Below are 41,324 nucleotides of genomic sequence, written 5' to 3'. Positions count from 1 at the left end.
ATGCAGCGCGGTAGCGTGGGCATGACGGTTGGAATGAAAAGAATTTGCCTGGCGGCGAGAGCGCGGTGGTCCCACCTGACCCCATGCCGAACTCAGAAGTGAAACGCCGTAGCGCCGATGGTAGTGTGGGGCCTCCCCATGCGAGAGTAGGGAACTGCCAGGCATCAAATTGTGGTGTAAGAAAACACCGGTTATCGGATTGACTCCTCTGATAACGTACAGAATCGGTGGTGCGGTAGTTCAGTCGGTTAGAATACCGGCCTGTCACGCCGGGGGTCGCGGGTTCGAGTCCCGTCCGCACCGCCACCCTATTTAGGGGCGTAGTTCAATTGGTAGAGCACCGGTCTCCAAAACCGGGTGTTGGGAGTTCGAGCCTCTCCGCCCCTGCCAAACCAAAAATAGCCCTTCACGGTAGCGTGAAGGGTTTTTTTTCGTCCATTAATTTTTCATTTCATATTTTCCCCTTTTGATAAGCATGCCAATGATGCATTTTCACGACTATTTATTGAGGAAGTGCGTCTGGCTAGCCTCCCGTGAGTGGCTGCATCATAATACAGAACTGTTGCCATCCTTCATGATGGCGCATGTCTTAATGAAATCTGGAGTGTGTAACGGCTCTTCACAGACCGGTATACCTGCGAAGAATAATGCCTGGTTAATGAGGTCTATCGATCTTCCGAAAGCCCGTAGGACTTTCAGGTAGATCGCATAGTGCATTGATAATGGTTTAAGAAGCGATATTCAGTGGGGTTTTCAGTAACTGTTTAATCAGCTCCTGTTGATCGCTGTTTCCAAGCCAAACCGCATAGCAGGGGCGAACCACGATATTGGCCTCAGGAATCGGGTGCAGTTCAGGATAGTGCTGCGACCAGTCGCTGGGGAGAAATGCACAACCACCGATGGTTGCCATCAATTGCCGCGTCAGGTGTGCGGAAGACGTGGTGAGCGACGGTACCTGATCTCCGGGCAGCCAGTGATTCTCATACTGATGGAAATCTGCCCCCCATTCCAGCCTGATATAAGGTCGTTCCTCTGCTGATACATTATCGGTAGTAAACAGAGACAAAGAAAAATTGCCCAATAACTGACAAGAAAGTTCGTCCATCTTCGGCGATTCGGTAGTAATCAGTAAATCCAACTGACGTTCATGGAGTTGCTTAATCAGCGTTTGTCGCTGTGCGATTCTTGCCTCTAGCTGCAGCAGCGGGCGTTGCTGATAGAGTTCATTTAGCCAGGGAGTCAGGAACGCCTCCCAGAGCGAAGCCGTAGCGCCTATGGAAAGCTGGCTGTGCTGTTGGGAACGAGCGACCTCTTTCTTGGCTATTTGCCAGGTGCCGATCAGGTTTTCCGCATAAGGCAACAGACGTTCGCCGGCGGGCGTCAGGCGAATATTGTTACGGTGCCGGGTGAACAAATTGGCGCCCAGTTGATTTTCAAGTTGCCTGATACGAAAGCTCACCGCTGACTGCGTCAGATACAATGATTCGGCCGCTCGGCCGAAGTGTCTTGTCCGGCTGACTTCCAGAAAGGTTTTCAGTAAGTCGGTATCCATGCTTTCCTCCAAAATTTTTTGTCGTCATGATTTAAATGTTTTGTTTTACAGGAAGTCAAGCCTATCTAATACTCCGCGCCATAAACGGCACGACCATATGAGAATTAGGAGCGTGTAAGATGGCGGAAAGCTTCTCAACAACCAGTCGTTTTTTTGATAACAAATTCTATCCACGTGGTTTTTCCCGGCATGGTGACTTTACGATTAAAGAAGCTCAACTGCTGGAGCGTCATGGACAGGCATTTAACGAACTTGATTCGGGCAAACGTCATCCGGTGACAGAGGAAGAGATTCAGTTTGTTGCTGTATGCCGCGGTGAGCGCGCAGCACAGACCGAATTGGAAAAAATCTGGGCGAAGTACGTCAGCCGTATTCGTCGTCCTAAACGTTTCCATACGCTGTCTGGCGGCAAGCCGCAAATGGACACCGTGGAAGAGTACACAGAAAGCGATGACTAATCTGAATGGGGCTCCGGCCCCATTTTTATTTCTGCCGCAGATTAACTGACGCTGGCTCGGGTTCATGCCAGGCTCTTGTGCAACTGAATTAGCAGACGATCCATACAACGATAGCTGAGCGCTTCCGACAAATGAGTACGATGAATCTGATCTTCTCCTCCCAGGTCGGCAATCGTGCGCGAGACTTTCAGTATCCGGTGCCAGGCTCTGACCGATAGCCCTAATTTGCTCATCACTTCTTCCAGGTACGCCGCATCCTCGCTTTTCAACCGACAGTGACAGGCGATGTCATCCGATTTCATGTGTGCGTTGATTCTGCCGATACGGGCTAACTGCCGCCTTCTGGCTTCAAATACCCGTTCCCGCACGGTTGCGCTGTCCTCGCCAATGCGTGTTTGCTGGCGAAGAATACCGGGGGGCAGTAATGGCACCTCAATGGATAAATCAAAGCGATCCAGAAATGGGCCGGATAGCCGGTTGAGGTAACGCAGAATTTGCTGTGCCGGCATGCGATTGTGGATGCCCTGATAGTGACCTGATGGACTGGGATTCATTGCGGCCACCAACTGAAAACGGGCAGGATAGCAGACTTTGGCGCGAGTACGGGAAATCACGATTTCGCCTGATTCCAACGGTTCCCGCAGCGAGTCCAGTACCCGTCGTTCAAATTCCGGCAACTCATCCAGAAATAACACGCCATTATGCGCCAGCGAGATCTCGCCAGGTTTGGGCAGTACGCCGCCGCCGACCAGCGCAGTAATGGATGCGGTATGGTGAGGCGAACGAAACGGCCGGTTACGCCATTGCGACAGGCTGGGCTGAATATCAATCAGGCTGTTGATGGCGGCGCTTTCCAGCGCTTCCTCATCATCAAGCGGCGGCAACAAACCGGGTAGGCGGCTGGCCAGCATGGTTTTCCCAGTGCCCGGCGGGCCGAGCAACAGCAGGTTATGTCCGCCCGCCGCCGCAATTTCCAGCGCGCGTTTGGCTTGTTCCTGACCGATGATGTCCTTCAGGTCCGCTATCGGCGTATGGGCCGGCGTTTCAGACGTAATATCGCTGCCACGCAGCAGCGGCGTTTCGCCTTGCAAAAAGGCGCAGACCTGCAGCAGGTGATTAGCCAGCAATGTATCGCCATGTGGAACCAGAGTGATTTCCATTTTGTTGTCTTCCGGCAGAATCAGCCCCCGGCCTGCTTTTTGTGCTTCCATCGCCGCCGGAATAGCGCCATGAACGCCTCTCAGGCTGCCCGACAGCCCGAGTTCGCCAAGGAACTCATACTGAGCAAGTTTCTCGCCGGCAATCTGTTCTGAGGCTGCCAGAATGGCCAGGGCGATGGGGAGGTCATATCGTCCCCCTTCTTTCGGCAGGTCCGCAGGCGCCAGGTTGACGGTAATCCGCTTGGCGGGAAAGGTGAAGCCACAGTTGATCAGAGCGCTACGCACCCGATCTCGTGCCTCCTTGACCGTGGTTTCCGGTAAGCCGACCAGTGTCAGTGCGGGCAGGCCATTACTGATATGCACTTCAATCGAAACTTCCGGCGCCTGCATACCGATGGTGGCTCGCGTGTAGGTCACAGCCAGTGTCATTGCTCATTCCTCCCTGTGAGGTGGGCATCATGCCGGTCCAGCTGCTTTGTGACATCGTAGTGATGACCACTTTGCGAGGCGTCGCTATAAAACAATCTGCTATTTCAGGCGGGATTCATAAAATTGTGTGCGTGCTTCCTGCTGTCGTTAATAAAAAGTTACAAGGTGGCCGTATTCGCAACAGATTCATACCGAACACAGCATTGCCCGATTGTCACGAGAGGCGTATTTAACAAATATTTAAAATATCATCTGCGATTTTCACATCGCCTCATCGACTGCGGCATCGCTTGCCGTTCAGCCTGTTAATGACGTGAAGCTGTCTCACTATCAGGATAAAAAATTATGTTTGGTTGGACTGCCCTGCAACGTAATGCAGCGATTGCCAGCTTTTTAAGCTGGGCGCTGGATGCATTTGATTTCTTCATTCTGGTTTTTCTGCTTAGCGAACTCGCCCATGCCTTTTCCGTCAGCATGGAACAGGTGACGCTGGCCATTCTGCTGACGCTGGCCGTTCGTCCTATCGGCGCGTTGCTGTTGGGACGGTTGGCGGAGAAGTTTGGTCGCAAGCCGATTTTGATGCTGAACATCGTGCTGTTCTCGGTGTTTGAGCTGTTATCCGCCGCAGCGCCGAGTATTACGGTATTTCTGCTGTTGAGAGTGCTGTATGGCGTGGCGATGGGAGGAATTTGGGGCGTGGCGTCCTCACTGGCGATGGAAACCATTCCTGACCGCTCCCGTGGGTTGATGTCAGGCATTTTTCAGGCCGGTTATCCGTTTGGTTACTTGCTGGCGGCGGTGGTTTACGGATTGTTGTTTGATCAGGTCGGCTGGCGCGGCATGTTTATCATCGGCGCGGTTCCTATTTTGCTGCTGCCGTTTATTTATTTCTGTGTGGAAGAGTCGCCGGTATGGCGGGCTGCCCGGGTACGTAAGGAAAGCACGGCGTTATTGCCGGTGTTAAAGACGCACTGGAAACTTTGTCTTTATCTGGTGGTGCTGATGGCGTCGTTCAATTTCTTTAGCCACGGCACGCAGGACCTGTATCCGGCATTTTTGAAAATTCAGCATGGTTTTGACGCGAAAACCGTCAGTATGATCGCCATCGGCTACAATATTGCCTCGATCATCGGCGGCATCTTTTTCGGTACGCTGTCAGAACGCATTGGTCGGAAGAAAGCGATTATGGCGGCGGCGTTGCTGGCATTGCCGGTGATCCCGCTGTGGGCGTTCTCGCACGGTCCCTGGGCGCTGGGGTTGGGCGCGTTTTTGATGCAGTTCATGGTGCAGGGTGCCTGGGGCGTGATCCCGACCTTCCTGAATGAGCTGGTGCCGAGCAACACGCGGGCGGTGCTCCCCGGTTTTGTCTACCAGCTCGGCAACCTGATTGCATCGGTTAATGCCACGCTGCAGGCGAGCATTGCCGAAGCCCACAACCATAACTATGCGCTCGCTATGGCGATGGTCGCCGGAGTGGTGGCGATCATGATTGCCGTGCTGGCGGCGTTTTCCGAACGAAAGTGGACGGCAAAAAGCACGATGTCGCATGTGGCGGGTTAATGCATGAATAATAAGCCGTTTTGTGATGCTTATCGGTTGGCTGGCTCAATAGTTGCGGAAAAAAAGAGTTGTCATGGCGGGGCTTGCTGTGATAACTCTGTAGGTATTCGTTCGACAGTAGATTAATGAACAACCTGAAATGAAAGCCTTCAACCTGGTGATTAGCCTAGTCGTGATTAGCGTGGTGGTGATTATTATCCCACCGTGCGGGGCTGCACTTGGACGAAGAATGGCTTAGAAATCAAGGCCGAATTCAAGAAAACCCCCGCACCGAAAGGTCGGGGGTTTTTTTATGGGCCGGCAATCGCAACAAGGGAGCAGATAATGTCGAGTAGCATAAAATCCTGTTTTCCCCAGATAGAGTCGGGGAAATAACTATGAATGGTGCGCAGTGGGTGGTACAAGCGTTGCGGGCGCAGGGAGTGGAGACCGTATTCGGTTATCCAGGTGGCGCGATTATGCCGGTCTATGATGCGTTGTACGACGGCGGCGTGGAACACCTGCTCTGTCGCCATGAGCAGGGGGCAGCCATGGCCGCCATCGGTTATGCCCGCTCCACCGGCAACGTTGGAGTTTGCATTGCGACGTCCGGCCCAGGCGCGACTAATCTGATTACCGGCCTGGCGGATGCGTTGCTGGATTCAGTACCCATTGTGGCGATTACCGGTCAGGTTGGCTCGGCCCTGATCGGGACCGATGCCTTTCAGGAGATCGATGTACTCGGCCTCTCGCTGGCCTGCACCAAACACAGTTTCCTGGTTGACTCCATCGCGTCGTTGCCGGAGATCATGGCTGAAGCTTTCGCCGTGGCCCGCAGCGGGCGCCCCGGCCCGGTGCTGATTGATATTCCTAAGGATATTCAATTGGCGGAAGGGGATTTCTCTCCGTGTTTCATGCCGGTGGATGACGTTATGCCCTTTTCGACCCAGCAGGTCGCGGAAGCGCGGGCGATGCTGGCGCGAGCGAAAAAACCGGTGCTGTATGTGGGGGGCGGCGTAGGAATGGCGCAGGCGGTTCCAGCGCTGCGCTCATTTATCGAAACGTCCCGGATTCCCGCCGTGGCGACCCTGAAAGGGTTGGGCGCGGTGGAGAAAGACTACCCGTATTATCTCGGTATGATCGGCATGCACGGCACCCGCGCCGCCAACCTGCTGGTACAAGAGTGCGACTTGCTGGTTGCCGTCGGCGCGCGCTTTGATGACCGCGTGACCGGTAAACTGAGCGCGTTTGCGCCGCATGCCAACGTGATCCACATGGATATCGATCCGGCGGAGCTGAATAAACTGCGGCAGGCGCACGTGGCGCTGCGTGGTGATCTGAATCAGCTGCTGCCGGCGTTGCAACAGCCGTTGGATATCGCTGACTGGCGTCAGCAGGCGGCGATGATGAAAGCTGAATACGACTGGCGTTATGACCATCCGGGTGAAGCCATTTATGCTCCGGCGCTGCTCCGCACCCTGGCGGACCGCATGCCGGCCGAAACGGTGATCACTACCGATGTCGGGCAGCATCAGATGTGGGCCGCCCAGCATATGCACTTCACCCGCCCGGAAAATTTCATCACCTCAAGCGGTCTTGGCACCATGGGATTCGGCGTGCCGGCGGCGGTCGGCGCTCAGGTGGCGCGTCCTGACGATACCGTAATCTGTATTTCCGGTGACGGCTCTTTCATGATGAATGTGCAGGAGCTCGGCACCATCAAGCGAAAACGTCTGCCGCTGAAAATCGTGTTGATGGACAATCAGCGACTGGGCATGGTGCGACAATGGCAGCAACTGTTTTTCGACGAACGCTACAGTGAAACCAACCTCTCCGATAACCCCGATTTCCTGATGCTGGCCAGCGCCTTCGGCATTCCCGGCCAGCGAATTACCCATAAAGACCAGATTGATTCCGCCCTGGATGCGCTGCTGAACAGCGAAGGTCCTTACCTGCTGCATGTTTCCATCGACGAGAATGAGAATGTCTGGCCGCTGGTGCCGCCGGGTGCCGGTAATGAAACGATGCTGGATAAAACAGAATAATGGCAGGAGATTTTCCCATGACACATCATCAGCTTTCCATTCAGGCCCGTTATCGCCCGGAAGTCCTGGAGCGCGTGTTGCGCGTGACCCGTCACCGCGGCTTTCAGGTCTGCGCCATGAACATGACGCAGGCGAATAACGACGATCAGGTACAGATTGAAATGACCGTTGCCAGCCACAGACCGGTGGATTTATTGTCAACCCAATTAAGCAAACTGCTGGACATCGCCTGTGTGGAGATCCAGCCGCTCACATCACAACAAATACGTGCCTGACGGCATCGGTAAGGAAAATCAACAATGACTAAAAAAGCAGACTATATCTGGTTCAACGGCGAAATGGTTCCCTGGGCGGACGCTAAAGTTCACGTGATGTCCCACGCGCTGCATTACGGCACGTCGGTGTTTGAGGGTGTGCGATGCTATAATTCTCACAAAGGGCCGGTGGTGTTCCGTCATCGTGAACACATGCAGCGCCTGCATGATTCAGCCAAAATTTACCGTATGCCGATTTCCTACAGCGTTGACGAACTGATGGAAGCCTGCCGCGAAACACTGCGTCGGAACAAACTGACCAGCGCGTATATCCGCCCGCTGGTATTCGTTGGCGATGTCGGCATGGGGGTGAACCCGCCGGCTGGCTACAATACCGATGTGATTATCGCGGCGTTCCCGTGGGGCGCGTATCTGGGCGAAGAAGCGCTGGATCAGGGGATCGACGCCATGGTGTCGTCCTGGAACCGCGTTGCCGCCAACACGATCCCGACCGCGGCCAAAGCGGGCGGTAACTATCTGTCCTCCCTGTTGGTGGGCAGTGAAGCGCGTCGTCACGGCTATCAGGAAGGGATCGCGCTGGATGTAAACGGCTATGTGTCCGAAGGCGCAGGCGAAAACCTGTTTGAAGTAAAAGACGGCGTGATTTTCACCCCGCCGTTCACTTCCGCCGCGCTGCCGGGCATCACCCGCGACGCCATCATCAAGCTGGCGAAAGACAAAGGTTTTGAAGTGCGCGAGCAGGTGTTGTCGCGCGAATCGCTATATTTGGCGGATGAAGTGTTCATGTCCGGCACGGCGGCGGAAATCACCCCGGTTCGCAGCGTGGACGGCATTCAGGTCGGCATCGGCAAGTGCGGCCCGGTCACCAAGCAGCTGCAACAGGCGTTTTTCGGCCTGTTCACTGGCGAGACGGAAGACAAATGGGGCTGGCTGGATCCGATAAACCGTTAATTGAAAAAAGACTTTTCCCGGTGGCGTATCGCCGCCGGCTACCCGTTTAAACTGGAGTAATCAGAGTATGCCTAAGTACCGTTCAGCCACCACCACGCATGGTCGTAATATGGCTGGAGCGCGAGCCCTGTGGCGCGCCACCGGCATGACCGATGCCGATTTCGGCAAGCCCATCATCGCTGTGGTGAACTCGTTCACGCAATTCGTTCCCGGACACGTTCATCTGCGCGATCTGGGCAAACTGGTCGCCGAGCAGATTGAAGCCGCCGGCGGCGTCGCCAAAGAATTCAATACCATCGCGGTGGATGACGGTATCGCGATGGGGCACGGCGGTATGCTTTACTCCCTGCCTTCCCGCGAGCTGATCGCCGACTCAGTGGAGTACATGGTCAACGCCCACTGCGCGGACGCCATGGTGTGCATCTCCAACTGCGACAAGATCACGCCGGGGATGCTGATGGCCTCGCTGCGCCTGAACATTCCGGTGATCTTCGTCTCCGGCGGCCCGATGGAAGCCGGGAAAACCAAACTTTCCAACCAGTTGATCAAGCTGGATCTGGTGGACGCCATGATTCAGGGCGCCAACCCCAATGTCAGCGACGCCGACAGCGATCAGATTGAGCGCTCCGCCTGTCCGACCTGCGGTTCCTGTTCCGGCATGTTCACCGCCAACTCGATGAACTGCCTGACCGAAGCGTTGGGGCTGTCTCAGCCGGGCAACGGCTCGCTGCTGGCGACCCATGCCGACCGCAAACAGCTGTTCCTCAACGCCGGCAAACGCATCGTTGAACTGACCAAGCGTTATTACGAACAGGATGACGCCAGCGCGTTGCCGCGCAATATCGCCACCAAGGCGGCGTTTGAAAACGCCATGACGCTGGACATCGCTATGGGCGGATCCACCAACACCGTGCTGCATCTGCTGGCGTCGGCGCAGGAAGCGGAAGTGGACTTCACCATGGACGACATCGATCGCCTGTCGCGTAAGGTGCCGCAGCTGTGCAAGGTGGCGCCGAGCACCCAGAAATACCACATGGAAGATGTGCATCGCGCCGGCGGCGTTATCGGCATTCTGGGCGAGCTGGATCGCGCCGGGCTGCTGAACCGCGATGTTCGCAACGTACTGGGCAAGGATCTGGTGCAAACGTTGCAAGCCTACGACGTGATGCAGACCGAGGACGAAGCGGTCAAGAAAATGTACTCCGCCGGTCCGGCGGGCATCCGTACCACGCAGGCATTCTCGCAGGACTGTCGCTGGGAGACGCTGGATACCGACCGTAAAGAAGGCTGCATCCGTTCCCGCGAACACGCTTACAGTCAGGATGGCGGGTTGGCCGTGCTGTACGGCAACATCGCAGAGAATGGCTGTATCGTGAAAACCGCCGGCGTGGATGAAGGCAGCCTGGTGTTCCGCGGTCCGGCGAAAGTGTACGAATCGCAGGATGACGCGGTAGAAGCGATCCTGGGCGGTAAAGTGGTGGCGGGCGACGTGGTGGTGATTCGCTACGAAGGGCCGAAAGGCGGGCCGGGCATGCAAGAGATGCTCTATCCGACCAGTTTCCTGAAATCGATGGGATTGGGCAAAGCCTGCGCGCTGATCACCGACGGTCGCTTCTCCGGCGGCACCTCCGGCTTGTCTATCGGTCACGCATCGCCGGAAGCGGCCAACGGCGGCACCATCGGCCTGGTGCAGGACGGCGACATGATTGCCATCGACATTCCCAAGCGCGGTATCGCGCTGGAAGTGAGCGACGACGATCTGGCCCGCCGCCGCGAGCAGGAACTGGCGCGCGGCGATGCCGCCTGGACGCCGAAAAACCGTAATCGTCAGGTTTCTTTTGCGCTGCGCGCTTACGCCAGCCTGGCTACCAGCGCCGACAAAGGCGCGGTTCGAGACAAGAGCAAGCTGGGAGGCTAAACGCCATGGCTGTTTCTCTACCTCTTCCCGCCGAACCCGGCGGGGCGGAGTACTTGCGCGCGGTGTTGCGCGCGCCGGTGTACGAAGTGGTGCAGGTCACGCCGCTGGAACGGATGGATAAACTTTCCTCACGGCTTGGCAATGTCATTCTGGTGAAGCGCGAGGATCGGCAGCCGGTGCATAGCTTCAAGTTGCGCGGTGCTTACGCCATGATGGCGAGCCTCAGCGACGAGCAGAAATCGCACGGCGTGGTGACGGCTTCGGCCGGCAACCATGCGCAAGGCGTGGCGCTGTCCGCCAGCCGTCTCGGCATTCGCGCGTTGATCGTGATGCCGGTCGCCACGGCGGATATCAAGGTGGATGCGGTGCGTGATTTTGGCGGCGAAGTGCTGCTGTACGGCGCTAACTTTGATGAAGCCAAAGCCAAGGCGATCGAACTGTCGCAACAGCAGCACATGACCTTTGTGCCGCCGTTCGACCACCCGGCGGTGATCGCCGGGCAGGGAACGCTGGCGATGGAACTGCTGCAGCAGGACGCTCATCTGGACCGCGTGTTCGTGCCGGTCGGCGGCGGCGGTCTGGCGTCGGGCGTCGCGGTGCTGATCAAGCAACTGATGCCGCAGATTCAGGTGATCGGCGTGGAAGCGGAAGACTCCGCCTGCCTGCGGGCGGCGCTGGACGCCGGCCAGCCGGTGGATTTGCCGCGCGTCGGGCTGTTCGCCGAAGGGGTGGCGGTGAAACGCATCGGTAACGAAACCTTCCGCCTGTGCCGGGAGTATCTGGACGATGTCATCACCGTCGACAGCGACGCTATCTGCGCGGCGGTCAAAGATCTGTTCGAGGATGTGCGTGCGATTGCCGAGCCGTCCGGGGCGCTGGCGCTGGCCGGGATGAAAAAATACATCCAGCAGCACAACATTCAGGGCGAACGGCTGGCGCATATTCTGTCCGGCGCCAACGTCAACTTCCACGGGCTGCGTTACGTGTCCGAGCGTTGCGAACTGGGCGAACAGCGCGAAGCGCTGATGGCGGTGACCATTCCCGAACAGAAGGGCAGTTTCCTCAAGTTCTGCCAACTGTTGGGCGGGCGTTCCGTCACCGAGTTCAACTACCGTTACGCCGATGCCGACAACGCCTGTATTTTTGTCGGCGTGCGACTGACGCGCGGCAACGCCGAGCGCCACGAGATTCTGGCGGAATTGCAGGCGGGCGGTTATCAGGTGGTGGACCTGTCCGACGACGAGATGGCGAAACTGCATGTGCGTTACATGGTCGGCGGGCGGCCGTCCAAGCCGCTAAAGGAACGGTTGTACAGCTTTGAATTCCCGGAATCGCCGGGCGCGTTGCTGAAGTTCCTCAATACGCTGGGAACGTACTGGAATATCTCGCTGTTCCATTACCGCAGCCACGGCACCGACTTTGGTCGTGTGCTGGCGGCCTTCGAGCGTACGGAGCATGACCCGGCGTTCGAGCAGCATCTGCAGGCGCTGGGGTATGAGTGCCACGATGAGACGCAGAACCCCGCGTTCCGTTTCTTCCTGCAAGGTTAGGTCCGTTCGCTTCTCCGAATGCGCCCGACGGTTTTACGCCGCCGGGCGCATTTTATTTTATGGCGTGCTGCGGTAGGCTTGACGTCTCACCAGTCAGTCAGGGACACCACATCATGGCAACGGGATTCAACGGGTTTTCGCCGCAGACGCTGACCTTTTTGCAGCAGGTACGCCAGCAGGACAGCAAAGAATGGTTTGAAGAGCACCGGCAAGAGTATGACGACCGGCTGCTGACGCCTTTTCGGGCGCTGGTGGAGTCGCTGTCTATCGCCATGCTGCAGATTGACGACCATTTCGAAACCAAGCCGGCGGTGGGCAAAACGTTATCCCGCATTCACCGCGACACCCGCTTTTCTCATGACAAATCCCGCTATCGCGACAAAATGTGGTTCACCTTCAAGCGTACCCACAAGGACTGGACCGATGCGCCGGTCTACTTTTTCGAACTGACGCCGTATGACTGGAGCTACGGGTTGGGGTATTACAGCGCCAGCCGCACCACGATGGAGCTGTTCCGGCAGACGCTGCGCGACAATCCACAGGGTTTTCTGGACATCGCGTCTTGTCTGGGCCGTGAGTTTGCGCTGGTGGGCGATAGTTACAAACGGCCGCTGATTAAGGATCAGGAGGCAGAACTGGCGCACTGGTACAACCGTAAATCGTTTGCGGTCATGACCACCCGTCAGGATCAGGACCCGCTGTTTAGCGGTGAACTGGCATCGGTGTTGGCGAAAGGCTTTACCCGGCTGGAGCCGTTGTACCACTATCTGATGAAGATTGAAGCGATGAAGAAAGCGGCGGAACCGGAAAAAGTCAGCCCCGCCTTTCTGGATGAGAAATGGTTTAGTCGTTGAGGGTTATTTGCCCTTCACCATCAAATAATCAAACAGATAGCTTTCACCGGCGGCGTCAAACACCGTGATTTGTACCTGCCGGTTATCAACGCAGGTCAACAGCAGCTTTTTCTGCCCGCCGAAGCTGCTTTCCGTCTGGCCGATGGCCTGAGTGTCGGTCATCTGGCGGGCGCTGAGCGTGATGTCATCCAGCTTGTTGGCATAGCGAAACGCCACTGAACCGGTGCCGGTGATGTCGCCGTCTTCGGTATTCAGCGTCAGGTTGACCAGGTGGTACGGCGCTTTCTGGTCGTACATTTCCTTGAAGTAATCGCTCAGTTCGGCGTACTCCTGATCGGACAACTGCAGGTAATACTCGTAGCTGTAGTCGCCGTCAAAGCAACTGCCGCGGCGTGGCCGGGCGATCGGGTCCGGCATCGTGTGCTGGGTGACATCGTTCAGGTAGCGCAGGCGGTTAAGCTGTTGCTGGTAGCTCTGGCGCAGGCACTCTTCATCCCGGCAGGTATTGCGGCTGGACAGCCAGCCGCGCTGGAACTGGGTCAGACTTTTATCCTGCGCGACGCGCTCGGGGTTGCCGGTGAGAAACGCCCGCGATTTCTGCCACTCTTTTGCCAGCTCGTCATCCAGTTGGCTGAGCGCCGGCGTCTGGCAAATCAGTTTCTCCTGCGCCGAGGCGGCCTGCTGGCAGGGAAAACTGGCGGCCAGCGCCGGGAGCGCACTGCAACCCACAGCCAGTGGCAGCAGTAACGTAGCAAGCGATCGTTTCATCATTTTTCCTGTAGGGTTTCCCAAAATGCTGCTATCAGCGGGTCGTTCAGGCGCTTTTTCTGCACGCAGACGCCCAATTCGAACGGTTCCATGGCTTGCGCTTCCAATATCGACACACGATTACGCACCGGTTCCGGACTGTTTTCAAGTACCACGTCAGGAATCAGGGCGATACCGCAGCCCAACGCCACCATCGAGACCATCGCTTCATGGCCGGACACCGTGGCATAGATGGGAGGATTGGTAATGTGCTGACGGCGGAACCAGACGTCAATTCTTTTCCGCACCGGCCCGTGTTCCGGCAGGATGAACGGAATCTGCGACCAGTCCGGATGCGGCAGCAATGCCTGCGCCTGCACCGGGCAGGGCAGCGCCGGAATGATCAGCACCAGCGGCACCTTGCCGATCGGCATAAAGTCCACGCTGGCCGGTAGCGTTTCCGGATGTCCGGCGATGCCGAGATCGGCGTCATTGGATTGCACCTTGTCCACCGCGTCAGCCGCGTCGCCGGTCGTGAGCTTGATTTCCACCAGCGGATACCGCGCACGGAAGCGATCCAGAATCGGCGGCAGGTGGCTGTAAGCGGCGGTCACCGAGCAGAACAGCCGCAGCTCGCCGCAGAGCGACTGGCCGCGTTGTTGCAGAATCAGGCGTAACTGCTGGTATTGCAGCAGGGTCTGCTGGGCGAAGGTTTTGAGGTGCTCGCCGGCATCGGTCAGGCGTACGGTGCGGTTGTCGCGCAAAAACAGCGCCTGTCCGATGTCCTCTTCCAGCCGTTGGATCTGGCGCGACAGCGTGGAGGGACTGATATGCATCGCCTTGGCGGTACGGCCGAAGTGGCGGCTCTCCACCAGATGCAAAAAAAGTTTCAGATCCCGTAAGTCCATGCGCGCCGTGTCTCGTTTTAATGTTGCAATTCTTGCAATATGACGTTGTTAATATATCAATTTAAGCAATGTATTTCCTGTCATATCATAATGACATTCTGATGGCGGTGGTTACCGCCGTCCCGAACATAAAGCAAACACAAACACAATATCAGATGGAGCACGCCTCATGGCCAATTACTTCAATACACTGAACCTGCGTCAACAGCTGGCGCAACTGGGCAAGTGCCGTTTCATGGGCCGCGATGAATTCGCCGATGAAGCCAGCTATCTGAAAGGCAAAAAAGTGGTCATCGTGGGGTGTGGCGCTCAGGGTCTGAACCAGGGGCTGAACATGCGCGATTCCGGTCTGGATATCGCTTACGCCCTGCGTGCCGAAGCCATCGCCGAAAAACGCGCATCATGGCGCAAGGCTACCGAAAACGGCTTTAAAGTCGGCACCTATGAAGAACTGATTCCGCAGGCGGACCTGGTGGTTAACCTGACTCCGGACAAACAGCACTCCGCCGTGGTACAGGCTGTGCAGCCGCTGATGAAACAGGGTGCGGCGCTGGGTTACTCCCACGGTTTCAACATCGTTGAAGTGGGCGAGCAGGTTCGTAAAGACATCACCGTAGTGATGGTGGCGCCGAAGTGCCCGGGCACCGAAGTGCGCGAAGAATACAAACGTGGTTTCGGCGTGCCGACGCTTGTCGCCGTTCACCCGGAAAACGACCCGAAAGGCGAAGGCATGGCGATCGCCAAAGCCTGGGCTGCTGCGACCGGTGGTCACCGTGCGGGCGTGCTGGAGTCATCTTTCGTGGCGGAAGTGAAATCCGACCTGATGGGCGAGCAGACCATTCTTTGCGGCATGCTGCAGGCCGGTTCGCTGCTGAGCTTCGACAAGCTGGTTGCGGAAGGCGTTGACCCGGCTTACGCGGAAAAACTGATTCAGTTCGGCTGGGAAACCATCACCGAAGCGCTGAAGCAGGGCGGCATCACCCTGATGATGGACCGTCTGTCCAACCCGGCTAAACTGCGCGCTTTCGCCCTGTCTGAACAACTGAAAGGCATCATGGCGCCGCTGTTCCAGAAACACATGGACGACATCATCTCCGGCGCGTTCTCCAGCGGCATGATGGCCGACTGGGCCAACGACGACGTGAAACTGCTGACCTGGCGTGAAGAAACCGGCAAAACCGCGTTTGAAAACGCGCCGCAGTTTGACGGTAAAATCGGCGAGCAGGAATACTTCGACAACGGCGTGCTGATGATCGCGATGGTCAAAGCCGGCGTGGAACTGGCGTTCGAAACCATGGTCAGCTCCGGCATTATCGAAGAGTCGGCTTACTACGAGTCGCTGCACGAACTGCCGCTGATCGCCAACACCATCGCTCGTAAGCGCCTGTATGAAATGAACGTGGTGATCTCCGATACCGCTGAGTACGGTAACTACCTGTTCGCCAACGCTGCTGTTCCGTTGCTGAAAGGCGCGTTCATGGACAGCCTGCAGCCGGGCGACCTGGGCAAACCGGTAGCCGCGACCAGCGTGGATAACGCACAGCTGCGTGACGTGAACGACGCTATCCGTAACCACCCGATCGAAGTCATCGGCAAGAAACTGCGTGGCTACATGACCGACATGAAACGCATTGCGGTGGCTGGCTAAGGCCATTAGAACCTATCGCATAGCAGAACGGGGCGCAGATGGCGCCCCGTTTTTTTATGCATCCGAGCGTCGGTTTATCAGCCACATACGTCAAAGGCGAGTTATGCAAACAACAAAGGTGAGTAAGGCGTTTTCTTTCTCGTCGCCGCGACTGACGGTCGCTGCCGCCGCTTTGATCGTGGTGTTTTTGGCTTTTCTCTATTGGTCGGACGATGATTACAATCTGGTGCGACAATATCAGCTTGAAGATAACGTCACGGTAAATATTCTCCAGCTCGATAGCGGCGGGGCGACCGTAGGGTTTATCTATCGGTATACCGTCAGCGTGAACGGCGGGGAAGCGAGAGACGTGCTCAAGACTAACAGTCGCGACGCGGAGATTCGTATGCAGGATGGCGTGCTGGTGATTAACGTGACCGGCGATGTGTACCGGCTGGATAACCGTATTCGACTTCACGGCGGTTACGAAACATTGAAAACCCGCATTACCGTGACTCACCCATAATACGGCCCGCTGATTCGGGCCGTATTGTTGTCTGGGGTCAGGCATCCGCCGGCGCAGATTTAAATTCCCGCTCGGCCTGATGGAAACGCTCGGTCACCGTGGCGGACGGCGCGCGGCCCAGCAGACTGACGACCACAATCGCGGCGCAAGACAGCAGGAAGCCGGGGATGATTTCATACAGATTCAGCCAGCCGTACTGTTTCCAGATGATGACCGTGGCGGCGCCGACCAGCATACCGACCAGCGCGCCATTGCGGGTCATACGCGGCCACAGCAGGGAAATCAGAATCACCGGACCGAACGCGGCGCCAAATCCTGCCCAGGCGTAGCTGACCAGCCCCAGTACCCGATTTTCTGGGTTCACCGCCAGCGCAATGGCGATCACCGAGACCAGCAGCACCATCGCGCGGCCGACCCATACCAGTTCTTTCTGGCTGGCGTTTTTGCGCAGGAACGGTTTGTACAGATCTTCGGTGATGGCGCTGGAGCAGACCAGTAACTGACAGCTCAGCGTGCTCATCACCGCCGCCAGAATGGCCGACAGCAGCACGCCGGCGATCCACGGGTTGAACAGCAGACGCGCCAGTTCGATGAACACCCGCTCGCCGTTCTGGGCGACGTTGCCCGCCTGATCGGGATTACCGGTGAAGTAGGCGATGCCGAAGAAACCGACGGTGACGGCGCCGGCCAGACAGAGCACCATCCAGATCATGCTGATACGACGGGCATTGCGGATAGTATGGTGTGAGTCCGCCGCCATGAAACGCGCCAGAATATGCGGCTGCCCGAAGTAGCCCAGCCCCCAGCCCAGCAACGACAGAATAGCGACGGTGTCCAGCCCCTTGAACATATCCAGATTGGCCGGGCTTTTGCCTTCAATCACCGTCAGCGACGGCGTGATGCCGCCCACCGACAGAATAACGATTACCGGCGTCAGGATCAGCGCGAAAATCATCAGGCTGGCCTGTACGGTGTCGGTCCAACTGACCGCCAGATAGCCGCCGATAAAGGTGTAGGCGATGGTGGCCGCGGCGCCGGCCCACATTGCGGTGGTGTAATCCATATTGAAGGTGCTTTCGAACAAGCGGGCGCCCGCCACGATGCCGGAAGCGCAATAAATGGTGAAGAACACCAGAATCACCAGCGCCGAGATCACCCGCAGCAATTTGCTTTTATCTTCAAAACGATGGCTGAAATAGTCCGGCAGCGTCAGGGCGTTATGGTTCACTTCGGTGTGCACCCGCAGGCGCCCGGCCACCCAGGTCCAGTTCAGATAGGCGCCGATGGTCAGGCCGATAGCGATCCAGCTTTCGGAAATGCCGGACAGAAACACCGCGCCCGGCAGCCCCATCAGCAGCCAGCCGCTCATGTCGGACGCGCCGGCGGACAACGCGGTGACCACGCTCCCCATGCGGCGGCCACCCAGAATATAGTCGCCGAAGTTGTTGGTGGCGCGATAGGCCATCAGGCCGATCAACACCATCCCGAAGATGTACACCAGAAAGGTGACCAGCAAGGGTGTGCTCATCGTCGTCATTGTGTTCTCCATTGTGATGAGATCCGTCAGTCCTGCGTCCCGACAAATTCAGGGCGGTCGCGGATTCGATGTCGTTGCTACAGGTTGCACCTTTCATCTGACGGCCGGCAAGCGCAAAGGAAAACCTTGCGGACGTCGCCGGCCAACCGGCTATCCGATCAGAGAAACGGGCGGCAATATCGTGAAAAGCGTAATTTGTTAACAAGGTTGCACAAAGTTGCAACCTGCCTGATAGTGGTCCTGCTTTCCAACATAACTTTCTTATACCCGTCATACTTCAAGTTGCAGGTGCGTTGGCTTTCTTACTCGGCCCATAAATGGGCCTCGCCCTACGGGCCGCTGCAAGCAGCGTTCAAATCGGCGAGTGCCGATTTGTCGCTCACCCCAGTCACTTACTTGGGTAAGCTCCTGGGGATTCGCTGCGTCGCCGCGTTACAAGGCTCAATGAGCCTTGCCCTGAAGGGCCAACGTACTGCGTTGTTCAAAACGCGAGCGTTTTGTCCCGCAACTCGAATTATTTAGGGTACATAACAGGAGCGGATATGGGCACCACCACCATGGGCGTCAAGCTCGATGAGGCCACGCGCGAGCGTCTCAAAGCCGCGGCGCAGCGTATTGATCGCACGCCGCACTGGCTGATTAAACAGGCCATTTTCAGCTATCTTGAGCGCCTTGAAAGTGGTGCGGACACCCCTGAAATTCCTTCCCCGATCGGGCTGGACCCGGTTGAGGCGGCAGAGATTATGCCGCAATCGCCGCAAGAAGAAACCCATCAACCGTTTCTGGACTTCGCTGAGCAGGTGTTGCCGCAGTCGGTGCTGCGCTCCGCGATCACCGCCGCGTACCGACGGCCGGAGACGGAAATGGTGCCGATGCTGCTGGAACAGGCGCGGATGCCGGAAGCCATGTCGCACGCCGCCAGCACGCTGGCGGCCGGGCTGGCGGAGAAACTGCGCGGACAGAAAAACAGCGGCGGGCGCGCCGGCATGGTACAAAGCCTGCTGCAGGAATTTTCTCTGTCGTCGCAGGAAGGGGTGGCGTTGATGTGTCTGGCGGAAGCGCTGCTGCGCATTCCGGACAAACCTACGCGCGATGCGTTGATCCGCGACAAAATCAGTAACGGCAACTGGCAGTCGCACGTCGGGCGTAGCGCCTCGTTGTTCGTCAACGCCGCCGCCTGGGGGTTGCTGGTCACCGGTAAGCTGGTTGCCACTCACAACGAATCCCATCTGTCCGGCGCGCTTAACCGTATCATCAGCAAAAGCGGCGAACCGCTGGTGCGCAAGGGCGTGGATATGGCGATGCGGCTGATGGGCGAGCAGTTCGTGACCGGGGAAACTATCGCCGAGGCGCTGGCGAATGCTCGCAAGCTGGAAGAGCGTGGTTTCCGTTATTCCTACGATATGCTGGGCGAGGCGGCGCTGACCGCCGATGACGCCGAGGCGTATTTAATGTCCTACCAGCAGGCGATTCACGCCATCGGCAAAGCCGCCAGCGGACGCGGGATTTATGAAGGGCCGGGTATCTCCATCAAACTGTCGGCGCTGCATCCACGTTACAGTCGGGCGCAGTACGAACGGGTGATGGACGAGCTTTATCCGCGCCTGCTGTCGCTGACGCTGCTGGCGCGGCAATACGATATCGGCATCAACATCGATGCCGAAGAGGCCGACCGGCTGGAACTGTCCCTCGATTTACTGGAGCGCCTGTGTTTCGAACCCCGGCTGGCGGGATGGAACGGCATCGGCTTTGTGATTCAGGCTTATCAGAAACGCTGCCCGTTCGTGATTGACGCGCTGATCGATCTGGCGCGCCGCAGCCAGCGCCGGTTGATGATTCGGCTGGTTAAAGGCGCTTACTGGGACAGCGAAATCAAGCGCGCGCAGATGGACGGGCTGGAAGGCTATCCGGTGTACACCCGCAAGCTGTACACCGATGTTTCCTATCTGGCCTGCGCTCGCCGCCTGCTGGCGGCGCCGAACCTGATCTACCCGCAGTTCGCCACCCACAACGCCCATACCCTCAGCGCTATCTACCATCTGGCGGGCAACAACTACTATCCGGGTCAGTATGAATTCCAGTGCCTGCACGGCATGGGCGAGCCCCTGTATGAGCAGGTGGTGGGTAAGGTGTCGGACGGCAAACTGAACCGCCCGTGCCGGATTTATGCGCCGGTCGGCACCCATGAAACGCTGCTGGCCTATCTGGTGCGCCGTTTGCTGGAAAACGGCGCCAACACCTCGTTTGTCAACCGGATTGCCGATCCGTCGGTGGCGCTGGAAACGCTGGTGGCCGACCCGGTAAGCGAAACGGAAGCGCTGGCGGCGCGTGAACGGGTCGGGCAGCCGCATCCGCGCATTCCGTTGCCGCGCGCGTTGTATGGCAGCGGGCGGCGTAATGCCAGCGGGCTGGATTTGTCCAGCGAACACCGGCTGGCGTCGTTGTCCAGCGCATTACTGACCAGCGCCGCCCGGTCGTGGCTGGCGCAACCGATGCTGGCCGTAGACGATGATGCCGGCGGCGATAGCAGACCGGTGGTCAATCCGGCTGAACCGCGCGACGTGGTGGGATATGTGCGCGAGGCGCAACCACAGGCGATTGCGCAGGCGTTAGCGCAGGCGGTCAGCGCCGGCGATATCTGGTTCGCCACGCCGGCTGCCGAGCGAGCGGCGATTCTGTCGCGCGCCGCCGATCTGCTGGAAAGCCAGCAGCAGCACCTGCTGGGGTTGCTGGTGCGCGAAGCGGGCAAGACGCTGGCGAACGCGGTGGCGGAGGTGCGCGAAGCGGTGGATTTCCTGCGTTACTACGCGGCTCAGGTCAGCGAGACGTTCAACAATCATGATTATCGCCCGCTGGGTCCGGTGGTATGTATCAGCCCGTGGAACTTCCCTCTGGCGATTTTTACCGGGCAGATAGCGGCGGCGCTGGCGGCCGGCAACAGCGTGCTGGCCAAACCGGCGGAGCAAACCCCGTTGATTGCCGCGCAGGCGGTGCAGATTCTGCACGATGCGGGGGTGCCGGTCGGCGCGCTGCAATTACTGCCGGGTACCGGCGAAACCGTGGGCGCGGCGCTGGTCGGCGACGAACGGGTGCGGGGCGTGATGTTTACCGGGTCTACCGCCGTTGCCGCGCAGTTGCAGCGTACGCTGGCCGGTCGGCTCGACCCACAGGGGCACACCACGCCGCTTATCGCCGAAACCGGCGGCATGAACGCGATGATTATCGATTCTTCAGCGCTCACCGAGCAGGTGGTGACGGATGTGGTGACCTCGGCGTTCGACAGCGCCGGTCAGCGCTGCTCCGCCCTGCGACTGCTGTGCGTGCAGGAAGAAGTGGCGGAGAAAACGCTGGCGATGTTGCGCGGTGCGATGGCGGAGTGCCGCATGGGTAACCCGGAGCGGCTTGCCACCGACATCGGGCCGCTGATTGACGCCGAGGCGAAACAGCGGATTGAGCGCCACATTCGGACTCTGCGCGCGAAGGGGCGGCCGGTGTTTCAGGCGGCGTGGCCGAACAGCCAGGATGAGCAGGAGTGGACGCGCGGGCATTTCATCCCGCCGACGTTGATCGAACTGGAGAGCGTGGAAGAGCTGCGGCAGGAAGTGTTCGGCCCGGTGCTACACGTGGTGCGTTACTCCCGTAATCAGCTGGATGCGCTTATCGGGCAAATCAACGCCGCCGGTTATGGGCTCACGCTCGGCCTGCATACCCGTATTGACGAGACGATTAACCGGGTAACCGGCCAGGCGAAGGTCGGCAATCTGTGCGTGAACCGTAACATGGTCGGGGCGGTGGTCGGCGTGCAGCCGTTCGGCGGCGAAGGGCTGTCCGGCACCGGGCCGAAAGCGGGCGGGCCGCTCTATCTCTGTCGGCTGCTGTCGCACCGTCCGGATGACGCGGTGATACGGGCGCTGGCCCGTCAGGACAGCGAGCGCCCGGCTGATGTCGCTGCGCGCCAGCCGCTGCTGAAGGGATTGCAGGCGCTGGAAGCGTGGGCGCGGCAGGCTCGGCGTGACGGGCTGGTTTCATGCTGCCGGCGTTATGCCGAGCTGACGCAGAGCGGTACCGTTCGGGTGTTGCCCGGCCCTACCGGCGAACGTGATACCTATACGCTGCTGCCGCGCGAGCAGGTGCTGTGCGTGGCGGATAACGACGATGACGCGCTGGTGCAACTGGCGGCGGTGCTGGCGGCTGGCAGCCGGGCGCTGTGGATCGATACGCCCGAACGGCGGTCGCTGCATCGTCAATTGCCTGACGAGGTTCAGGCGCGAGTGGTGTTCTGTCGTGATGGGGTGACGGACGACAGCCGGTTTGACGCCGCGATTTTCCACGGCGACGCCGATCAGTTGCGTCATCTGAGCGAACAACTGGCGCAGCGCGACGGTGCGATTGTCGGTATTCAGGGACTGGCGCGAGGGGAAACCGGTATTACGCTGGAACGGCTGCTGATCGAGCGATCGCTGAGCATCAACACCGCAGCGGCCGGCGGCAACGCCAGCCTGATGACTATTGGATAATGCTTTAGGCTGGAAACAGCCTCATCGTTTTGTTAGCGGCAAATTTATGTCAGAACAGTGAAACATTTCGTGCGTAATAACGTTAGGTATTCCTTGCAACTTCATCGCACGCACGACAATGAGAGGCTCAGACGCCGCCTCTCCTTGACCACTGGCTAGTGGCTAAACTGTGCCGCTACGCGATTCCTTCGGCATTCGCCTTCGCTGTTCGGGCCACCCGTGACGCGTTTACTCGCCACATACTGTGGCTCGCCCTGCGGGCCAGCGTAAACGCTGTTCAAAAACGCTTCCGGCGTTTTTGTCAGACGCGGCACGGGCTTTCGCGGCATCCATGCCGCTCACCCGGCGAAGTCGCTTGCCTCAGCACAGTTTTGACGCCGGAAAAGCATTCACCTGTAATTAAGGAGTTGTTAACAGTTTGAGGCGGCATTCGCCGCCTTTTCCTCAGTTACGGTACAGCACCTTGATAATGTGGTAGCCGAACTGGGTTTTGACCGGGCCGAAGGGTTTGAGCAGTTCGCAGGAAAACACCGCTTTATCAAAATCCGGCACCATATCGCCTTTGCGGAATTCTCCCAAATCGCCGCCGTTACGTTTTGACGGGCAGGTTGAATGTTTTTTTGCCAACTGCTGAAAATCCGCTCCCTTTTCCAGTTGAGCCAGAATATCGGTGGCCTGTTGTTCAGTATCCACCAGAATGTGCAATGCTGCCGCGGTATTTGCCATAGTACGCTCCTTGAGCAAAGGGAAAGCTGATGTTGCAAAGCACAGCCTAGCACCCCCTCATCAGGAAAGGAAATGCGGGGCGCGTTCAGAAGCGGGTTAACGGATCTCGCCCCGGCCCTGACTTTTGCTACAATCCTCTTCTGTTATCATCCCCTTTCCGTTTGAACGTCGAGCACCAAACACCATGCGCATGAATCCCAGCCAACAACACGCCGTTGAATTTGTGACCGGTCCCTGTCTGGTACTGGCCGGGGCGGGATCCGGCAAGACCCGGGTGATTACCCAGAAAATCGCGCACCTGATCCGCGGCTGCGGTTATCAGGCGCGCCATATCGCCGCGGTGACCTTTACCAACAAGGCCGCGCGGGAGATGAAGGAGCGTGTGGCGCAGACGTTGGGGCGTCAGGAAACCCGTGGTCTGCTGATCGCCACCTTTCATACGCTGGGGTTGGAGATCATCAAGCGCGAATACGCTGCGCTGGGCATGAAGTCCAACTTTTCGCTGTTTGACGATCAGGATCAGATGGCGCTGCTGAAAGAACTGACCGAGCTATGGTTGCAGAATGACAAAGACTTGCTGCAACAGCTGGTGTCCGCCCTGTCCAACTGGAAAAACGACCTGATTGACCCGGCACAGGCGGCGGCGCTGGCGCGCTCGGAACGGGACCGGTTGTTCGCGCATTGCTACCGCCTGTATGACGAGCATCTGCGCGCCTGCAACGTGCTGGACTTTGATGACCTGATCCTGTTGCCAACGTTGCTGCTCAAACGTAATGAAGAGGTGCGTGAACGCTGGCAGAACCGCCTGCGCTATCTGCTGGTGGACGAATATCAGGACACCAACACCAGTCAGTACGAACTGGTTAAGCTGCTGGTGGGCAGTCGGGCGCGTTTTACCGTGGTGGGCGATGACGATCAGTCGATTTACTCCTGGCGCGGCGCCCGCCCGCAGAACCTGTCGCTGTTGCAGCAGGATTTCCCACAGTTGCAGGTCATCAAGCTGGAGCAGAATTACCGTTCGTCCGGCCGTATTCTCAAGGCCGCCAACATCCTCATCGCCAACAACCCGCACGTGTTCGAAAAGCGGCTTTACTCCGAACTGGGCTATGGCGAAGAGCTGAAAATCATCACCGCCAATAACGAAGACCATGAAGCCGAGCGGGTGGTGGGGGAACTGATTGCCCATCACTTCATCCGGAAAACCCAGTACGGCGACTACGCTATTCTCTATCGCGGCAACCATCAGTCACGATTGTTCGAAAAAGTGCTGATGCAAAACCGCATTCCTTATCGCATTTCCGGCGGTACGTCGTTTTTCTCCCGGCCGGAAATCAAGGATTTGCTGGCTTATTTACGCGTGCTGACCAACCCGGAAGACGACAGCGCGTTTCTGCGCATCGTGAATACGCCGAAGCGCGAAATCGGCCCGGCGACACTACAGAAGTTGGGCGAATGGGCCAATCAGCGTAATCGCAGCCTGTTTAACGCCAGCTTCGACATGGGGTTGAGCCAGACCCTGAGCGGGCGCGGGCTGGAGTCATTGCAGCGTTTCACTCAGTGGATAGGCGAGATAGCCCGGCTGGCGGAACAGGAGCCGGTGAAGGCGGTGCGCGATCTGATCCACGGTCTGGATTACGAAAGCTGGTTATACGAAACCTCGCCAAGCCCGAAAGCGGCGGAAATGCGCATGAAAAACGTCAATACGCTGTTTACCTGGATGACGGAAATGCTGGAAGGCAGCGACCTTGACGAACCGATGACGCTGACTCAGGTGGTGACCCGGTTTACCCTGCGCGACATGATGGAACGCAACGAAGCCGAGGAAGAGCTGGATCAGGTGCAATTGATGACGCTGCACGCCTCCAAGGGGCTGGAGTTTCCGTATGTGTATCTGGTGGGGATGGAAGAAGGGCTGCTGCCGCATCAGACCAGCATCGACGAGGACAATGTCGACGAGGAACGGCGTCTGGCTTACGTGGGCATTACCCGCGCGCAGAAAGAACTGACTTTCACCCTGTGCCGCGAGCGGCGGCAGTACGGTGAGTTGATTCGCCCGGAGCCGAGCCGTTTTCTGCTGGAGTTGCCGCAGGACGATGTGATGTGGGAAACCGAACGTAAGGTCGCCAGCCCGCAGGAGCGGATGCAGAAAGGGCAGAACCATCTGGCTAACCTACGCGCCCAGTTGGCGAAAGCCAGAGACAAAGAGTGAAGAAGGAAAATACGCCGGGCCTGGCGGCCCGGCGTAAGGATCGCTACCGGTCAGGGCGTAACGATTTTGCCATCCACGGTGACATTCTTCACCGTGCCGAATTTCCACGGTGAAGAGCCGCTGCGCAGATTACTGAATGTCAGGTTGTTGAACTGGCTGTCGCTCAGATCGCTTATCGCGGTGGGCATCACGCCGCTGAGTTTTATATTGCTGAACGCAAACTGGCTGTGCCAGATGCCTTTGCTGCTGTCACCGGTGATTTCGATAGCCGGGCTCTTGCCGGTGCTGTCCTGCACGGTGACGTTTTTGACGGTGAAGTCATAGAAACGGGCAGGCACTTTAGCCGGTGTATAGTCGATGGTGCCGTTGCTGTCCGTGTAGCTTAAGGTCACGATCACTGCCTGTTTAGCCAGATTTTTTATCGCGCTGTTGCGGAATACGATGCCATGCGCGCCGCCGCCGATGGCAGGGGCGCTCTTGGCGCGCAGGCCGACGTCGTTCTGGCTTATCACGTTGTTTTCCGCCAGCACGTCGACGATACCCGCGCCGGTATGGCTGCCTAATACCACCGCGCCGTGACCGTGGCGGAAGTAGTTATTGAACAGCCAGGCATTCTGGACCGGTTCCTGATTCTGGGCCGATTGCCCCATGCCGGCGGCAAAATTGATGCTGTCGTCCCCGGTATCGAACACGCTGTTGAACACCATGATGTTCTGGCTGTTGCCGAATTCGACGCCGTCGCCGTTGTTGGCGTCAAAGGTTTGATGAATCACGCCGTTTTCAACCACATTCTGGTTTTCCAGGAACATGATGCCGTGGTTGGCCGGGTTGCGGATGGTGACGTCGGCGACATAGACATTCTGCACGCCGCGCAGGGTGATTAAGCTGGAGCGGCGCTGGCTGTAGGCGGTTTTGGTGTCCATGCCGTTGGCGACGGCGGCCGCCACCTGGTTTTTCGCCAGAATGCCGTCTTTGCTGACTTTGCTATTATCGCTCTTCACGTACTGCGGCAGGCTGTTGCCCAGTTCATCTTTGGCGTCAGCGCTACGTTTCCAGCCGTTACCGTCGATGATGCCTTTGCCGACGATACGGATGTTCTTAAACGTCCCGATGGCGGAGCTGGTTTTATCAATGGCGTTGATCAACGAGGCCGGGCGCATCTGAGACGAATAGCTGTAAATCTTGTAGGCGTCAGGGTAATCCGCCGCATTGTCGGAGCCGAGCAATGTCGCACCCTGTAACAGATTCAGCGTCATGTCGCTTTTCAGCCACAGTGCGCCAGTCTTGAATACCCCCGCCGGGACGTCAATGCGGCAGCCGACCTGGCAGGCGTCAATGGCTTTCTGGATGGCGTTGGTATTGAGCGTGGAGCCGTCGCCTTTGGCGCCATACTGGGTGATGTTGATCACCTGCGGTGCAGCCGTCGTGGTGACGGTAACAGCGTTGCTGTCGGCTGACGTCGTGCCATCGGCATAGACCGCCCGAACAGTAAACTGGTAGTCGGTCTTGGCTTTCAGACCGTCGATTTTGGCGTTTTGCACGACAATTCGGTGGTGAAAATTGCTGGTGTCATTTTTGTAAAACGCGCTGATGTATGGTTTGGCCGGTGAGTTCTTGTCATTATTCTGGCTGGCGAGCCCGACAAGTTGACCGTTCTGATAAATCTGGTAATCGGTGATGGCGGACGTGTCTTCCGGCGCGTCCCAGACCAGCGCTACGCTATGGTCGTCATAAGACAGCGTGGGGATCTGGAGTTTTTGCGGCGCCTGAGCCGTTGCCGCCAGCGCAGATGTACTCATTAGACATGCCGCTACCATTGATGCCAGAACAGAGCGACGTGAAAATGTGATGGCTTCCATCCTTGTTCCTTAGTTCTCTTTTAAATTGATAAATGTGTTTTATCCGGACGAGATACGGTTTCTTTTCGAAACGGCGTTTTATAAAAATACATGTCGTATTTCTTTTTTCCCCGGAAGCGATCACAGATTAATCAGGAGACAAGAAGGAAAGGGGTAACCAATTGTTACCCCTTTTTGCCGTCAGATGGCGTGTTCTTCGATGATGAGCGGCCAGTGAACATAGCTCTGCCACAGGCTTTCCTGCGACAGGGTTTCGGTTCTCAGAGGATGTTGGTCGAGCCAGCCGGCGGGCAGAATGACGCGCAGACTTTCCCCTTCCACCCGCAGCCTGACTGCCGGCAGCGTGTCGTCGCGGCGGCGGCTGGCGAAGATAATCGCCAGACGCAGCAGGCGGCAAAGCCGTTGCGCCAGATTGACTGGCAGGGCGTTTTGTTGGGTCAGCGGGATGGGGTCGATAGTGTTGCTCTGGTTTTGCAGGAGTGTCGCCAGTAACTTTTTCTGGGCGGGCGTGAAGCCGGGAAGATCGCTGTTGCGGACCAGATAGGCCGCATGCAACGGCGCCTGACGAAAATCGACGCTCAGGCCGATTTCATGGATCAGACAGGCGCTGCCCAGTAACTCCCGACATCGGCCATCCAACTGCCAGTCGCGCGCCACCTGTTGCAGAAAGTTGTCCGCCAGCAGCCTGACCCGCTGGGCCTGCTCGCTATCCAGCAGATAGCGGCGTTGCAGGTTGTGCAGCGTGCGGTGACGAATGTCCTGCTCAATCGGCAGATGTAGCATGCCGTAGACCAGCCCTTCCCGCAGCGCGCCGCCCGCCAGCGTCATGGAGTCGATCTCCAGTTCCTGAAAGACAGCCAGCAGAATCGACAGGCCGCTGGGAAACACTAGCGCCCGCTCCAGCGTCAGCCCTTCGATTTCCAGCTCTTCCAGCTTGCTGCACTGAATCGCGCGTTGTTGCAGTTGGCGCAGTTTACCGAGAGTGATGTATTCATCCATCCCCTGCGCCACCATGATTTCCTGCAGCGCCTGCACCGTGCCGGATGCGCCGACGCAAATCTGCCAGCCTTGCTGGCGCAAGATATCCTTCACCGGGCGCAGCATTTCGCGGGCGGCCTGTTCGGCCCGATCAAAATGCGCCTGAGTCAGATCGCGGTCGGTAAAATAGCGTTCCAGCCAGGTGACGCAACCCATCGGCAGGCTGAACAATTGGGTATGGTGGGCGCCGGTGCCGGTCGCCAGCTCGGTGCTGCCGCCGCCGATATCCACCACCAGCCGTTGCTCCGGCCCGCCGGTGGTATGGGCGACGCCCTGATAGATGAGCCGTGCTTCTTCTTCGCCGCTGATGACCTGGATCGGCAGGCCCAGAATGTGCCGGGCCCGTTCAAGGAATTCGTCAGCGTTGGTCGCCAGCCTTAGCGTGGCCGTTGCGACGACGCGTACCTGCTGCGGCGGAATGTCCTGCAATCGTTCGGAGAACAGCGCCAGACATTGCCAGCCGCGCTGCATCGCTTCCGGCGAAAGGCGGTTGCTGGCATCCAGCCCAGCCGCCAGCCGGACTTTGCGCTTGATGCGCGCCAGCGTCTGTACGCTGCCGGCTACTTCACGCACGACCAGCATGTGAAAGCTGTTAGACCCTAAATCGATCGCGGCATAAAGAGAAGAAGAGCTCGGCATCAGCAACTTAACCCGGTCGTTTACGGTTGTTACGGGGCGCGCCGCTACGGCGAGGCGCGCCAGGGCGACGCGGGCCGCCGGCGGAACGCGGGCGACTCAGTCGCTTCGGCTCCGGCAGTTCGGTCAACAGGGCCTCACTGCGGTATTTGCTCACCGGGATACGGTGACCGATATAGTCTTCAATGGCCGGCAAATTCAGCGCGTACTCTTCACAAGCCAGACTGATGGAGCAACCGCTGGCGCCGGCGCGACCGGTACGGCCGATACGGTGTACGTAATCTTCGCAATCGTCGGGCAGGTCGTAGTTGAATACGTGGGTTACGGACGGAATATGCAGACCCCGCGCCGCCACATCGGTCGCCACCAGAATGTCCAGGGTGCCCTGGGTGAAATCTTCCAGAATGCGCAGCCGTTTTTTCTGCGCCACGTCGCCGGTCAGCAGGCCGACGCGATGACCGTCTGCGGCCAGATGGCCCCAGATATCTTCACAGCGGTGCTTGGTGTTGGCGAAGATGATGCAGCGATCCGGCCACTCTTCCTCGATAAGCGTTTGCAGCAGACGCATCTTCTCTTCATTGGAAGGGTAGAACAGTTCTTCCTTGATGCGATGACCGGTTTTCTGCTCCGGCTCCACTTCGACGTATTCGGCGTTGTTCATTTGTTCGAACGCCAGTTCACGCACGCGGTAAGATAAGGTGGCGGAGAACAGCATGTTCAGGCGCTGATTGGCCGGCGGCATACGACGGAACAGCCAGCGGATGTCTTTGATAAAGCCGAGATCGTACATGCGATCGGCTTCGTCCAGCACCACCACCTGAATGGCGCCCATATTAACGTGGTTCTGCTTGGTGTAATCGATTAAACGACCGGTGGTGCCGATCAGAATATCGACGCCGTCTTCCAGCACTTTCAGCTGTTTATCGTAGCCGTCGCCACCGTACGCCAGCCCCAGCCGCAGACCGGTCGCCTTCGCCAGTGCTTCGGCATCGGTATGGATCTGCACCGCCAGCTCACGGGTCGGCGCCATGATCAGGGCGCGAGGTTGATTGGTCTGACGTTCGGCAGGAGCGGGGTGGGTCAGCAAATAATGAAATGTAGACGCCAGAAACGCCAGCGTCTTGCCTGTTCCTGTTTGCGCCTGGCCCGCCACGTCACGCCCTGACAGCGTCAGCGGCAACGCCAGCGCCTGAATGGGCGTACAGTTATGAAAGCCTTTATTTTCAAGAGCTTCAATAACCTGCGGATGCAGTGCGAAGTCGGAAAACTTCTGTTCGGTTAAGTGTGTTTTGCTCATAGCGTGGTAGAATATCAGTTAACTATTGCTTTACGAAAGCGTATCCAGTGAAATAAAGTCAACCTAATAGTTGGTTAATGCTACACCAACTGGGTAGAGATAATCCTGCGGAGTAAAACATGAGCGATAAAATTATTCATCTGACAGACGACAGTTTCGAGACGGACGTATTGCAGTCTGAACATGTGACACTGGTTGATTTCTGGGCTGACTGGTGTGGTCCCTGTAAAATGATTGCTCCGATTCTGGATGAGATCGCCGATGAGTTCGACGGTAAGCTGACGGTCGCCAAGCTCAACATTGATGAAAACCCGGCGACTGCGCCGAAATACGGCATCCGCGGTATCCCGACTCTGCTGCTGTTCAAGAATGGCGAAGTCGCCGCCACCAAAGTGGGCGCGCTGTCAAAAGGCCAGTTGAAAGAGTTCCTGAACGCCAATCTGTAATCTGTCACACACTCTAGTTCCCGGGCGACGGCGGGTGATGAGATTTTCTCATTCTGACCGCTGGACGCCCACCGGGAAGCGTGCTAGATTCGTCAATACTGCATATCGTACTTACCTTATAGTTTGAGCCCTTAGGCTTGAGCCTGAAGTTAGAATCTAAAGCTTTATCCCGTGTCAGGGTCGGAAATCATTACGTTACAGCGCGTTAGTATGTCTCCGGGCCGGCAATCTGATAGTTTTACATTAATTAGTTTTAAGGTGTCTTCGATCTCTTGCCGTGTGTATGCGTAGAGTCAGCGCGATTCAGCCTGAGCAACACGGATGTCTGGTGATTGAAGGCTGTTAAGCGGCATGGATGTTCCTGCCATACCATTCACGTTAATAGTTCGAGATTTACCCCGAGTTTAAGAACCCACCATTATGAATCTTACCGAATTAAAAAATACGCCAGTGTCTGAGTTAATTACTCTTGGCGAAAATATGGGGCTAGAGAATCTGGCTCGCATGCGTAAACAGGATATTATTTTCGCTATCCTCAAGCAGCACGCGAAAAGTGGTGAAGACATCTTTGGCGATGGCGTGCTGGAAATATTGCAGGATGGTTTTGGTTTCCTCCGCTCCGCAGACAGCTCCTACCTCGCCGGCCCTGATGATATCTACGTTTCTCCCAGCCAAATCCGACGCTTCAACCTCCGCACTGGCGACACCATTTCCGGTAAGATTCGTCCTCCGAAAGAAGGTGAACGCTATTTCGCGCTGCTGAAGGTCAACGAAGTCAACTACGACAAGCCGGAAAACGCCCGCAGCAAAATCCTGTTTGAAAACCTGACGCCGCTGCACGCTAATTCGCGTCTGCGTATGGAGCGCGGCAACGGTTCTACCGAAGACCTGACGGCTCGCGTACTGGATCTGGCCTCGCCGATCGGTCGTGGTCAGCGTGGTTTGATCGTGGCGCCGCCGAAAGCCGGTAAGACCATGCTGCTGCAGAACATCGCCCAGAGCATCGCTTACAATCATCCTGACTGCGTGCTGATGGTGCTGCTGATTGACGAACGTCCGGAAGAAGTGACGGAAATGCAGCGTCTGGTGAAAGGGGAAGTGGTGGCGTCGACCTTCGACGAACCGGCCTCCCGTCACGTTCAGGTCGCCGAAATGGTGATCGAGAAAGCCAAGCGCCTGGTCGAGCACAAGAAAGACGTGATTATCCTGCTGGACTCCATCACCCGTCTGGCGCGTGCTTACAACACCGTGGTGCCGGCTTCCGGCAAGGTGCTGACCGGTGGTGTCGACGCCAACGCCCTGCACCGTCCGAAACGCTTCTTCGGCGCGGCCCGTAACGTTGAGGAAGGCGGCAGCCTGACGATCATCGCCACGGCCTTGATCGATACCGGTTCGAAGATGGACGAAGTGATTTACGAAGAGTTCAAGGGCACCGGCAACATGGAACTGCACCTGTCTCGTAAGATTGCCGAGAAGCGCGTGTTCCCGGCCATCGACTACAACCGCTCCGGTACCCGTAAGGAAGAGCTGTTGACCACCTCCGAGGAACTGCAGAAAATGTGGATCCTGCGTAAGATCATTCACCCGATGGGCGAGATCGATGCGATGGAGTTCCTGATCAACAAGCTGGCGATGACCAAAACCAACGACGAATTCTTCGATATGATGAAACGGTCGTAACCGGTTGAGTCTCTAAAGAAAACGCCACGACATCGTGGCGTTTTTTGTTTCTGTTTGGTGCGTTGTACCCTGCGCTTTTGACCTTCGGCGGCGCCGGGAGCCGGACAACATCATGTTTTGTTACCCGAACGCGCAGGAACTTTCTGAAAAATTTGGTAAATTAACACCGGCTGGTGTGATTCCCGGTAGTATTCTCAGGCACTGTTAAGCGTGAATAAATCATGATGAGTGCTCAATTAGTCGCCGTATTTTTGTGCTCGTTCTTCTCTCTGTTGCTGGCGCGCAACGTGGCGAGAAAAACCGGTCTGGTTGACCGGCCAAACTATCGCAAACATCATCATGGCGCGGTGCCGCTGGTTGGCGGTATTTCTGTTTACATTGGCATCTGCCTGTTGCCTGTTCTCATTTCCGAATCGATTCCCCATTTCCCGATCTACCTGATGTGTTCGGGTATGCTGGTGCTGATTGGCGCGCTGGATGATCGCTTTGATATCAGCATTGGCGTGCGGGCGTCGGTACAGGCGGTCGTGGCTATCCTGATGATGGCGCTGGCCGGCCTCATGCTACAGCGTCTGGGGTTTATCTTCGGGCCGCTCTGGGATATCGGGCTGGGACCGGTGCGTTATCTTATGACGCTGTTTGTGGTGTGGACGGCCATCAATGCTTTTAACATGGTGGACGGCATTGATGGTTTGCTGGGCGGGCTGTCCTGCGTGCTGTTCGCCGGATTAGGCATCCTGCTGTATCACCACGGTAGTCTGGCGCTGGCAGTGTGGAGTTTCGCCATGATCGCCGCCGTCTTGCCGTACATCCTGTTGAATCTTGAGCTTATGGGGCGGCGTTATAAAGTCTTCATGGGGGATGCAGGCAGCACTATGATCGGCTTTACGGCGATTTGGTTACTGCTGCAAAGCTCCCAGGGCATGGATAGCGCCATCAGGCCGGTGGCGGCGCTGTGGGTTATCGCTATTCCGCTGATGGATATGGTGGCGATCGTCTATCGTCGGCTGCATAAAGGCACTGGCCTGTTCTCGCCGGATCGCCAGCATATCCATCATCTGCTCATGCGGGCAGGGTTGACTTCCCGCCAGGCTTGTCTGCTGATTACACTGGTCGCCGCGCTGCTGGCGGCGATAGGGATAGCCGGCGAATTTCTGGCGGTGCCCGAGTACGTAATGCTGGCGCTGTTCTTGCTGGTGTTCAGCGGTTACGGCTATTGCATCAAACGAGCGTGGCGGGTGGCGCGTGTTGTCCGGCGCATTCGGCGTTATTGGCGCAGCCATCGTTATTGTGGGTAAGCCGGGTTGTGGGTAAACCAAGTTGTGGGTAAATCGAATTGTGAATAAACCGAATCAGGGAGCGCAATGAAACGGGAAACCTCCCCTCAGTCGTCGTCGCCGGATAATGAACTGGATATTCGCCAGCTCTGCCTGGCGCTGTGGCAAGGCAAGATCTGGATTGTCGGTTCGGCGGCGCTGTTTGCTCTGCTGGCGCTGATTTATTCCTGGCTGGCGCAGCCGGTATGGCGCACCACCGCGGTGACCGATAAACCAACGGCCGCCATGCTGTCGACGTTCTTCGACCAGCAACAGTGGTTGCGCTCGCTGGATGCGCCGCCGACGACGGTACCGGACGGCAATGCCATCATGGCCGATGCCTATGGCGAATTCACGATGCAGGCCGCCGCCTACGATACCCGGCGTGAATTCTGGTTGCAGTCCCCTTATTACCGCGAGCGTCAGAAAGGCGATGAAAAGGCGGATGCCGTGCTGCTGGACGCGTTGATCAACGATATTCAGTTTATGCCGCGCGATGACGCCAAAAAAACCAACGATACCCTCAAGTTGGGCGCGGATAATGCGCGAGACGCCAGCAATCTGCTGCGGCAATACGTGCAGTTCGCCAACCAGCGGGCCGTTAATCATCTGAATCAGAGTCTGGCCGGAAGCTGGGCGGCGCGCATCCGGTTTGAACGGGCCTGGCTGCAACGCGAGGATACGGTGGCGCGAGCCGCCTATGACCGGACAGTACAGCGTTTGACGCAGGCGCTCGTTATTGCGCGCCAGCAAGGGATCGTACAGCCGAAAAGCGAGGCGTCGCTGTCGCTGCCCGATTCGGAATGGTTTTTACAGGGCAGCGCGCAGTTGCAGGCGCGTCTGGACATGCTGAAGGCCAGCGGGCCGACGTTCGACGCCGATTATGAGCCGCGGCGCGCGGCGCTGGCGATGCTTGAGAACGGGCCTGCGCTGGCGGACCGGTTTCAGACTTACCGCTATTTGCATACGCCGGAAGAGCCGGTTCAGCGCGACAGCCCGCGCCGCGGTTTTCTGCTGCTGATGTGGGGCAGCATCGGTCTGTTGGCCGGCGCCGGGGCGGCGCTGGCGCGGCGTTCCCGCTAAGTGGTCGATGACGGTGAATATTGTATTGATATGAATAAGTTTTTTACCGTGGCGGTAAACCGGAATAAAGAGAGTCATCAGTGAAAGAGAGTCATTAGTGAAAGTCTTGACGGTTTTTGGCACTCGCCCTGAAGCGATAAAAATGGCGCCGGTGATACGGGCGATGGCTCAGGATGCTTTCTTTGAATCCAAAGTCTGTGTGACGGCGCAGCACCGTGACATGCTTGATCAGGTGCTACGTCTGTTTGAGATTGTGCCGGACTACGATCTCAATGTTATGCAGCCGGATCAGGGGCTGGTGGAGATTTCCGCCCGTATCCTCTCTGGATTGGGGCCGGTGCTGACCCAGTTCCAGCCTGACCTGATGCTGGTGCACGGCGATACCACCACGACCCTGATGACCAGTCTGGCGGCGTTCTATCATCGTATTCCGGTAGCGCATGTCGAAGCCGGTCTGCGTACCGGTAATCTGACGGCGCCCTGGCCGGAGGAAGCGAATCGCCTGCTGACCGGCCGTCTGGCGACCTACCATTTTGCGCCGACGATCAATGCGCGGCAGAATCTGCGGCGGGAGCAGGTCCCGCCGTCCCGTATCTGGGTGACGGGCAATTCGGTGATTGACGCATTATTCTGGGTTCGTGATCTGATCGCCCGCGATGCGGTATTGCATGGGCAGTTGCAGGAAAAATACGCCTTTCTGGATCAGGAGCGAAAAATGATTCTGGTCACCAGTCATCGGCGGGAAAGCTTTGGCGACGGGATGGAGCGAATTTGTAACGCGTTGGCGGCGCTTGCCCGCCATCATCCGGATATTCAGATTGTTTATCCGGTACACCGCAATCCCAACGTACTGGAGCCGGTTCAGCGTATTCTCAGCGGCATTGATAACGTGTTTCTGATAACGCCGCAGGACTATCTGCCCTTCGTCTACCTGATGAACCGCGCCTGGCTGATCCTGACGGACTCGGGGGGGATTCAGGAAGAAGCGCCTTCGCTTGGAAAACCGGTGCTGGTGATGCGGGAGACGACCGAAAGGCCGGAAGCGCTGGCCGCCGGTACCGTGCGGCTGGTGGGAACCGATACCGCAACGATTATCCACGAAGTCTCCCAACTGCTGGCGGATGCTTCCGTTTATCAGGCCATGAGCTATGCGCATAACCCTTATGGCGATGGGTTAGCCAGCCAGCGAATTCTCTCCGTTTTGAAACAACACCGGGTGACCGCATGAGTTTTAATCGCATCTGTGTGCTGGGCCTGGGGTATATCGGCCTGCCGACCGCTACGCTTTTGGCCTCGCGGCAACAGTCTGTTTTTGGTGTGGATGTGAACCCGCACGTGGTGGAGAGCATCAACCGGGGCCATACTCATATTGCGGAGCCGGGATTGGCGCAGGCGGTGCAGGCGGCGGTGGCGCAAGGGTATTTGCAGGCCGGCAGCCATCCGGTGTCGGCGGAGGCCTTCCTTATCGCGGTGCCGACCCCGTTAAAGGCGGACCATCAGCCTGACGTCTCGTTGGTGGAAGCAGCCGCCCTGTCGCTGGCGCCGGTGCTGAAACCGGGGGATCTGGTCATTCTGGAGTCGACGTCGCCGGTCGGCGCCACGGAGCAGATGGCCGACTGGCTGGCGCAGGCGCGGCCGGATCTGAGCTTCCCCCAGCAGGCCGGCGAGGCGTCGGATATCCGCATTGCCTATTGTCCGGAGCGGGTATTGCCCGGCCGCATCATGGAAGAACTGCTCAGCCAGGATCGGGTGATCGGCGGGATGACGCCGCGTTGCGCGGCGCGGGCAAGCGAGCTGTATCGCCTCTTCCTGCTTGACGGCGAGTGTACGATGACGGACTCGCGAACCGCTGAAATGTGCAAATTGACGGAAAACAGCTTTAGGGACGTGAATATCGCGTTCGCCAATGAATTGTCGCTGATTTGCGCCGAGCAGCAAATCGATGTGTGGGCGCTGATTCGTCTGGCTAATCGCCATCCACGCGTCAATATTTTGCAACCGGGGCCGGGCGTGGGCGGTCACTGCATCGCGGTCGACCCCTGGTTTATCGTATCGCAGCACCCGCAGCAGGCGCGTCTGATTCGCACCGCCCGCGAGGTGAATGACGCCAAGCCCCGCTGGGTGGTGGAGCAGGTGAAAATTATGGTGGCGGATGCGCTGGCGCAGGGCAATAAACGGGCCTGCGATTTGCGCATCGCCTGTCTGGGGCTGGCGTTCAAGCCCGATGTAGAAGACCTTCGCGAGAGTCCGGCGCTGGCGATCGCCGGGCAGGTGGCTGAATGGCATGCCGGGACGACCTGGGTGGTCGAGCCTCATATTCGTCAGTTACCGCCCGGTTTGCAGGGAAAGGCCGAGCAGGTGGAGATTACGCGGGCGTTGAGCGACGCGGATGTCCTGGTGTTGCTGGTAGACCACCAGCAGTTCAGGGCGATTGCCCCTGAACAGGTGACGCAACGCTGGGTGGTGGACACCAAAGGCGTCTGGCGGTGAAGGCGGCGTGGCGACGGCTGTGGATTCTGCGTTAACCGGAGTGACCTATGCCTGTTTGTGCTGAGATTGAACCTCTGGTCTGGGAAAGCGATTTTTTTCAGCGTATTAGCGGACGGTTGAGTTTCCAGGATACCGCACCGCCGTTAACCATTGCCGATCTGGATCGCTATGAGTTATGCCAGGCCAAGCTGGCGGCCAGCGATCTGGCGACGGCGGATGCGTTGTCGGCGCTGGGGTTTCGGCTGGCGGAAGGCGAGGTGGATTTCAGTATGCCGGTCGTACCTGCCGCCCGGGCCATGTTCGCCGTTGGCGTGCGCGAGGCGGAGACGGGGGATATTGCGGCGCTGCGCGCGGCGGCGACAAAAAGTTTCGTACTGAGCCGGTTTCGGGCGCCGTGGTATGGTCCGGACGATTGCGGCCGTTTCTATGCGCGGTGGGTGGAAAAAGCGGTATATGGTACCTTTGACGACGCCTGTCTGGTGATGGGCGGTCAGGGCGCGCCGTTGCAGGGGTTCGTGACGTTACGCCAGACTTCGCCCAGCACCGCGCGTATCGGCGTGTTGTCCGCCTGGCCGGGCATGACCGGGCAAGGGATTGGTCAGCGGCTGATGCAGGTGGCGCGGGTCTGGTGTCAGCAGCGCGGCATTCGCCGGCTGACGGTGGCGACCCAGACCAGCAATCTGGCGGCATTACGGCTCTACCTGCGCAGCGGCGCACGGGTGGAGAGCACCGCCTACTGGTTTTATCGATAATGGTTCTATCGATGATGGTTCTACCGATAATGTTTCTGTAGGTGACGACATGATTCCTTTTAACTCGCCGCCGGTGGTGGGATCAGAACTGGAGTATATGCAGGCCGCGATGCGCAGCGGCAAGCTCAGCGGCGATGGCGCGTTTACCCGTCGCTGTCAGCAGTGGCTGGAACATTATTCGGGCAGTTGCAAGGTATTGCTGACGCCTTCCTGCACCGCGTCGCTGGAAATGGCGGCGCTGTTGCTGAACATCCAGCCCGGCGACGAAGTCATCATGCCGAGTTACACCTTTGTCTCCACCGCCAACGCCTTCGTACTGCGCGGCGCCACCATCGTGTTTGTCGACATCCGACCGGATACCCTCAATCTTGACGAAAATCTTCTCGAAGCCGCGATTACCAAGAAGACTCGCGCCATTGTGGTGGTGCATTACGCCGGGGTGGGCTGCGAGATGAACGCCGTCATGGCGCTGGCGCAGCAATACGGGCTGTTTGTGGTGGAAGATGCTGCGCAGGGGATGATGTCGCGCTATCAGGACCGGCCGCTGGGCGCAATCGGCCATATCGGTTGTTTCAGTTTCCACGAAACCAAGAATTACACCGCGGGCGGCGAAGGCGGCGCTACGCTGATCAACGCCCCTGAACTGGCGGAGAGGGCCGAGATTATCCGCGAGAAAGGCACCAACCGCAGCCAGTTCTTTCGCGGTCAGGCGGATAAGTACACCTGGCGCGACATCGGCTCCAGTTATCTGATGGCGGATATTCAGGCGGCTTACCTGTGGGGACAACTGGAAGCGGCGCAGCGCATTCATGAGCGGCGTCTGAAATTATGGCAACACTATGCGCGCGCGTTCGCGCCGCTGGCGGCGGCAGGCCGGGCGACGTTGCCGGTGATTCCGGCGGACTGCCGTCACAATGGTCACCTGTTTTTCCTGCGCCTGCGGGATGAGGTGGAGCGTTCAGCGTTTATCAGCCATATGAAAGAAGCGGAGATCCTGACGGTGTTCCACTATATTCCTTTGCATTCCAGCCCGGCCGGCCGGCAATTTGGCCGTTTTGTCGGCGAAGACCGTCACACCACGCGGGAAAGCGAGCGGTTGGTGCGCCTGCCGCTGTTCTACAACCTGTCTGACCTTAACCAGCGTACCGTAATCAATTCGGCGCTGAGTTTCTTTTCCTGATGTCGTTGGCGCGTGCATCGTTATGGACGGCTGCGTCCACGCTGGTCAAAATCGGCGCGGGGCTGGCGGTCGTCAAACTGCTGGCGGTGACGTTCGGCCCGGAAGGCGTCGGGCTGGCCGGTAACTACCGCCAGTTGATCACCGTGCTGGGCGTGATGGCCGGCGCGGGCATCGCCAACGGCGTTACCCGGGCGGTGGCCGCTGCGCCGCCGGATGCCGACCGTCCCAGTCCGTTGCTGGGGACGGCGGTATCGCTGTCGATGGGTTGCTCGCTGTTGCTGACGCTGGCGTTGTGGCTGCTGGCTGCGCCGCTGTCGCGCCTGCTGTTTGGCGATGACGCCTACCAGCCTGCAATTCGTGCGCTGGCCTGGCTGCAACTGGGCATCGCGGGCGGCAGCCTGCTGCTGGCGGTCCTGAAAGGTTATCAGGATGCGCGGGGCAACGCGCTGGCCGTCATGGCAGGCAGTCTGCTGGGGGCCGTGGCGTATGGCGTCAGCGTTTGGTTTGGGGCGTATACCGGCGCGCTGGTGGGATTGGCGCTGATGCCGGCGCTGGCGTGCGTGCCCGCGCTGGTGCTGTTGTTCCGGCGAACGCCATTAGGTTTGCGAGCGCTCACACCTGACTGGTCATGGCCGCTGGCCGGTCAGTTAACCCGCTTCAGTCTGATGACGTTGATCACCGCCGTAACGCTGCCGGTGGGCTACGTGATGATGCGAAACCAACTGGCGACCCATTACACCTGGCAGGAGGTGGGCGTGTGGCAGGGGGTTACCACCATTTCCGATGCCTGGCTGCAGTTCATTACCGTGTCATTCACGGTTTATTTACTGCCTGCGCTGGCGCGTTTGCAGGATAAACGTGCGGTCCGGCATGAGATTCTCAGCGCGTTGCGGTTTGTGTTGCCGGTGGCTGCCGCGGCGGGCGTGGCTATCTGGCTGTTGCGCGATGTGGCGATTCACTTACTGTTTTCCAGCGCGTTTTCGGCCATGCGTGACCTGTTTGCATGGCAGCTGGCAGGTGATGTATTGAAAGTGGGCGCTTACGTTTTTGGTTATCTGGTGGTCGCCAGAGCCTCGCTGCGGTTCTATTTGCTGGCTGAACTCGGCCAGTTCCTGCTGCTGACCGGGTTTGCCCGTTGGCTGATTCCATTGCATGGCGCGCTGGGCGCGTCGCAGGCGTATCTGGCAACCTATGCGGTCTATTTTCTGTTGTGTTGCGGCGTTTTCATTCTGTACTGCAGGCGAGCATGACCACACTGATTCATGTCCTGGGGGCGGATATTCCCCACCATAACCAGACGGTGCTGCGTTTCTTTAACGATACGCTGGCGCCGGCGCTGCCGCCGCATCAGGTACGGCGGTTCATGGTTGTTGCGGCGGCCGATCTCTTTGAGCAAACCTATCCGGCGTTGCAGATAGCGCGTTTCGCTGACCAGAAAGCGCTGGCGCGCGCCGTGGTGGCGCTGGCGCGTGAGGATCGGTCGGCTCGTTTCTTTTTTCACGGCCAGTTTAACCCCTGGCTGTGGCTGGCGTTGCTGTGCGGCGGTATCCGCACGGCTCAGGCTTACTGGCACATCTGGGGGGCCGATTTGTATGAAGAAGCCCGCGGCTGGCGCTGGCGCTGGTTTTACCGGCTGCGGCGACTGGCGCAGCGGCGGGTTGCCCAGGTATTCGCCACCCGCGGCGATATCGACTATTTCCGGCGGCGTTACCCGGCCGCGGCGACGTCGCTGCTTTATTTCCCCACCCGTATGAGCCCGTACGCGGCGAGCCCGCATGAAAAAGCGCCGGACGCGTCGCTGACCATTCTGGTCGGCAACTCCGGCGATCGCAGCAACCGCCATCTGGCGGCGCTTGACGCCATTCATCGTCAGTTTGGCGCGCAGGTGCGGGTGATCGTGCCGATGGGCTATCCGGCTGGCAACCATGATTACATTGAGCAGGTGGCGCGGCACGGGCTGGCGTTGTTCGGCGCTGAGCGCTGCCGGGTCTTGCGCGAGTCACTGGCGTTCGACGATTA

32 protein-coding genes, 2 tRNA genes and 1 rRNA gene are annotated in these 41,324 nt (G+C 58.2%); 26 read left to right on the top strand and 9 right to left on the bottom strand.

The annotated features are described in order from the left end of the window. Positions 1–47 precede the first annotated feature (47 nt). The 3 genes from rrf (at position 48) to DXXMK7_RS19985 (ending at position 390) form a co-directional block, all read left to right on the top strand. Positions 48–163 (top strand): 5S ribosomal RNA (gene rrf, locus DXXMK7_RS19995). 66 nt (positions 164–229) lie between these two features. Further along, positions 230–306: transfer RNA gene (locus DXXMK7_RS19990), tRNA-Asp, on the top strand. 8 nt (positions 307–314) lie between these two features. Continuing rightward, positions 315–390, top strand: a tRNA-Trp gene (locus DXXMK7_RS19985). Between the two features lie 337 nt (positions 391–727). Here DXXMK7_RS19985 and hdfR read toward each other — a convergent pair. Beyond that, positions 728–1,552, bottom strand: a complete 825-nt coding sequence (gene hdfR / locus DXXMK7_RS19980; protein ID WP_038920529.1) for an HTH-type transcriptional regulator HdfR — start codon at positions 1,550–1,552, stop codon at positions 728–730. Between the two features lie 119 nt (positions 1,553–1,671). Between hdfR and DXXMK7_RS19975 the strand changes: the two genes are divergently transcribed. Then, the gene (locus DXXMK7_RS19975) at positions 1,672–2,010 is read left to right on the top strand and encodes a DUF413 domain-containing protein (RefSeq protein WP_033569495.1); all 339 of its coding nucleotides are present in this window, start codon (positions 1,672–1,674) and stop codon (positions 2,008–2,010) included. A gap of 62 nt (positions 2,011–2,072) precedes the next feature. Here the strand turns inward: DXXMK7_RS19975 and DXXMK7_RS19970 are convergent, their stop codons facing one another. Further along, positions 2,073–3,599, bottom strand: a complete 1,527-nt coding sequence (locus tag DXXMK7_RS19970; protein ID WP_038920528.1) for a YifB family Mg chelatase-like AAA ATPase — start codon at positions 3,597–3,599, stop codon at positions 2,073–2,075. A gap of 345 nt (positions 3,600–3,944) precedes the next feature. Here DXXMK7_RS19970 and DXXMK7_RS19965 point away from each other — a divergent pair, with 345 nt between their 5' ends. From DXXMK7_RS19965 to DXXMK7_RS19935, 8 genes are all read left to right on the top strand, one after another. Beyond that, positions 3,945–5,159, top strand: coding sequence for an MFS transporter (locus DXXMK7_RS19965; RefSeq protein WP_038920526.1), 1,215 nt, complete (start codon positions 3,945–3,947; stop codon positions 5,157–5,159). A gap of 139 nt (positions 5,160–5,298) precedes the next feature. Further along, positions 5,299–5,397 (top strand): ilv operon leader peptide, encoded by a 99-nt coding sequence (gene ilvL, locus DXXMK7_RS22175; protein WP_071526243.1) that lies wholly within the window; start codon positions 5,299–5,301, stop codon positions 5,395–5,397. Positions 5,398–5,536: 139 nt separating this feature from the next. Beyond that, positions 5,537–7,183: an acetolactate synthase 2 catalytic subunit gene (gene ilvG / locus DXXMK7_RS19960; RefSeq protein WP_038920525.1), complete on the top strand. Its 1,647-nt coding sequence runs from the start codon at positions 5,537–5,539 to the stop codon at positions 7,181–7,183. Between the two features lie 17 nt (positions 7,184–7,200). Continuing rightward, the gene (gene ilvM / locus DXXMK7_RS19955) at positions 7,201–7,458 is read left to right on the top strand and encodes an acetolactate synthase 2 small subunit (RefSeq protein WP_038920524.1); all 258 of its coding nucleotides are present in this window, start codon (positions 7,201–7,203) and stop codon (positions 7,456–7,458) included. Positions 7,459–7,482: 24 nt separating this feature from the next. Continuing rightward, positions 7,483–8,409 carry a branched-chain-amino-acid transaminase gene (gene ilvE, locus DXXMK7_RS19950; protein WP_038920522.1) on the top strand — a complete coding sequence of 309 codons (927 nt, stop codon included), beginning with the start codon at positions 7,483–7,485 and terminating at the stop codon, positions 8,407–8,409. Positions 8,410–8,476: 67 nt separating this feature from the next. Next, positions 8,477–10,327: a dihydroxy-acid dehydratase gene (ilvD, locus tag DXXMK7_RS19945; RefSeq protein WP_038920521.1), complete on the top strand. Its 1,851-nt coding sequence runs from the start codon at positions 8,477–8,479 to the stop codon at positions 10,325–10,327. Positions 10,328–10,332: 5 nt separating this feature from the next. Beyond that, complete coding sequence (gene ilvA, locus DXXMK7_RS19940) at positions 10,333–11,877, top strand: threonine ammonia-lyase, biosynthetic (RefSeq protein ID WP_038920520.1); 1,545 nt, start codon at positions 10,333–10,335, stop codon at positions 11,875–11,877. A gap of 113 nt (positions 11,878–11,990) precedes the next feature. Further along, positions 11,991–12,731: a DUF2461 domain-containing protein gene (locus tag DXXMK7_RS19935; RefSeq protein ID WP_038920519.1), complete on the top strand. Its 741-nt coding sequence runs from the start codon at positions 11,991–11,993 to the stop codon at positions 12,729–12,731. Between the two features lie 3 nt (positions 12,732–12,734). Here the strand turns inward: DXXMK7_RS19935 and DXXMK7_RS19930 are convergent, their stop codons facing one another. Together DXXMK7_RS19930 and ilvY are read right to left on the bottom strand one after the other, a co-directional pair. Next, a complete protein-coding gene (locus tag DXXMK7_RS19930; protein WP_038664613.1) occupies positions 12,735–13,499 on the bottom strand; it encodes a lysozyme inhibitor LprI family protein in 765 nt (254 codons plus the stop codon). Then, the gene (ilvY, locus tag DXXMK7_RS19925; RefSeq protein WP_038920518.1) at positions 13,499–14,386 is read right to left on the bottom strand and encodes an HTH-type transcriptional activator IlvY; all 888 of its coding nucleotides are present in this window, start codon (positions 14,384–14,386) and stop codon (positions 13,499–13,501) included. The genes DXXMK7_RS19930 and ilvY overlap by 1 nt, the downstream gene beginning before the upstream one ends. A 169-nt stretch (positions 14,387–14,555) precedes the next feature. On the opposite strand from ilvY, the gene ilvC reads away from it, so the two are divergent. Then, positions 14,556–16,034 (top strand): ketol-acid reductoisomerase, encoded by a 1,479-nt coding sequence (gene ilvC / locus DXXMK7_RS19920; protein WP_038664620.1) that lies wholly within the window; start codon positions 14,556–14,558, stop codon positions 16,032–16,034. 103 nt (positions 16,035–16,137) lie between these two features. Continuing rightward, entirely contained in the window at positions 16,138–16,539 is a 402-nt protein-coding gene (locus DXXMK7_RS19915; RefSeq protein WP_231348820.1) for a hypothetical protein, read from the top strand. A gap of 37 nt (positions 16,540–16,576) precedes the next feature. Here DXXMK7_RS19915 and putP read toward each other — a convergent pair whose 3' ends face one another. Continuing rightward, complete coding sequence (putP, locus tag DXXMK7_RS19910; RefSeq protein ID WP_038920517.1) at positions 16,577–18,076, bottom strand: sodium/proline symporter PutP; 1,500 nt, start codon at positions 18,074–18,076, stop codon at positions 16,577–16,579. A gap of 542 nt (positions 18,077–18,618) precedes the next feature. Here putP and putA point away from each other — a divergent pair. After that, complete coding sequence (gene putA, locus DXXMK7_RS19905) at positions 18,619–22,593, top strand: trifunctional transcriptional regulator/proline dehydrogenase/L-glutamate gamma-semialdehyde dehydrogenase (RefSeq protein ID WP_038920516.1); 3,975 nt, start codon at positions 18,619–18,621, stop codon at positions 22,591–22,593. Between the two features lie 444 nt (positions 22,594–23,037). Here the strand turns inward: putA and ppiC are convergent, their stop codons facing one another. Next, positions 23,038–23,337: a peptidylprolyl isomerase PpiC gene (ppiC, locus tag DXXMK7_RS19900; RefSeq protein ID WP_071526225.1), complete on the bottom strand. Its 300-nt coding sequence runs from the start codon at positions 23,335–23,337 to the stop codon at positions 23,038–23,040. 166 nt (positions 23,338–23,503) lie between these two features. Here ppiC and rep point away from each other — a divergent pair, with 166 nt between their 5' ends. Continuing rightward, on the top strand, positions 23,504–25,528 hold the full coding sequence (gene rep / locus DXXMK7_RS19895) for a DNA helicase Rep (RefSeq protein WP_038664632.1): 2,025 nt from the start codon (positions 23,504–23,506) through the stop codon (positions 25,526–25,528). A 50-nt stretch (positions 25,529–25,578) separates the two neighbouring features. On the opposite strand, the gene DXXMK7_RS19890 is transcribed toward rep, so the two are convergent. The 3 genes from DXXMK7_RS19890 to rhlB form a co-directional block, all read right to left on the bottom strand. Then, positions 25,579–27,387, bottom strand: coding sequence for a glycosyl hydrolase family 28 protein (locus DXXMK7_RS19890; RefSeq protein ID WP_038920515.1), 1,809 nt, complete (start codon positions 27,385–27,387; stop codon positions 25,579–25,581). Positions 27,388–27,567: 180 nt separating this feature from the next. After that, a complete protein-coding gene (gene ppx / locus DXXMK7_RS19885) occupies positions 27,568–29,064 on the bottom strand; it encodes an exopolyphosphatase (RefSeq protein WP_038921151.1) in 1,497 nt (498 codons plus the stop codon). 7 nt (positions 29,065–29,071) lie between these two features. Continuing rightward, complete coding sequence (gene rhlB / locus DXXMK7_RS19880) at positions 29,072–30,358, bottom strand: ATP-dependent RNA helicase RhlB (RefSeq protein WP_038664636.1); 1,287 nt, start codon at positions 30,356–30,358, stop codon at positions 29,072–29,074. A 119-nt stretch (positions 30,359–30,477) separates the two neighbouring features. On the opposite strand from rhlB, the gene trxA reads away from it, so the two are divergent. The 10 genes from trxA to DXXMK7_RS19830 all read left to right on the top strand — a co-directional run. Next, positions 30,478–30,804, top strand: a complete 327-nt coding sequence (gene trxA, locus DXXMK7_RS19875) for a thioredoxin TrxA (RefSeq protein WP_013319859.1) — start codon at positions 30,478–30,480, stop codon at positions 30,802–30,804. A gap of 420 nt (positions 30,805–31,224) precedes the next feature. Beyond that, a complete protein-coding gene (gene rho, locus DXXMK7_RS19870; RefSeq protein WP_012886501.1) occupies positions 31,225–32,484 on the top strand; it encodes a transcription termination factor Rho in 1,260 nt (419 codons plus the stop codon). 224 nt (positions 32,485–32,708) lie between these two features. Then, positions 32,709–33,782, top strand: coding sequence for a UDP-N-acetylglucosamine--undecaprenyl-phosphate N-acetylglucosaminephosphotransferase (wecA, locus tag DXXMK7_RS19865; RefSeq protein WP_038920514.1), 1,074 nt, complete (start codon positions 32,709–32,711; stop codon positions 33,780–33,782). A 66-nt stretch (positions 33,783–33,848) separates the two neighbouring features. Next, complete coding sequence (wzzE, locus tag DXXMK7_RS19860; protein WP_038920513.1) at positions 33,849–34,883, top strand: ECA polysaccharide chain length modulation protein; 1,035 nt, start codon at positions 33,849–33,851, stop codon at positions 34,881–34,883. A 97-nt stretch (positions 34,884–34,980) separates the two neighbouring features. Then, the gene (gene wecB / locus DXXMK7_RS19855; RefSeq protein WP_038920512.1) at positions 34,981–36,111 is read left to right on the top strand and encodes a non-hydrolyzing UDP-N-acetylglucosamine 2-epimerase; all 1,131 of its coding nucleotides are present in this window, start codon (positions 34,981–34,983) and stop codon (positions 36,109–36,111) included. Then, a complete protein-coding gene (wecC, locus tag DXXMK7_RS19850) occupies positions 36,108–37,373 on the top strand; it encodes a UDP-N-acetyl-D-mannosamine dehydrogenase (RefSeq protein ID WP_038920511.1) in 1,266 nt (421 codons plus the stop codon). Before wecB ends, wecC begins: the two co-directional genes overlap by 4 nt. A gap of 47 nt (positions 37,374–37,420) precedes the next feature. Beyond that, positions 37,421–38,125 (top strand): dTDP-4-amino-4,6-dideoxy-D-galactose acyltransferase, encoded by a 705-nt coding sequence (gene rffC / locus DXXMK7_RS19845; protein ID WP_038664656.1) that lies wholly within the window; start codon positions 37,421–37,423, stop codon positions 38,123–38,125. A 49-nt stretch (positions 38,126–38,174) separates the two neighbouring features. After that, the gene (rffA, locus tag DXXMK7_RS19840; RefSeq protein ID WP_038920510.1) at positions 38,175–39,305 is read left to right on the top strand and encodes a dTDP-4-amino-4,6-dideoxygalactose transaminase; all 1,131 of its coding nucleotides are present in this window, start codon (positions 38,175–38,177) and stop codon (positions 39,303–39,305) included. Then, positions 39,305–40,555: a lipid III flippase WzxE gene (wzxE, locus tag DXXMK7_RS19835; protein ID WP_038920509.1), complete on the top strand. Its 1,251-nt coding sequence runs from the start codon at positions 39,305–39,307 to the stop codon at positions 40,553–40,555. Before rffA ends, wzxE begins: the two co-directional genes overlap by 1 nt. After that, positions 40,552–41,324, top strand: a 773-nt coding sequence (locus DXXMK7_RS19830; protein ID WP_038920508.1) for a TDP-N-acetylfucosamine:lipid II N-acetylfucosaminyltransferase, incomplete at its 3' end; no start/stop codon positions are given. The genes wzxE and DXXMK7_RS19830, both read left to right, overlap by 4 nt.

The sequence above is a fragment of the Dickeya sp. MK7 genome (assembly GCF_000406305.1).
Classification (GTDB): Bacteria; Pseudomonadota; Gammaproteobacteria; order Enterobacterales; family Enterobacteriaceae; genus Dickeya; species Dickeya fangzhongdai.
Note: the sequence above shows the minus strand (reverse complement) of the source record. Positions and strands in the feature narration are given on the sequence as shown.

Coding starts and splice junctions, on each gene's coding strand:
- hdfR (WP_038920529.1), bottom strand. CDS start 1,552: ATGGATACCGACTTACTGAAAACCTTTCTGGAAGTCAGCCGGACAAGA.
- DXXMK7_RS19975 (WP_033569495.1), top strand. CDS start 1,672: ATGGCGGAAAGCTTCTCAACAACCAGTCGTTTTTTTGATAACAAATTC.
- DXXMK7_RS19970 (WP_038920528.1), bottom strand. CDS start 3,599: ATGACACTGGCTGTGACCTACACGCGAGCCACCATCGGTATGCAGGCG.
- DXXMK7_RS19965 (WP_038920526.1), top strand. CDS start 3,945: ATGTTTGGTTGGACTGCCCTGCAACGTAATGCAGCGATTGCCAGCTTT.
- ilvL (WP_071526243.1), top strand. CDS start 5,299: ATGAAAGCCTTCAACCTGGTGATTAGCCTAGTCGTGATTAGCGTGGTG.
- ilvG (WP_038920525.1), top strand. CDS start 5,537: ATGAATGGTGCGCAGTGGGTGGTACAAGCGTTGCGGGCGCAGGGAGTG.
- ilvM (WP_038920524.1), top strand. CDS start 7,201: ATGACACATCATCAGCTTTCCATTCAGGCCCGTTATCGCCCGGAAGTC.
- ilvE (WP_038920522.1), top strand. CDS start 7,483: ATGACTAAAAAAGCAGACTATATCTGGTTCAACGGCGAAATGGTTCCC.
- ilvD (WP_038920521.1), top strand. CDS start 8,477: ATGCCTAAGTACCGTTCAGCCACCACCACGCATGGTCGTAATATGGCT.
- ilvA (WP_038920520.1), top strand. CDS start 10,333: ATGGCTGTTTCTCTACCTCTTCCCGCCGAACCCGGCGGGGCGGAGTAC.
- DXXMK7_RS19935 (WP_038920519.1), top strand. CDS start 11,991: ATGGCAACGGGATTCAACGGGTTTTCGCCGCAGACGCTGACCTTTTTG.
- DXXMK7_RS19930 (WP_038664613.1), bottom strand. CDS start 13,499: ATGAAACGATCGCTTGCTACGTTACTGCTGCCACTGGCTGTGGGTTGC.
- ilvY (WP_038920518.1), bottom strand. CDS start 14,386: ATGGACTTACGGGATCTGAAACTTTTTTTGCATCTGGTGGAGAGCCGC.
- ilvC (WP_038664620.1), top strand. CDS start 14,556: ATGGCCAATTACTTCAATACACTGAACCTGCGTCAACAGCTGGCGCAA.
- DXXMK7_RS19915 (WP_231348820.1), top strand. CDS start 16,138: ATGCAAACAACAAAGGTGAGTAAGGCGTTTTCTTTCTCGTCGCCGCGA.
- putP (WP_038920517.1), bottom strand. CDS start 18,076: ATGACGACGATGAGCACACCCTTGCTGGTCACCTTTCTGGTGTACATC.
- putA (WP_038920516.1), top strand. CDS start 18,619: ATGGGCACCACCACCATGGGCGTCAAGCTCGATGAGGCCACGCGCGAG.
- rep (WP_038664632.1), top strand. CDS start 23,504: ATGCGCATGAATCCCAGCCAACAACACGCCGTTGAATTTGTGACCGGT.
- DXXMK7_RS19890 (WP_038920515.1), bottom strand. CDS start 27,387: ATGGAAGCCATCACATTTTCACGTCGCTCTGTTCTGGCATCAATGGTA.
- ppx (WP_038921151.1), bottom strand. CDS start 29,064: ATGCCGAGCTCTTCTTCTCTTTATGCCGCGATCGATTTAGGGTCTAAC.
- rhlB (WP_038664636.1), bottom strand. CDS start 30,358: ATGAGCAAAACACACTTAACCGAACAGAAGTTTTCCGACTTCGCACTG.
- trxA (WP_013319859.1), top strand. CDS start 30,478: ATGAGCGATAAAATTATTCATCTGACAGACGACAGTTTCGAGACGGAC.
- rho (WP_012886501.1), top strand. CDS start 31,225: ATGAATCTTACCGAATTAAAAAATACGCCAGTGTCTGAGTTAATTACT.
- wecA (WP_038920514.1), top strand. CDS start 32,709: ATGAGTGCTCAATTAGTCGCCGTATTTTTGTGCTCGTTCTTCTCTCTG.
- wzzE (WP_038920513.1), top strand. CDS start 33,849: ATGAAACGGGAAACCTCCCCTCAGTCGTCGTCGCCGGATAATGAACTG.
- wecC (WP_038920511.1), top strand. CDS start 36,108: ATGAGTTTTAATCGCATCTGTGTGCTGGGCCTGGGGTATATCGGCCTG.
- rffC (WP_038664656.1), top strand. CDS start 37,421: ATGCCTGTTTGTGCTGAGATTGAACCTCTGGTCTGGGAAAGCGATTTT.
- rffA (WP_038920510.1), top strand. CDS start 38,175: ATGATTCCTTTTAACTCGCCGCCGGTGGTGGGATCAGAACTGGAGTAT.
- wzxE (WP_038920509.1), top strand. CDS start 39,305: ATGTCGTTGGCGCGTGCATCGTTATGGACGGCTGCGTCCACGCTGGTC.